Origin of the sequence: uncultured Pluralibacter sp., from assembly GCF_913775985.1 — a bacterium.
Taxonomy (GTDB): domain Bacteria; phylum Pseudomonadota; class Gammaproteobacteria; order Enterobacterales; family Enterobacteriaceae; genus Pluralibacter.
On the sequence record NZ_CAJYMB010000125.1, the window covers coordinates 1 to 56852 of the forward strand.

Consider the following 56852-nt stretch of genomic DNA (forward strand, 5'->3'; position numbering starts at 1 on the left):
CCCGGGTTCGGTTCTGCGCCGCCACCGCCGTGGCTTGCAGCCCCAGCGCCGACTGCGCCAGCTCCACGCCGGACTTCGACTGCTGGACCCGCAGGCGGACGCCCTGAATGCCCGGCGAATTTTGCAGGGCGCGGTTGATAAGCATCGTCAGCTGGGGATCGCCGTAGGCTTCCCACCAGCGGGCGCCGGGCCAGCCGCTGTTGGCAAGGTGGATAACCTCCGCCAGCTGAACCTGTCCGGGGTCAACGGCGCGGGTCTGGCCCGGATCGTCGCGCACCAGCGCGCAGCCGGTCAGCGCCAGGCAGCCCGCCAGCAGCGCGGCGAGTCGGGAAGAAGAGATTGTAGCTCTCATACGGTGTCAGTCCTGTGGGCGGGCGGCGCGGCGGACCACGCCGGCAGCGCGGCGAGCTTGCGCTCAAGCCGATCGTCTGCGGGAATGTCAGGCAGCGCCCGGTCGGGATAGTCGATATGGTCGGCGTAGGCATCAAGCGCGTCGGCGTCAGCGCGCAGGCGGGCCGCGTCGGAATTAAGCAGCCGCAGCCTATCCCCCTGGCGCAGGGCGATTTGCGCCAGCGCGCGGGCGCGATTCACAGGCCACCGGCGGGCGTCGGCGTGCGGATGGGCCCAGGCAAACAGCGGCTCGGCAGAGACTCTGGCCCCCAGCGCCCGGGTTTCATTGAGGGCCAGCAAGAATGGGATTTCACTCTGCCCCGGCGCGGCGCGCAGGTAACCCGCCGCCCGGCGGTAGAGGTCCGCCATGCGGGCGCGCAGCTGCGGCGCTTCGCTGTCCGGCCACAAATAGAGATGAAACAGTGACGATACCAGCACCCCGAGCAGGATGCCGATAACCCTGTCGCGCAGCTCGGTCAGGTTCGACAGCGGCCCGAACCAGCTCAGGAACGCCAGCGAGAAGGTAAACGCAATCTGGATCCCGGCGTAGGCAATGCGTTCAGATCCTGCCGCCAGCCAGGCGCCGAGGGCCATCACCGGCAGGGCCATCGCCAGCAGCCCGACGATGGATTCAACCCGGGGCTGAATAAAGACGATACAGCCGAGCGCCAGCAGGGTGGCCAGCAGCGCCCCAGCGACCCGCAGGACAGTTTTCTGCATGGTGGCCCCCAGCCCCGGCTGGGCGACAATCACGCAGCTGAGCATGATGGTGTGGATCCCCTGCCAGTCCGCGGCGGTGTAAAACAGATAGCAGACCAGAGTTGCAAGCACCGTTTTAAGCGTGAAGCGGGCATAGGCGGGATTGGTCCAGGCGTCAGGCAGCAGCAGCGGCTCTTTTTCCCGGCACTCCGGCGGCAGGCGCAGCGGCGCGCCGGCGTCCAGAGCGGCCAGCACCCCGGCGATTTCCCGGCAGGCGGCAGCGTTGACATCACTCGGCCCGTCGGGCGATGAGAGCGGGAGCAGATCGCCGCCCCGGGTAAGCACGTCGAGTGCATCCGCCAGCCGCGCGGCCTCAGGCGAAACGCTCCCGGGCCGCAGCAGAGTAGAGAGCCAGGCGCAGCGGATGGCTGCCACCATTCGCGCCTCGGCGCGGGCGGCGTCGCGGCGCATGGCCGGATTCGACAGGCAGCCGAGTTTGAACTGCAGCTGCAGCGCCGGCAGCCGGGCGGCAATCTCCTGCATGCTGACCGCATCGCCGCCGCGCAGGGCCGCGGCAGCCAGATGAAACAGTGCCCCGGTGCCGGTCTGAAACTGGCGGGCGGGAAATGCCGAGCGGAAGCAGGCGTTCACCAGCAGAGTCAGGACTACCGCGGCGTTGATGGCGGCCCACAGCCACAGCAGCAGGCGCACCAGGATCTCGCTCTGGCCGGTCATGGACGGAAAGGTCTGGGCGTAGATCAGCGCCAGCGCCACCACAAAAAACGCCAGCCCGAGCTTGCCGAGCACCCGCATCAGATAAACGGCGGCGGCAAACAGCAGCGTGGAGGCCACCAGCCGCAGCAGCGGGTAATCGTAGGTCCATTTAAAGATCAGCAGCACCAGCGCGATGGTGATGCTGATGGTGATAAAAAATACTGCCCCTACCAGGCTCATCATCACCACGTTGGGCTGGCTGACGTAAAACACCACGATCAGCGCCACTGCCAGAAACGGGATCTGCAGCGTCATGAACAGCACGATCGTCAGCGCGCAGCTGAGGGTTAACCGCAGGGTGTAGCTTCCCCTGCCCGGTGCCGGGGCCAGCTCGTCGGCCAGAAAACGGGCTATGCGCGGCATACTAGCGTGCCGCGCCTGTCGAATTGTCCGGGAGCAACACCGCGCTGGCGGAAGCGCCCATGCGGAACAGCGCGGGATCGGGATTTTTCACCAGGATCCGCACCGGGAAGCGCTGGGAGACGTGAACCCAGTTAATGCTGCGCTCAATAATCGGCAGCCCGCCCGGTAGGCTGGTACCCTGGCCGGAGACAATCCCCGCGCCCACCGAGTCCACCACGCCATCGAACGATCGGGCGTGATCGGTCATCACCGTCAGGCGGGCCGGGACGCCGGGCCGGACGGTATCCAGATCCGTTTCGCGAAAGTTCGCCACCACGTACCAGCGGTCGCGGTCTATCAGGGTAAACACCGGCTTCAGCGCCGAGACGTACTGCCCGACGGTAGTCTTAAGCCCGACCACCACGCCGTTAAAAGGCGCGCGCACTTCGGCGTGTTCCAGATTGAGTTTTGCCAGCGCCACCTGCGCTTCCAGTCCGCTGCGCTGGGCCACCATCGCATCGGTGCCGGTGACGGCGGCGGCGGCCTGGCTGGCCTGCAGCTGAGTGGCCGCCAGCTCGGCACGTGCGGCTTTCTCAGCGGTGCGCGCCTGATCCAGCTCCTCCTGAGAGGCAAAGCCTTCCGGCACCAGCGGCTCCAGCCGAACGCGCGTTGAGGTGGTTTGCTTCACCAGCGCCCGGGCCCGGGCAACGGCGGCGGAGACCGACGCGGCGTTGTACTGCTGGGCGCGAATAGTGCGGCCGGTCAGCATAATCTGCGCATCCAGCGCCGCCAGCCGGGATTCGGCGTCCGCCAGCATCGCGCGGTAGGCGCGCCCGTCGAGGCGAAACAGCAGGTCGCCTTTATTGACCTGCTGGTTCTCGCGCACGGCCAGCTCTTCAATGCGCCCGCTGACTTCCGGTACCACGTCGACGGTGTCGGCATAGACGTAAGCGTCATTGGTTTGCGGCGAGGTCTGCATCTGCCAGATAACCAGAATAAGCGCCGCGATGGCCGCGATAACCAACACCATCAGCGGCCACTTTTTACTTTTACTACCAGAGGTTGAAGAGGTCATAGTCAGGTATCAGGTAAAGAACAAAAACCAGAACAGCGCTGCGAAGAGAAACATCAGCGCAAGATAGCTAATCACCAGCGGCGAGAATCGGGGCTGCCATCCCCGGCGGGCAATCAGCAGGTGGCAGGGGATCAGCAGCAGCGCCCCGGCCAGCAGGCAGAAGAACCAGCCCGGAAAGGCGGCGCCGAGTACCGGAATCGACGGCGACAGCGTACAGCCTGCAAGGGCAGGAAAAAGGCACAGGGTGGCCGCCCGCAGCGGCGCTGGAAAACTCTTCACACAACGCGTCCTGAAACAGAGGTTATTAAAAATGGCGCAATAAAAAGCGGGTCCGTCAGCCGGCCCGCATTGATAACATAATTATACCTGTCATGCGTAAGAGTGCATGCGCGGCAGCGCGTCTAATGCGCGTTAACCACTACCCACATTGGCCCCTGCCCGACGGCATAGCGCCCTTTCTCTTCGAGCAGCCCCTGCTCGCCCTGAATTTCATACACCGCAAGGTGATGGGACTTCTGACCAACGGCCAGCAGATATTTTCCGCTGTGGTCGACGTTAAAGCCGCGCGGCTGGGTTTCGGTGGGCTGGAAGCCCTGGATCTCCAGCACGCTGCCGTCGGCAGAGACAGTGAAGATGGTGATGGTGCTGGAGGTGCGGTCGCAGGTGTACAGGTGGCGTCCGTCCGGGGTGATGTGAATATCGGCGGCCCAGCGGGTGCCGGTAAAGTCCGGCGGCATCATGTCCAGGGTCTGCACGCATTCGATGTTGCCATTTGGATCACTCAGTTCCCAGACGTTTACCGTGCTGCTCAGCTCGTTGACGCTGTAGGCATACTGTCCGTTCGGGTGGAACGCCATGTGGCGCGGGCCTGCGCCCTCGGCGGTGGTCACTTCCGCAGGGGACTGCGCCACCAGCTTGCCGTCGTCGCTTAGGGTAAACAGGCAGATGCGGTCCTGCAGCAGCGCCGGTACCCAGAGCGTGCGGTTGTCCGGGGAGATGTTTGCCGAGTGGCAGCCGTCGAGGCCGTCCACGCTGTCAACCACGCCCGTCGGGAGCCCGTCTTGCAGACGCGTAACGCTGACGCAGGCCTGATTGTAAGAGCTGCTGAACAGGAATTCGCCCCTGCGATCGGTGGAGACAAACGACGGGCTGCCGGGCAGCGGAGATTCACCCACCGGCGTCAGCGCGCCGTCGTCAGGCGCGATGCGGTAGGCGATTACCCGAAACTCCGGACGCACGCCAACGTACAGAAAGCGCTTGTCGGGGCTGATAACCATCGGCTGCACCTGGCCCGGCACGTCAACCACCTGAACCAGCGTGAGGCTGCCGTCGTGGTCCAGTCGCCAGGCGTGGATCTGCTGGCTTTCAGGACTGGCGGTATAAACAGTTTGCTTCATGAAAACTCCTTTCCTTGACTGCAGGTGAATACCCGATACCCAAATATACTCTATGCCCTCAATAATTCGAGCTGCTTGCGGGCGGCAGGTGACAAGCTTACTGGAATGCAGCCGGCGCTGCATGGCGCAATATGCCGTCTTACGCCTGTTCACCCCCTTTACTTCCCGCAGATCTCCCCGCGCGCTATTTACCGGATAGTGCTGAAAAATTTGCCTCCGGGCGCGCGGGTGTACCATCATAAACCGCTTATTTTCAACTCTTACACTGGATGTCGATATGACCGCACGCGTGATAGCACTCGATCTTGATGGCACTTTGCTGCTCCCTAACAAGACCATTCTCCCGGCTTCAGTTGAGGCCCTGTCCAAAGCCAGGCAGGCAGGCTATGAGATCCTGATTGTCACCGGGCGGCATCACGTGGCAATCCACCCTTTTTACCAGGCTCTGGCGCTGGAGACACCGGCCATTTGCTGTAACGGTGCCTACTTGTATGATTATCCGGCCAAAAAGGTGCTGGAAGGCGATCCGATGCCGGTAGACAAAGCCCGCGCGCTGCTGGATCTGCTCGACGAGCACCATATTCACGGTCTGATGTACGTGGACGACACCATGATGTACGAGCGCCCAACCGGCCACGTAACCCGCACCCAGAACTGGGCGCTGAGCCTGCCGGAAGCGCAGCGGCCCTCCTTCACCCAGGTCCCCTCCCTGAAAGAGGCCGCCGGGCAGGTTAACGCAGTGTGGAAGTTTGCCCTCGCCGAATCGGACACCGACAAGCTGCAGGTCTTTGCCGCGCAGGCTGCCGAAACGCTGGATCTCGCCTGCGAGTGGTCGTGGCACGATCAGGTGGATATCGCCCGCAAAGGCAACAGCAAGGGCTACCGGCTGGCGCGCTGGATCGAGTCCCGCGGCCTGTCGATGCAGGACGTGGTGGCATTTGGTGATAACTATAACGATATTAGCATGCTGGAAGCGGTCGGCACCGGCGTGGCGATGGGCAACGCCGATGACGCGGTAAAAGCCCGCGCCCGGGTAGTGATTGGCGATAATACGCAAAACAGCATTGCGGATTATATTTATAAAGAGCTGCTTTAACTGTTTTTACCCTAAATAATTCGAGTTGCTTGAAGGCGGCAAGTGAGAGAATCCCCGGGAGCTTACTGGAGTAAGTGACCGGGGTGAACGAGCGTAGCCAACGCCCAAGCAACTTGAAGTATGACGGGTATATTCTTTTTTAACAAACATTACTTCAATTAAGAATAAAGGGCTTCGGCCCTTTATTTATTAATATATTAAAGCCTAAACTTACCTTTACGTAATTACCAAAAGGTAAGTAAAAGATAACCACCCTCGGCATCTAATAATTCCTAAAAGTTAAAATTACGCCTTGTAATTTTCTCGACCTTAATAAAATATTAAAACTCCTGTTCTGCCAGTGGAAACTCATCATGAAAATGTTCAAGCACAGTAAAATAGTATTATCGGCTGTTGTATCCGGCGCGCTGTTCATTTCTGCCGGAGCCTGGGCGCAAAGCGATACGGCAAATAGCAGCCCGAATGCCGCACAGCATCAGCAGCGGCCATTTATTGGCGCGGGGAAAGTGGTGCAGGTCACTTTCGGCGACCGGGCCTTTAATCTCGACTTTACCAGCGATACCAGCATGACCTTTACCACCGTGGGATCCGATGCTACCGACACAGTGCAGTACACAGCGGTAGAGATCCGCCCGAAGGTGTATATGGTGTACTGGCACGAGCCGGGCAACGGCGATAACGTGACCCACATTCAGGATTACGAGCGCGGTATCGTGTACACCAACATCGCCAGCGTCGACGACAGCTTCACCCACCTGAAAGGCACGCTGAAAATTATCGGCCCCTCCGGCGGAGAGTAATAATGAAGGCATCTCTTGTTGCAGTAATAATAGCCGGCGGTCTGTTAACAAGCGGCCCGCTGCTTGCAGCCCGGCACCACGGAGAATTTAATCATCAGCAAAATAGCGCCGCGCAAAACCAGCAGAAGTTAAGAGTGGTTGAAGAACTCTATGAGGGATTCTTTAACCGCCACGATATTAGCGTAGCGAAGAAGCTGATTGCTGAAGATTATAAGCAGCATAATCCCTTTGTGGGGGATGGCCTGACGCCGTTTGTGGATTTTTTCAGCCAACATTTTAAAGATAATCCGGGCTACCGGGCCCAAATATTTCGCAGCGCGGTTAACGGCGATTTAGTGTATGTCCACGTTAAGTACCAGGACAGCGCCGAAGATCGCGGGACCGCCAGCGTCGATATTTATCGCGTCAACAACCAGGGAAAAATCACCGAGCACTGGGATGTTAACCAGCAGGTGCCGGAAGAGTCAGCGAATAATAATACGATGTTCTGAATGTCAGGGACCGCTTCGCGGTCCCTCTTTTTATCACTGCGGGAGGCTCAGATGGCAGGAGAAAAGCGGCTTTTTATCGTTCACGGCCTGATGGCGACGCCTGAGGATCACTGGTTTCAATGGCTAAAAGAGAAGGCGCAGGCGCTCGGGATGGAAACGTTTATTCCCGCCATGCCCGATTCCGACGCGCCCGATAACGCGCGCTGGCAGGCGGCGCTGGCGCAAAGCGTCGGTGACGTGGACGGCAATACGTGGTTTATCGGCCACAGCCTCGGCTGCATCAGCGTGCTGCGCTACCTGAGCCAGCGGCCTGAAGCCCAGCGCGCAGGCGGGATCGTACTGGTGTCCGGCTTCAGCGAGCCGGTGCCGGGGCTGGAAATGTTAGATAACTTTACCCGTACGCCGCTGGCGAACGTGGAAAAACTTCTGCGCATTCCGCACCGGGCGGTGGTGGCTTCACTCAACGACGAGATTGTTCCGCCCCTCTATACCGCGCGCCTGAGCCAGCAGCTGAAAGCGCCGCTATACGGCCTGCCGGACTGCGGTCACTTTCTGGATCGGGAGGGCTTCACCACCCTGCCCCTGGTGGCAGATCTGCTGGCGCAGCAGCTTAGCGCCTGACCCCGCTCAGGCGGTGATGGAGACGCTCTTAATTTGCGCCCACAGGCGAAGTCCGGGGCGCACAGCCAGATCGTCCCGGGCCCACGGACTAATACGCGCCCACAGCGTCCAGCCGCCAACATCGAGCTGTACTTCCACCTGCCCCGCATCGTCAAAGCAGGCGACCACGCTGGCGCGCAGCACGTTGCGGATGCTGGAGTCCACCGGCGGCTGCAGCACCAGCGACACGTCGGAGGCCTGAACCCGCACCCGCACGGATGCGCCCTCATCAAGGTCGAGCTTGTTGACCCACAGGTGCTGCTCGCCCAGCGCCAGGGCAGTCATCGCATAACGCGGGTGGTGCTTTAATACTGCCAGCTTCAGGATGCTGCTCTGCTGCTCCTGGGGCAGCCACGGATGCATGACGCTGCTCCCCCAGATATCTTCCAGATTGCCGAAGGCTTTCACGCTGCCGCCCTCGAGCACCAGCACTTTATCGGCCAGGTGCAGGATTTCATCCAGCGAGTGGCTGACGTAGAGCATCGGAATGTTGATCTCGCGGGCCAGCCGCTGCAGGTAGGGCAGCAGCTCGCGTTTGCGCGGGATATCCAGCGAGGCCAGTGGCTCGTCCAGCAGCAGCAGCTCCGGGGCGGTGAGCAGCGCCCGGCCGATGGCAACCCGCTGCTTCTCGCCGCCGGAGAGGCTGCCCGGCAATCTGTCGAGCAGTTCCTCAATGCCGAGCAGCGCAACCAGCTTGTCGAACTGTCCGGCCATGCTTTTTGCCATGCCGTAGCGCAGGTTACCGCGCACTTTGTAGTGCGGGAAAAGGCGCGCGTCCTGGAAAACGTAGCCAATGCGCCGCTTGTCCGGCGACAGAAAAATCTTTTTTTCGCTGTCGTTAAGCACCCGGCCGTTGAGGGCGATGCGCCCCTGCTGGGGTCGGGTCAGGCCGCTGATGGCGTTAATCAGCGACGTTTTTCCCGCGCCGGAGACGCCGAAAATGGCGGTAATGCCGGTAGCGGGTAGCGTTTCATTAATGGTCAGATTGTGCGTGCCCAGCGTCTGGCTGAAGTTGAGTTCGAGCATGGTTATCTCCCGATCCGCGCGCGGCTGAGGCGCGACAGCCATTCGGACACCAGCAGCGAGGCCAGGGCCAGTACGATGGAGATCAGGCACAGGCGCGCGGCGGCTTCTTCGCCGCCGGGGATCTGAATCAGGGTGTACATCGCCGAGGGGATAGTGCGCGTTTCGCCGGGGATGTTGGACACAAACGTAATGGTGGCGCCAAATTCGCCGAGGGAGCGGGCAAAGGCCAGCACCACGCCGACGATAATCCCCGGCAGCATCAGCGGCAGCGTGATGGTGGCAAAAACCCGCCAGCGCCCGGCGCCGAGGGTGCGGGCCGCCTGTTCGAGCTTAACATCCACGCCTTCCAGCGCCAGCCGAATCGCCCGGACCATCAGCGGAAACGACATTACCGCCGCGGCCAGCATCGCCCCGCGCCAGCTGAAGGCAAAGGTAATACCGAACCAGTCGTACAGCCAGCTGCCGACCACGCCGCGCCGCCCCATCACGATCAGCAGCAGGTAACCCACTACCACCGGTGGCAGCACCAGCGGCAGGTGGATCAGGCTGTCGAGCAGCGCCTTGCCGGGAAAATTACGCCGCACCAGCAGCCAGGCGAAGAAAATTCCGAACGGCAGGCTGCACGTCACGGCCAGAGAGGATACTTTCAGGCTCAGCAGAACCGCCTGCCATTCGGGTTCGCTCAGCAACATTAGCGGGTGGTAAATCCGTACTGTTTAAAGATGGCGCTGGCCTGGGGCCCTTTCAGGTAATCGTAAAAGGCGGTCACGGTGGCATTTTTGTGCCCGTCGACGATGGCTATCGGGTACTCCACTTTCTTGTGGGAGTCTTCCGGGAAGGTACCGACGACTTTTACGCCTTTGCTGGCGACGGCATCGGAGCCGTATACGATACCGAGCGGAGCTTCATCGCGTTCAACCAGCGCCAGCGCACCGCGCACATCTTCGGCGGGGGCAAGCTTCGGCGACAGGGTTTCCCACGCGCCCAGCTTCTGCAGCGCCTCTTTGGCGTAGATGCCGGCCGGAACGTGATCCGGGTTGCCTACCGCCAGGCGGCCGCCGTTGAGCAGGCGCGTCCAGTTGGTTTGCGCATTAATGGCTATCTCGCCGGTTGGGCTGCTTTTCGGGGCGACGACCACCAGGCTGTTGCCGAGCAGGGTTTCCCGGGTCGCGGTATCAATGGCTTTTTTGTCGACGGCGTAGTCCATCCACTTCTGGTCGGCGGAAATAAACAGATCGGCGGGCGCGCCCGCTTCAATCTGCCGCGCCAGGGTTGATGAAGAGGCGAACGACGACACCACGTCAACATGCTTCTCTTTTTTGTAGGCGCTGGCGATATCCTGCATGGCGTTAGTGAGGGAAGCGGCAGCAAAAACGGTGATTTTCGCCTCGTCGGCCAGCGCGTGGCCTGCGGCGGTCAGTAAAATCGCGGCGGCGGCGATGCGCAATACGGTACGTGACATCGGTAACTCCTGTGGATTCGTTATGTAGGATGAAATATAGCGATATCCGGCATGTTTTCCCAGCAATAAATGTGGACTTTGTGAGGTGATATCAGGAGGGAGATGAAGAACTTAACGGGGAAGAGAGATACACGCCCGGTGGTACCGGGCGCGTGACAATCAGTGATTCTGCTGCTGGCGCTTATCTTTGTGACCAACGCCGGAGAGAATGTTGAAAACTTCTCCCAAACCGTAAATCAGCCCCAGGATGATGGCCATTACGACAGGTACCATGCAGATGGCGAATACCAGACTTTTCAATAACTCGAACATGGTCAGCTCCATAGACAAAATATTCGGATTATTGTAACCGCATATTGAGAAATTACACGCCCCTTTTGTGCGATGCTCTGTGCGATAATAGCCGCTATACTCGCTCAATCTTTTCAGCAGGACATTGATATGCAAGCCGAAATCCTCCTTACGCTTAAGCTCCAGCAGCGTCTGTTCGCCGATCCCCGCCGCATCGCGCTCCTAAAGCAGGTTGACCAGACCGGCTCCATTAGCCAGGGCGCGAAAAATGCCGGCATCAGCTACAAGAGCGCCTGGGATGCGATTAACGAAATGAACCTGCTCAGCGAGCAGCCGATCGTCGATCGCGCCACCGGCGGCAAAGGCGGGGGCGGCGCAACCCTCACCCGCTACGGCCAGCGGCTGATTCAGCTTTACGATCTGCTGGCCCAGATCCAGCAGAAGGCCTTTGACGTGCTGAGCGACGATGATGCCCTGCCGCTTGATAGCCTGCTGGCAGCCATCTCCCGCTTCTCGCTGCAGACCAGCGCACGCAACCAGTGGTTCGGCACCATCACCGGACGCGATCGCCAGCAGGTGCAGGAACACGTTGAGGTGCTGCTGGCCGACGGTAAAACTCGCCTGAAAGTCGCGATTACCGCGCAGAGCGGCAACCGGCTGGGGCTTGAAGAGGGCAAAGAGGTTCTGGTGCTGCTAAAAGCGCCGTGGGTCGGCGTATCCCGGGATGCCGCTGCCGCCCGGGGCGCTGATAACCAGCTCGCCGGGACCATCACCCATATCGAGCGCGGCCCCTACCACAACGAGGTGATCATGACGCTGCCGGACGGACAGACGCTCTGCGCCACTGTTCCCGGAGAGCAGTCCGCCGATTTGCGCGAAGGGGAAGAGGCTATCGCCTGGTTTAACGCCGATCGTGCGATCCTGGCGACCCTGTGCTGACGGCTTGACTTTAAACTGCGGAACACGTATCCCTGAACCATATCGCTGCAAAAAACGGGATACCACATGTCATCATTGCAAATATCGCAAGGCACGTTTCGTCTTAGCGACACAAAAACCCTCATCATTGATGCGCTCACGCTCCAGTCCGGCGAATCGTGGGCTTTCGTCGGCAGCAACGGCAGCGGAAAATCAGCGCTGGCCAGGGCGCTGGCGGGCGAGCTGACGCTGCTGTCGGGCGCGCGGGAGAGCAGTTTCGGGCGCGTTACCCGCGTCTCGTTCGAGCAGCTGCAGAAGCTGGTCAGCGACGAGTGGCAACGCAACAACACCGATATGCTCGGGGCGGACGAGGACGACACCGGCCGCACCGCGGCAGAAATCATTCAGGAAGAGGTAAAGGACGCCGGGCGCTGCGGGGCGCTGGCCCGGCGCTTCGGCATCGACCACCTTCTGACGCGCCGCTTTAAATATCTCTCTACCGGCGAAACCCGCAAGACGCTGCTGTGCCAGGCGCTGATGGCTGAGCCGGATCTGTTGATCCTCGATGAACCTTTTGACGGGCTGGACGTGGCGTCACGGGAAACGCTGGCGGCGCTGCTGGAGAGCCTGCACGCGGAGGGCCAGACGCTGGCGCTGGTGCTTAACCGCTTCGATGAAATTCCCGACTTCGTGCAGTTTGCCGGGGTGCTGGCAGACTGCACGCTGCTGGAAACCGGCGATAAGCAGGCCTTGCTCGGGCAGGCGCTGGTAGCCCAGCTGGCGCACAGTGAGAGCCTGGCGGGTATTGCGCTGCCGGAGCCCGACGTCCCGCCTGCCCGGCTCGAGCTGGCGGCAGAGGCGCCGCGTATCGCGCTCAATCACGGTCGGGTTTCGTACAACGATAAAGCGATCATCGACGATTTAAGCTGGACCGTGCATCCCGGGGAACACTGGCAGATAACCGGCCCCAACGGCGCGGGTAAATCGACGTTACTGAGCCTGGTGACCGGCGATCATCCCCAGGGATACAGCAACGATTTAACGCTGTTCGGCCGCCGGCGCGGCAGCGGCGAAACTATCTGGGACATTAAAAAGCACATCGGCTACGTCAGCAGCAGCCTGCACCTCGACTATCGGGTCAGTACCAACGTGCGCAACGTAATCCTTTCCGGCTACTTTGACTCTATCGGCATCTATCAGGCCGTATCAGATCGTCAGCACCAGCTGGTGCAGGGCTGGCTGGAGATCCTCGGCATGGACAAGCGCACCGCCGATGCGCCGTTTCACAGCCTGTCGTGGGGGCAGCAGCGGCTGGCGCTGATTGTGCGGGCGCTGGTGAAGCACCCTACCCTGCTGATTCTGGACGAGCCGCTGCAGGGGCTGGATCCACTTAACCGGCAGCTGGTGCGCCGCTTTATTGATGTACTGATTGGCGAGGGCAACACCCAGCTGCTGTTTGTCTCCCACCACGCGGAAGATGCTCCGGACTGTATTACGCACCGGCTGGCGTTTGTACCCGCCGCGCAGGGTTACCGCTATGAGATTAGTGCGGTGAGCTGAACACGCCTCGGGAGCTGCGGCTCCCGTTTTCAGAATGCTGCACAGGAAAACTTAGTGCTTGTTTTAGCGAGATAATCTCCAGCGAAGCGGCGATAAAAAGCCAGTGTAAGCGATTACACAACTCTGCGCCATGTCACACTTTTCAGTTCTCTGTTATGCTAGCTTTATCACATATCATATGCCTGATGGAGCGAATAATGAGAGTACTGGTTACAGGTGGTAGCGGTTACATTGGAAGTCATACCTGCGTACAGCTGTTGAAACAGGGTCACGAGGTGATCATTTTCGATAACCTGTGCAACAGCAAGCGCAGCGTGCTGCCGGTTATCGAGCGCCTCAGCGGCAAAAAGCCCGCCTTCGTGGAAGGCGATATCCGCAATGAAGCTCTGATGACGGACGTGCTGCGCGAGCACGCTATCGAAACCGTGATTCACTTCGCCGGGCTGAAAGCGGTAGGAGAATCCGTCGCCAAGCCGCTGGAGTATTATGATAATAACGTTAACGGCACCCTGCGTCTGGTATCCGCCATGCGTACCGCCGGCGTTAAAAATTTCATCTTTAGCTCATCGGCCACCGTGTACGGCGACCAGCCCAAAATTCCTTATGTTGAAAGCTTCCCTACCGGCACCCCGCAGAGCCCGTACGGCAAAAGCAAGCTGATGGTTGAGCAGATCCTTGCCGATCTGCAGAAAGCCCAGCCGGAGTGGAGCATCGCTCTGCTGCGCTACTTTAACCCGGTCGGCGCGCACCCGTCGGGAGATATGGGAGAAGATCCGCAGGGTATCCCGAATAACCTGATGCCGTATATTGCCCAGGTGGCCGTGGGCCGCCGCGACTCGCTGGCGATTTTTGGCAACGACTACCCCACCGAAGACGGCACCGGCGTGCGCGACTACATCCACGTGATGGATTTGGCGGACGGCCACGTTACCGCGATGGAAAAACTGGCGGCCAAACCGGGCGTGCATATTTATAACCTCGGCGCGGGCGTTGGCAGCAGCGTGCTCGACGTGGTTAACGCCTTCAGCAAAGCCTGCGGTAAGCCGGTCAGCTACCACTTCGCCCCGCGCCGCGATGGCGATCTGCCCGCCTACTGGGCCGATGCGAGCAAAGCCGATCGCGAACTTAACTGGCGCGTCACCCGCAATCTTGACGAAATGGCCCAGGACACCTGGCACTGGCAGTCGCGCCACCCGCAGGGCTATCCGGATTAAGGATTTGTCATGACTCAATTCAATCCCGTGGATCATCCGCACCGCCGCTATAATCCACTGACGGGACAGTGGATTTTGGTATCGCCGCACCGCGCAAAGCGCCCCTGGCAGGGGGCGCAGGAGACACCCTCTCCCCAGACGCTGCCCTCTTACGATCCCGACTGCTTCCTGTGCCCGGGCAATACCCGGGTCACCGGGGATAAGAACCCGCAGTACACCGGCACCTACGTCTTTACCAATGACTTTGCCGCGCTGATGACGGATACGCCGGACGCGCCGGAAAGTAACGATCCGCTGATGCGCTGCCAGAGCGCCCGCGGTACCAGCCGGGTTATCTGCTTTTCGCCGGATCACAGCAAAACCCTGCCAGAGCTAAGCCTCGGGGCGCTGGAGGAGATTGTCAGCACCTGGCAGCAGCAGACCGCCGAGCTGGGCGCCGACTATCCCTGGGTGCAGGTGTTTGAAAACAAAGGCGCGGCGATGGGATGCTCTAACCCGCATCCCCACGGCCAGGTATGGGCCAACAGCTTCCTGCCGAACGAAATCGAACGGGAAGACCGCCTCCAGCAGGCGTACTTCGCCGAACAGGGCTCACCGATGCTGGTGGACTACGTTCAGCGCGAGCTGGCGGACGGCAGCCGCACGGTGGTGGAAACCGAACACTGGCTGGCGGTGGTACCCTACTGGGCTGCGTGGCCGTTTGAAACTCTTCTGCTGCCGAAAGTTCACGTGCTGCGCATCACCGATTTAACCGACGACCAGCGCCGCGATCTGGCGCTGGCGCTGAAAAAGCTCACCAGCCGCTACGACAACCTGTTCCAGTGCTCTTTCCCCTATTCGATGGGCTGGCACGGCGCGCCGTTTAACGGCGAGGAGAATCAGCACTGGCAGCTGCACGCACACTTTTATCCACCGCTGCTGCGCTCCGCGACGGTCCGCAAGTTTATGGTCGGCTATGAAATGCTGGCAGAAACCCAGCGTGACCTCACCGCCGAGCAGGCCGCCGAGCGGCTACGCGCCCTGAGCGACGTCCATTTTCGCGAATCCGGAGAATAAAAAAAATGAGTCTGAAAGAGAACACCCAGTCCCTGTTTGCTGAAAAATTTGGCTACCCTGCGACCCACGCGATTCAGGCCCCGGGCCGCGTTAACCTCATCGGTGAGCACACTGATTACAATGACGGCTTCGTCCTGCCCTGCGCTATCGACTACCAAACCGTTATCGCCTGCGCGCCGCGCGAGGATCGCACCGTGCGCGTGCTGGCCGCCGATTATGATAACCAGACAGACGAGTTTTCTCTCGACGCCCCCATTGTCACCCACCACAGCCAGCAGTGGTCGAACTACGTGCGCGGCGTGGTGAAACATCTGCAAAAACGCAGCGACAAGTTTGGCGGCGTGGATATGGTTATCAGCGGCAACGTGCCCCAGGGCGCCGGGCTCAGCTCGTCTGCCTCGCTGGAAGTGGCCGTTGGCACGGTATTCCAGCAGCTGTATCACCTGCCGCTGGACGGGGCGCAAATCGCCCTCAACGGTCAGGAAGCTGAAAACCAGTTCGTCGGCTGTAACTGCGGCATCATGGATCAGCTGATTTCCGCGTTGGGCAAAAAAGACAGCGCCCTGCTGATCGATTGCCGCTCGCTGGGCACGAAAGCCGTCTCCATGCCGAAAGGTGCGGCGGTGGTTATCATCAACAGCAACTTTAAGCGCACGCTGGTGGGCAGCGAATACAATACCCGCCGGGAGCAGTGCGAAACCGGTGCCCGCTTCTTCCAGCAGCCCGCCCTGCGCGACGTGACGCTGGCGGAGTTTAATGCCGTCGCCGGCGAGCTGGATCCGGTGGTGGCCAAACGGGTACGCCACATTCTGACTGAAAATGAACGCACGCTGGAAGCCGCGTCGGCGCTGGAAAAAGGCGATCTGAAACGCATGGGCGAGCTGATGGCGGCTTCCCACGCGTCAATGCGCGACGATTTCGAAATTACCGTGCCGCAGATTGATACTCTGGTAGAAATTGTCAAAGCCGTTATCGGAGACGAAGGCGGCGTGCGCATGACCGGCGGCGGCTTCGGCGGCTGTATCGTGGCGCTGGTGCCGGAAGAGAAAGTCGATTCAGTCCGGGAAGCCGTCGCCGCGCAGTATGAAGCGAAGACCGGCATTAAAGAGACGTTTTACGTGTGTAAAGCATCACAGGGAGCCGGACAGTGCTAAACGAAACGCCAACTCTCGCGCCGGACGGGCAGCCTTTCCGCGTGGTGACGCTGCGCAACCGCGGCGGTATGCTGCTCTGCGTAATGGACTGGGGCGCCACCCTGCTCTCCGCCCGCGTGCCGCTGGCCGACGGCTCGGTACGTGAAGCGCTGCTCGGCTGCGCCAGTCCGGAGCAGTATCCACAGCAAACCTCGTTTCTTGGCGCATCCATTGGCCGCTACGCGAACCGCATCGCCGGCAGCCGCTTTGATTTGAACGGCGAGCAGTATGCGCTGGCTCCGAGCCAAGGGGTGAACCAGCTGCACGGCGGCCCCGAGGGATTCGACAAGCGCCGCTGGAAAATCGAAAATCACAACGATGACAGCGTACTGTTTTCGCTGGAGTCCGACGACGGCGACCAGGGCTACCCCGGCAGCCTGCGCGCTACCGCGCGTTTTCACCTGAGCGACGACAACACTCTCAGCATTGAATATCGTGCTGAGGTGGATAAAGCCTGCCCGGTTAATCTGACCAACCACGCCTATTTTAATCTCAACGACAAGCAGAGCGACGTGCGCGAGCACCGCCTGCATATCGCCGCCGGGCAGTATTTACCGGTGGATGAAGCAGGCATTCCCCGCGCCGGGCTGAAGGCAGTGGACGGCACGAGCTTTGACTTTCGCCAGCCCAAAGCGATCGCTGCCGAATTTCTCAGCGACGACGATCAGCGTAAAACCAAAGGCTACGATCACGCCTGGCTACTGGACGCGCAGGGGGACGCAACCCGCGCCGCGGCGCAGGTGTGGTCGGACGATGGAAAACTTGCAATGAAGGTTTTTACCTCTGCTCCGGCGCTGCAGTTTTACTCCGGCAACTATCTTGCAGGCACCCCCTCCCGGGGAGACGAGCCCTACGCCGACTGGCAGGGGCTGGCGCTGGAGAGCGAGTTTTTGCCCGACAGCCCCAACCATCCCGAATGGCCGCAGCCGAGCTGCATTCTCCAGCCCGGTGAAACGTACTACAGCGTTACCCGCTATCAGTTTTTGCCGCAGTAAGTATCAAGGCCCTCGGATGAGGGTTTTTTTTCGCCCTGGTGTCGAAAATAGCGCCAGTTGCTAACAAAAACACAATGGTGCGTTCACAAGCGCCTTACGCTGCGCCGCTATTTTCGCTATGGTTAGGGATTAGCGTTGCCTGCGGCATAACCGCAGCAATATAATGATAATTGTTATCATTGAAGTAATTCAGGAGAATAAGATGGCAGTAACTAAGCTGGTACTGGTTCGCCACGGCGAAAGCCAGTGGAACAATGAAAACCGCTTCACCGGTTGGTACGACGTTGACCTGTCCGAGAAAGGCGTGAGCGAAGCAAAGGCGGCGGGCAAGCTGCTGAAGGCTGAAGGCTTTAGCTTCGACTTTGCTTATACCTCTGTGCTGAAACGTGCCATCCACACGTTGTGGAACGTCCTCGACGAGCTGGATCAGGCCTGGCTGCCGGTGGAGAAATCCTGGAAGCTGAACGAGCGCCACTACGGTGCCCTGCAGGGTCTGAACAAAGCGGAAACCGCCGAAAAATACGGCGACGAGCAGGTTAAGCAGTGGCGCCGCGGCTTTGCCGTAACGCCGCCGGAGCTGACCAAAGATGACGAACGTTATCCGGGTCACGATCCGCGCTACGCGAAGCTGACTGAGAAAGAGCTGCCGGTCACCGAAAGTCTGGCTATCTGTATCGACCGCGTGGTCCCGTACTGGAACGAAACCATCCTGCCGCGCCTGAAAAGCGGCGAGCGCGTGATCGTTGCCGCGCACGGCAACTCCCTGCGCGCGCTGGTTAAATATCTGGATCACATGAGCGAAGACGAGATCCTCGAACTGAACATCCCGACCGGCGTGCCGCTGGTGTACGAGTTCGACGAGAACTTCAAACCTATTAAGCACTACTACCTGGGTAACGCCGACGAGATCGCAGCGAAAGCCGCCGCCGTCGCGAACCAGGGTAAAGCCAAATAATCCTGCCGCAGGCGAAAAAAAAGCGTGGAAAATTCCACGCTTTTTTTCTGTCTGCCGCTAGCCGCGCCGGGCCTTAACCGCATTCGCCAGCTGGCGCAGCACCGCGTCAGTATCTTCCCAGCCAATGCAACCGTCAGTCACGCTCTGGCCGTAAACCAGCGTTTTACCGGGCTCGAGGTTTTGACTGCCTTCGACGAGGTGGCTCTCAATCATCACGCCGGTAATGGCCTTTTCGCCGGCAGCAATCTGCCCGCAGACGTCCGCGGCAACATCCATCTGCTTTTTAAACTGCTTGCTTGAGTTGGCGTGGCTGAAATCAATCATCACCTGCGCCGGCAGTCCGGCCTTGTGCAGGCCCTCTTTGACCATCGCCACGTGGTGCGCGCTGTAGTTCGGCTCTTTGCCGCCGCGCAAAATGATGTGGCAGTCGCCGTTGCCGCTGGTGTTAACGATAGCGGAATGGCCCCACTTGGTGACCGAGAGGAAGCAGTGCGGCGCGCCCGCGGCATTGATGGCATCAATCGCCACTTTAATGGTGCCGTCGGTACCGTTCTTGAAGCCTACCGGGCAGGAGAGGCCGGAGGCCAGCTCGCGGTGCACCTGCGACTCGGTGGTGCGCGCGCCGATGGCGCCCCAGCTCATCAGATCGGCAACATACTGCGGGGTGATCATATCCAGAAACTCCCCTGCCGCCGGCAGGCCGCCGTCGTTGATTTCCAGCAGCAGTTTGCGGGCAATGCGCAGGCCGTCGTTAATCTGGAAGCTGTTGTCCATGTGCGGATCGTTAATCAATCCCTTCCAGCCTACGGTGGTACGCGGCTTTTCGAAATAGACGCGCATGACGATTTCCAGCTCGCCTTTCAGCGCTTCACGCAACGGTGCAAGGCGAGCGGCGTACTCTTTTGCAGCGGCCGGATCGTGAATCGAGCACGGACCAATCACCACCAGCAGACGATCGTCCTGACCTTTGAGGATCTGGTGGATCGCTTTACGGGCGTGGGCAACGGTGTTAGCAGCGTTTTCGGTCGCGGGAAACTTTTCGAGAAGTGCAACAGGAGGCAGAAGTTCATTGATTTGTTTGATGCGTAGGTCGTCATTCTGATAATTCATGTTCTTTCCAGCTTTGCCATATTTATCCAGTGAAGTGCAATCCCTTCAATCTATCTTGGCAAAACTGAAGTGTAAACCGGATTTTACACTTCATCTGGATTATTCCTGGAAATAGCCTTAAAAGTGCCAGAATGTAGCGCCGGGAGAGATCTGGACTACAATTTTTAATTCAAAGCACTGCTTTTTATTAGATAAGCAATATTACAGCCTGCGATATGCGCATCCTGCAATATTGATGGCGGCTTATTGCCTGTTTGTCAGGCAATGCCGCGCTTTATAAAGTTAAGTAGTTCGTCACCCAACAATACCCAGGAGCATGACAATGAAAATGAATCCACTCGCGGCGCTTTTCCTGACGGCAACGCTCACAGCAGTGAGCGGTGCAGCACTGGCCTCTAACACCGGGCAGGCGAATGCGGCCGCCAATGCGGGTCAGGTTGCGCCTGATGCCAAGCAAAACATCGCGCCTAATGGCGTTGACGGCAACGATATCAATACCCAGTCCGGCAACGGCACTAAGCATCCCACCAGCTCCGCTGGCGACATGACCAAAGACGAGATCCACAAAAACACGATGTGCAAAGACGGCAAATGTCCCGACATCAATAAGAAGATGCAAACGGGTAACGGCGTCAATAATGATGCAAATACCAAAACCGACGGCACCTCGCAGTAATCTCTTCGACTGGCAGCACCTATTACAAGGAGAGCCCCGCTCTCCTTTATTTTTTCTGCATAACGCTCCCGGATCTGCAATGATGTAAGGGTTTGAATTTAACTCTTCACAGGGAACGAGTATGGCTCACTCTCACGCTCCGGCCGAAGGCGGCAACAGCCGCCGCCTGCTGCTGGCATTCCTCATTACCGCCGGCTTTATGGTTGTTGAAGTTATCGGCGGGCTTATTTCTGGTTCACTGGCGCTACTGGCCGATGCCGGCCACATGCTCACTGACGCCGCCGCGCTGCTTTTTGCCCTGCTGGCGGTGCATTTCGCCCGTCGACCACCGAACGCACGACACACTTTCGGCTGGCTGCGTCTCACCACGCTTGCCGCGTTTATTAACGCGATTGCGCTGGTGCTTATTACGGTGCTTATCGTCTGGGAGGCCATTCAGCGCTTTCGCACGCCTCAGCCCGTCGCCGGCAGCACCATGATGGTTATCGCCGTCGCCGGTCTGGTGGCCAACCTGCTTTCATTCTGGATCCTGCACCGCGGCAGCGAAGAGAAAAATCTCAACGTGCGCGCGGCCGCTCTGCACGTGATGGGAGATTTGCTGGGATCGGTGGGCGCGATTGTCGCCGCAGTGATTATTTTGCTGACCGGCTGGACGCCAATCGACCCGATTCTGTCAGTGCTGGTGTCCTGCCTGGTGCTGCGCAGCGCCTGGAGCCTGCTGAAGGAGAGCGTCAACGAGCTGCTGGAAGGTGCGCCCGGCTCGGTAGATGTTGCCGCGCTGAAGCGTGAAATACGCCGTGAGATCCCGGAAGTGCGTGACGTGCACCACGTTCACGTCTGGCAGGTGGGTGAAAAGCCGATGATGACCCTGCACGTTCAGGTCATTCCGCCGCACGATCATGACGGGATGCTCGATAAAATTCACCACTTTCTTGAAGACCGCTACCATATCGCTCACGCCACGGTGCAGATGGAGTATCAGCCCTGCAGCGGTCCGGACTGCAACATTAACAGCGTAGAGTCCGGGCACGCCCATCACCATCATCATCACTAGCGTGCGAGCGCCCGGGAGCCTCGCGTCCGGGCGCTGTTGATCCACATTCGACAGCCGTTTAAGGCAATAAACGTCAGCAGGACATACTCCAGCGCCATCGCATAAACGCCCTGCAGCGCGAAGATGGTCACGCTGATTACGTTGATGACAACCCACAGCAGCCAGTTCTCCACGTATTTGCGAGTCATCAGGATCATCGCCACGACAGAAAGCACCATCATGCAGGAATCCCAGAACGGAAAAGCGTCAGGCTGCAGCTGCGGCATGGTGACGTTGAGTCCCAGCCCCTGCATCAGGTTTACGGCGACGCGGGTCAGCGCGCCAAATACCGGGTCGATAAAGCGCGTCATCAATCCAATCGCGACCGCGCAGGCCGCAAGCCACGCCAGCGCTCTGGGCAGCGGCAGCCAGCGGATCTGCAGCGTGGCCTGATTTTCACCGCTCTGGCGCGACCAGGCGTACCAGCCGTAAACATTCGCGACAAAGAAAAAGAGCTGCAACAGCAGGCTGGCGTACAGCTGGATCTGAAAGAAGATGATGGCGAATAGCGTGACGTTGATCAGGCCGAAGGCGTAGTTGCTGATTTTCTCAAGGCTGGCCAGCCAGATGCAGAGCAGGCCGGCGACGGTGCCGACGGCCTCTATCCACGACAGATCATAACCTCCCGCGCCGAGAGGAATGTGTACCAGTATGTTTTGCGTGCTGAAGAAGTCCATTTTATCTCCGGTTAAATGCGGGACGTTGGGGTTAGTCTCGTCGAAGTGTAGCTGCAAAATCCAGCATCCGGTTCAGCGGCCTGAGCGCGCCCTCGCGCAATCCTGCATCAACGTGAATTTCATGCTCCGCGCCGCCGTGCTCCAGACCGCGGGCGATGGCTTCCAGGCCGTTCATCGCCATCCACGGGCAGTGGGCGCAGGTGCGGCAGGTTGCACCCTCGCCCGCGGTTGGCGCGGCCAGCAGCTCTTTCTCGGGCACCGCCTGCTGCATCTTATAAAAAATGCCCCGGTCTGTGGCGACGATCAGACGCCGCTGGGGAAGGCTTTTAGCCGCAGCGATAAGCTGGCTGGTAGAGCCAACGGCATCGGCCATATCGACAATTGCCTGCGGCGACTCCGGATGCACCAGTATGGCAGCGTCGGCGTAGAGCCCTCGCATGCGCATCAGTGCCTGGATTTTAAATTCGTCGTGAACAATACAGGCGCCCTGCCAGCACAGCACATCTGCGCCGGTTTGCTTTTGCACGTAGCGGCCCAGATGGCGGTCCGGGGCCCAAAGTATTTTTTCGCCGAGGCTATCGAGATGTTCAATCAGCTCAACGGCGATGCTGGAGGTGACCACCCAGTCCGCGCGGGCTTTTACTGCCGCTGAGGTGTTGGCATACACCACAACGGTTCTGTCCGGGTGGCTGTCGCAAAAGGCGCTAAATGCCTCTGCCGGACAGCCGAGATCGAGGGAGCACTCGGCGTTCAGGGTGGGCATCAAAATACGCTTTTCCGGACTGAGAATTTTCGCGGTTTCGCCCATAAAGCGCACCCCGGCCACCAGCAGCGTGGAGGCCGGATGGCGTGCGCCGAAGCGTGCCATCTCCAGCGAGTCCGAAATGCAGCCGCCCGTCTCTTCCGCCAGCTGCTGGATTTCCGGATCGGTGTAATAGTGGGCAACCATCACCGCGTCGCGCTCTTTCAGCAGGCGCTTGATTTTTTCACGATAGAACTGCTTTTCATCCAGGCCCAGCGGCAGCGGCTTGGGTGGAAAGGGATAGATTGCGCTCTCAGGATCGAATTGTATGCTCATCATCGCATCTCGTTTCTCTGACTTAACATTCCCGCCGGTAAAACGCCTTACCAGGCGCTTCATGGGTCATATTTGTTTTTTATACTAAACAAGATAGCCAATTTTGCTTCTGCTGTCGTGCATTTTTAATTCGGGGGAGATGAGTTGCTGATTGCGCGAACAGGAAGTGATAGCGTTAACGGCCCGCATACGACGAGACATCGCGATGACCACACCTGCTCTCCATTTTCTTAACGCGCGCGAGACGCTGACGCCGCACAAGGTATGGATCACCTCCTGCCTGCAAGAAGCGTGGTATACAGCCGCACCGCTGCTGACGCTGCCGGCTATTGATATTGTCATCAAAAGCGGAACGCAGACGATCCCTGAGAAGGGGGTTGGAGCTTTTACGCCTGAGGCAAATGTTATCTATATCACGCTCGATCCCGACTCCGCCGCGCTGCGGTTCCAGCCTGAAAATACGCTCGGCAGACTATTTCTGCATGAACTGCACCACGCCGCCCGCTGGAACGGGCCGGGATACGGCTTCTCGCTGGGCGAGGTAATAGTATCTGAGGGGCTCGCCGGGCAGTTTGTGCTTGAAGCCGCAGGCGGTGCCCCAGAACCCTGGGAAGCGCTTGATGCTGGTCTGGTTCACAACTCTCTCGCCGCGGTTGACGCGCAGTGGGAGAGCCGCAATTACAGCCACGCGGAATGGTTCTTTGGCGCAGGCGCGCTGCCGCGATGGCTGGGCTATTCGGTGGGCTTCAATCTGGTCGCGGAGTATCTTTTGCAAAATCCTGACCATAAGCCATCATCGTTGGCTGATGCGGATGCCGGGGCGTTTCGTGAATATCTGCAGCGGATGTGAGAGTGCGATTGGCGGATAGCAAAAAGGCGCCTTTAGGGCGCCTTTTTACACTGGTGGGTCGTGCAGGATGACTCGCTTCGCTCACCCTTCGGGTCGTCGCCGCAGGCGGCTCCGTTGTCTCACTACGTTCGACCCGAACCTGCGCAGGTTCTCATCCTGCACTTTTCGCGCCGCGCATAAAACGAAAAAAACGCCAAAAGGCGCTTTTTTCTGAATTGGTGGGTCGTGCAGGATTCGAACCTGCGACCAATTGATTAAAAGTCAACTGCTCTACCAACTGAGCTAACGACCCCTTATGGGATACTGCATTTACTACAATTCAGGCTGCTGCTTCGCAACGTTATCCTTCACGTTTTACCATCACTACGCATTAAGCGATGGTGGGTCGTGCAGGATTCGAACCTGCGACCAATTGATTAAAAGTCAACTGCTCTACCAACTGAGCTAACGACCCGCTCGGGTACTACCTGAATTTTTACTCGGCACCAGAGCATTGATGAATTTCATCAAGCGATGGTGGGTCGTGCAGGATTCGAACCTGCGACCAATTGATTAAAAGTCAACTGCTCTACCAACTGAGCTAACGACCCGAGTGGTGGGTGATGACGGGATCGAACCGCCGACCCCCTCCTTGTAAGGGAGGTGCTCTCCCAGCTGAGCTAATCACCCGATACTGCGCTGGATACTGCTTTTAGTGGTGGGTCGTGCAGGATGACTCGGCTATGCCTTGCCCTACGGGCCGCTGCTGTGCAGCGTTATCCTTCACGTTTTACAATCGCCGTCCACAAAACGATTGGTGGGTCGTGCAGGATTCGAACCTGCGACCAATTGATTAAAAGTCAACTGCTCTACCAACTGAGCTAACGACCCACTTTTTTCGCTGCTTTCAGGATGTTTGATATCCCTTGGCAACGGCGGCATATATTACTGATTTAAGATTTCAGCGCAACACATATTTTGATAAAGCGGTTTAACTGCTTAGGAATCATGCGGCATGACCAGAATTGATGCGGTTTCAGGTCATACCGTATGCATTAGAGAGCATTGAGTCGTTTTTGCGACTGTTTCGCGCCGTCGGTGCCGGGATATTTAGTGATAACCTGCTGATAAACTGCTTTAGCTTTATCTTTATCGCCCTTGTCCTGCATGATGACGCCAACTTTAAACATTGAGTCAGCAGCTTTCGGTGATTTTGGGTACTTTTTCACCACAAAGGCAAAATAATACGCTGCATCGTCTTTCTTACCCTTGTTGTAATTCAGCTGTCCGAGCCAGTAGTTGGCATTTGGCTGGTACGTTGAATCCGGATATTTTTTGACGAAGTTCTGAAATGCTGCCAGAGCGTCGTCCTGGCGAGCTCTATCTTTTACCAGCGCGATAGCCGCGTTGTAGTCCGTATTAGCATCTCCAGTTAGCGCAGGCGCACCAGAGGCGGCAGCGCCGGCAGCCGTCGAGGATGTGGCTGCGGCGTTTTGATCGCCTGACGCGGCTGGCTGTGCGGCGCTGCCGCTGCTCATGCCGTCAAGCTGTGTCTGGATCTGCTTCTGGCGTTCAACGGCCTGATTGAGCTGATACTGGTTCTCCTGAATCTGACCGCGTAACGAGTCAATATCAGATTGATTGTCCTGTAGCTGCTGCTGAAGTTGGGTTAAAAGCTGGCTGTGAGCGTTGGAGATACGCTCAAGTTGAGTGACGCGGTCTTCGACCGAGCCTGAGCCGACACTACTGATTGGCGCCTGAGCAAAAGCGGCCCAGGGGGCCGCTATGCCAACCAGTAACGACAGACTCAACAGATGATGTCTGAAGTTACTGCTCATGTAATTCTCTTAGTAAACCAGTACTGCGCGACGGTTTTTAGCGTAAGCAGCTTCGTCGTGGCCCAGTACGGCAGGTTTTTCTTTACCGTAGGAAACGATGGAGATCTGGTCAGCAGATACGCCTTTACCCTGCAGGTACATCTTAACGGCGTTAGCTCGACGCTCGCCCAGGGCGATGTTGTATTCCGGCGTACCGCGCTCATCCGCGTGACCTTCTACAGTCACTTTGTAAGACGGGTTGCTGCGCAGGAAGTTAGCGTGCGCGTCCAGCATAGCGGCGAATTCAGAGCTGACATCGTACTTATCGAGGCCGAAGTAAACGATGTTGTTCTGCTGCAGCTGCTGCATCTGCAGGCGCGCCTGCTCTTCAGAAGACATGTTGCCGCCGTTGCCGTTAGCATCCATACCTGTACCGGCACCCATCATGCCCTCACCGCTCTGGTCGTTGCTGGCATTTTTGTTAGAAGAACACGCTGCGATGGCCATAACCGGCAGAGCGATCATCAGTCCTTTCAGCACTTTGTTCAGTTGCATTTCTTTGATTCCTATAATATTCAATTAATTATTATTACAGATACGGCGACCAGGCAGGTGATTTTACCTGTCCATCAGTTGCCGGAAGACGCGCTTTGAAACGCCCATCTGTAGAAACCAGATTCAGCACGGATCCCATCCCCTGAGAAGAGCTGTAGATAACCATGGTGCCGTTGGGTGCCAGACTCGGCGTTTCATCCAGCTGCGTTGACGTCAGAACCTGCACGCCACCTCCAGCCAGATCTTGTTTGGCAATGTGCTGCTGGCCGTTAGCCGAGCTGACCATTACCAGCAATTTACCGTCGGAGCTCACGTCAGAATCCTGGTTCTGAGAACCTTCCCAGGTAATGCGCTGCGGAGTACCGCCGTTGATATTGACTTTATACACCTGAGGACGACCGGCCTGATCGGAGGTGAAGGCCAGATTCTGGCTGTCCGGGAACCAGCTCGGCTCGGTGTTGTTGCTGCGGCCGTCGGTCACCTGACGTATCTGACCAGAAGCCAGGTCCATCACGTACAGGTTCAGGCTGCCAGTTTTAGACAGGGCAAATGCCAGTTTAGTGCCGTCAGGAGAGAATGCCGGTGCGCCGTTGTGGCGCGGGAAAGAAGCAATCTGGCGTACGGCGCCATTGGCCAGTGTCTGGACAACCAGCGCCGAACGACCACTTTCAAAGCTTACATAGGCGAGCTTAGAAGCATCCGGAGACCACGCCGGTGACATCAGCGGCTGTGAAGAGCGCTTAACCACAAACTGGTTGTAGCCATCGTAATCAGACACGCGCAGCTCATACGGGAACTGGCCGCCGTTGGTCTGCACTACGTAGGCAATACGGGTGCGGAAAGCACCTTTGATACCGGTCAGCTTCTGGAACACTTCGTCGCTGGCGGTATGGCCGGCATAGCGCAGCCACTGCTTGTTCACTTTGTAGGAGTTTTGCGCCAGCACGGTACCCGGCGCGCCGCCGGTGTCTACCAGCTGGTAGGCAACGGTGTAGGAGCCATCCGGGTTCGGCGTTACCTGGCCAACGACTACGGCATCAATACCGAGCGCGGACCATGCCGCAGGCTGAACTTCCTGCGCGCTTGCCGGCTGCTGCGGCAGGCGAGAGGCGTCGAGCGGATTGAATTTGCCGCTGTTGCGCAAATCTGCCGCCACGATGCCGCCGATATCAGCAGGTGCAGCGCCCTGTCCTGCCCATTTGAACGGAACAACGCCGATAGGGCGTGCCGAGTCCACCCCCTGGGTGATCTCGATACGTACTTCTGCATGCAGCGCCGCTGCCCACAGTATGAAAAAACTAAAAAAGACTCGTAATGCCTGCTTCATCTCATCTCCCTTATCCAGGCTGCAAGCCTGCGATAATTTAGCAGAATATTAACAAACTCAAATATACACGACTATTGAAACTCTGCGACCCGCTCTACCAGCGTGACCTGGAGAGCAATATCTTAGGGTTTGAAGTCCAGCGGTGCATTTTTAAACACTTCATAAACCGCCTGGGAAGGTGGTTTAGGAAAGCGAGCCTGCCTCGCAGCGGCCAGTGCAGCCGTACAAAGAGCCGGATCGCCTCCTTCAGACTGAATGCTGGCTAACGTACCATCCGGTTTAAGTTTAATACGTAGCGTGCACACTTTCCCGGCATAGGAAGACGCATCGTAAAAGCGGCTTTCTATTGCAGTTTTAATCTGTCCCGCATAGTTGCTGATATCAGCACCTGACGCGCCATTATTTTTAGTGTTACCGCTTCCTGCAGCGGATGCATTATTTCCCTTCGCGCCACCGCCCGTTTTCGGTGCATTCTTACCTGAGCTCAGATCCCCAAGCAGATCGTCTACGCCAGAGGCCTCTTTTGATTCGGCCGCTTTCTTCGCTGCTGCAGCTTTGGCCGCTGCGGCTTTTGCGGTGGCAGCTTTTTCAGCAGCGGCTTTTTTGGCGGCAGCCGCTTTTTCGGCCGCAGCCTTTTCTGCTGCCGCTTTTTTAGCAGCTGCTTTCTCTGCAGCTTCAGCGGCGGCTTTTTCTGCGGCAGCCTGTTTCGCTGCTTCGGCAGCCGCTTTTTTCTCTGCGGCCTGTTCGGCTTTCTTAGCTGCCTCAGCTTCGGCTTTCTTCTCGGCTTCGGCTGCTGCTTTAGCGGCCTTCGCTTCCGCCTTTTTCTGAGCATCCGCTGCGGCCCTGGCCGCGTCTGCTTCTGCTTTTTTCTGAGCATCTGCGGCAGCTTTAGCCGCTTCGGCGTCTGCTTTCTTCTGGGCGTCAGCGGCGGCTTTCTTCGCGGCCTCTGCTGCTGCTTTAGCATCCGCCTGTGCTTTCGCTTTCGCTTCGGCTGTCGCCTGCGCTTTTGCCTCGGCCTCAGCCTGTGCTTTTGCATCGGCTTCTGCTTTGGCTTTCGCCTCGGCCTGGGCCTGCGCTTTTGCATCGGCTTCGGCTTTGGCTTTCGCCTCTGCCTGAGCCTGCGCTTTCGCATCTGCAGCGGCTTTAGCTTTTGCTTCCGCCTCTGCCTGCTTCTGCTGTTCTTGCGCCTGCTTCGCCGCTTCCTGCTCTTTTAGTTTTTCTTGTTCAGCCTGTTTCTGCCGCTCTTCAGCCGCCTCTTTTTCACGCAGCTCTTTCGCCTGCTGCTGAGCCTGTTTCTCGCGCTGCTCTTCGGCGCGCTTAGCGCTGGAGGGCTGATTTTGCTGGCGATTGTAATTCTCAACAACGGCGCCCGGATCGACCATCACGGCGTCGATAGACGAGCCTCCGCCCCCACCCGCCGATGCATCAATATGCTCGTCAAACGAGCTCCAGATCAGCAATGCAATCAAAATGATGTGCAGCACAACTGAAATGATGATCGCGCGTTTAAGCTTGTCGTTTTGTTCGGTTGCCTTTGACACTCTCGGTTCCCAAAAACTGCCAGCCTGCTTGCCGGGTTAGATCGGTTTGGTCATCAGACCAACAGATTTCACGCCCGCGCTGTGCAGCAGGTTCAGCGCTTTAATGATTTCATCGTAAGGCACGTCTTTGGCGCCGCCGATCAGAAAGACCGTTTTCGGATTGGCCTGCATGTGGCGCTGCGCTTCAGCGATTACCTGTTCAGGCGGCAGCTGCGACATTTTGTCCTGGCCAACGTTGACGCTGTACTGACCGACGCCGGAGACTTCAACAATGACCGGCGGATCGTCATTAGTGCTGACGGCCTGAGTCTCGTTAGCATCCGGCAGGTCTACCTCTACGCTCTGGGTAATAATTGGCGCCGTTGCCATAAAGATCAGCAGCAGCACCAGCAACACATCCAGCAGCGGAACGATATTGATTTCGGACTTAAGCTCCCGCCGCCCGCGTCCACGTGCTCTGGCCATGGCTTACCCCTTGTTGCTTTCGCTAATGGTAAACGCCTGGCGGTGCAGAATCGCGGTAAACTCTTCCGTGAAGTTATCGTAATTCAGTTCCAGCTTGTTCACGCGCTGATTGAGGCGGTTGTAGGCCATAACGGCAGGAATTGCGGCAAACAGACCGATAGCGGTAGCGATCAGCGCTTCCGCGATCCCCGGAGCCACCATCTGCAGCGTCGCCTGTTTCACCGCACCAAGCGCGATAAAGGCGTGCATAATCCCCCACACCGTGCCAAACAGACCGATATAAGGACTGATGGAGCCGACGGTGCCGAGGAAGGGAATGTGGGTTTCGAGATTTTCCAGTTCGCGATTCATGGAAATGCGCATCGCACGTGAAGCGCCTTCGATAATCGCCTCCGGCGCGTGGCTGTTAGCCCGGTGCAAGCGAGCAAATTCCTTAAAGCCGCTGTAAAAAATCTGCTCTGAGCCTGAGAGTGTATCCCGGCGGCCCTGACTTTCCTGATAGAGGCGAGAAAGCTCGATACCAGACCAGAATTTGTCCTCGAAAGCTTCAGCTTCGCGCGTGGCAGAGTTAAGTATGCGCGTTCTCTGGATAATGATAGCCCAGGACGCAATGGAAAAACCAATTAAAATCAGCATGATAAGTTTAACCAGAAGGCTTGCCTTCAGGAACAAATCAAGGATATTCATGTCAGTCACTGCTTGAACTCCGCGACAATAGACTTGGGAAGCGCACGAGGCTTCATTAAGAGTGGATCAACGCACACAATCAGCACTTCAGCCTGATTAAGTACCTTATTTTCGGCATTGACGATTTGCTGCGTAAAGATCAGTGAAGTACCGCGCACCGCTGTGATTTCTGTCTGCACTTCGAGCATGTCGTCCAGCCTGGCAGGTGCATGATAGTCCAGCGTCATTTTACGCACCACAAACGCAACCCGTTCAGCCAACAGCGCTTGCTGACTAAAGTGATGGTGGCGCAGCATCTCAGTGCGTGCTCTTTCATAGAAAGCGACATAGCTGGCGTGGTAGACCACGCCACCGGCATCAGTATCTTCGTAGTAGACACGCACCGGCCATCGAAACAGCGTTGTATTCACTTTACATCCCGGTAATACAATAAATATGAGTTCTTTCAAACTTCGCTACTATACGCGCGGCAAAGTTGCTTGGGAATGGGGGAAAGTAAAGGGAGAGTAAAATATTTATGGGCCCGGACGGACCCATAGATTTAAAGGAGGATTCTTAGTCAGGACCAGAAAAATATCAGCCCACAAACCAGCACCAGATCGGCCAGCAGCGGGCAAAATACCCCCTGCCAGAGAACGGATTTCGGACGAAAGCCCACGCCGTGGATCGCGCCCGAGCACACTGCCCACATGATCAAAAAGCCATGCCAGATCTCAAGGCTGCTGGTTTTGGCGGCAAAGCGGGACGGGTCCCAAAAAATGCATCCCGCCAGCACGAGCGCCATCAGCAAGGAAAGGGCCCTTAACGGGCCCTTATCCATTACCGCATAAATGCCTGCGATAAATTTATTCATCAGCGATCTTCTGGCTGCCCAGCTTCAACATGCTCCAGCGCCAGCGCGGTGATGACGCCAAATGCACAGGCAAGGAGCGTTCCTAAAATCCATGCGAAATACCACATACGTAGCTCCTTACTTAGTACAGAGAGGTAGAGTTGCTTTCAATATGCTCTTTGGTGATGCGCCCGAACATTTTCCAGTAACACCAGGTGGTGTAAATCAGGATGATCGGTACAAACACCGCCGCAACATAGGTCATCAGATTCAGCGTCAGCTGGCTGGACGTCGCATCCCACATGGTCAGGCTGGCATTCAACATCGTGCTTGACGGCATGATGAACGGGAACATGGCGATCCCGGCAGTCAGGATGATGCAGGCCAGCGTCAGGGATGAGAATAAAAATGCCCATGCACCTTTGTTGGCACGCGACATCACAATAGTCAGCAGCGGTAGCACCACGCCCAGAGCAGGGATAATCCACAGCACAGGCGCATTGTTGAAGTTGACCATCCATGCGCCGGCTTCACGCACCACTTCTTTAGGCAGCGGGTTAGACGCGGCAGCGTGGTTCAGCGCGGACTTAACAACGTAACCATCAATGCCGTAGTAAACCCAGACGCCCGCCAGCGCGAAGCACACCAGCGTAACCAGCGCGGCAATCTGCGAGGTAGCGCGGACGCGCAGGTGCAGCTCACCCACGGTACGCATCTGCAGATAGGTTGCGCCCTGAGTCAGGATCATCCCAACACTCACAATACCCGCCAGCAGGCCAAACGGATTCAGCAGCTGGAAGAAGTTACCGGTATAGTACAGGCGCAGGTATTCATCAATGTGGAACGGAACGCCCTGCAGCAGGTTGCCGAAAGCAACGCCAATGACCAGCGGCGGAACGAAGCTGCCCACAAAGATGCCCCAGTCCCACATGTTACGCCAGCGGGTGTCTTCAATTTTCGAACGGTAGTCGAAGCCCACCGGACGGAAAAAGAGAGACGCCAGTACCAGAATCATCGCCACGTAGAAGCCGGAGAAAGCCGCTGCGTAAACCATCGGCCATGCGGCGAAGAGCGCGCCGCCGGCTGTGATGAGCCATACCTGGTTTCCATCCCAGTGCGGGGCGATGGAGTTGATCATAATTCGACGTTCGGTGTCCGTGCGGCCAAGTACGCGGGTGAGCATGCCCACCCCCATATCGAAACCGTCAGCGACGGCAAAGCCAATCAGCAGAATGCCTATCAGCAGCCACCAGATAAAACGCAATACTTCATAATCGATCATTTGACGACTCCTGTCTTAGCGTGCCGGCTGAGTAGCCACGGTGGACTGCTCATAGTGGTAGCGACCTGTTTTCAGGCTGCTGGGCCCGAGGCGCGCAAACTTGAACATCAGATACAACTCGGCTACCAGGAACAGCGTATACAGGCCGCAGATCAGCACCATCGAGAAGATCAGGTCCCCTGCGGTCAGCGAAGAGTTTGCTACTGCCGTTGGCAGAACTTCACCAATAGCCCACGGCTGACGGCCGTACTCGGCGACAAACCAGCCTGACTCAACGGCCAGCCACGGCAGCGGAATGCCGTACAGGCAGGCGCGCAGCAGCCATTTTTTAGAGCCGACGCGGTTGCGAATAACGCTCCAGAAGGAGAGCGCGATAATGAGCAGCATCAGGACACCGCAGGCCACCATCAGGCGGAATGCAAAGTACAGCGGCAGAACGCGCGGAATTGAATCTTTAGTCGCCTGCTGAATCTGAGCATCGGTCGCATCAGAAACGTTCGCGGTATAGCGCTTGAGCAGCAGCCCGTAGCCGAGATCTTTCTTCACGGCGTTGAACTCGTTGCGCACGGTAGCATCTGTCGAGCCTGCACGCAGCTCTTCAAGCAGCTTGTACGCCTTCATACCGTTACGAATACGCTCTTCATGCTGGGACATCAGCTCTTTAAGACCTGTGACCTGCTTATCCACGGAGCGAGTCGCAATCAGGCCCAGCGCGTAAGGAATCTGAATGGAGAAATGGTTTTCCTGCGCATCCTGGTCCGGAATGCCGAACAGCGTAAATGAGGCCGGTGCAGGCTGCGTTTCCCATTCGGCTTCAATCGCGGCCAGCTTGGTCTTCTGCACGTCGCCCATTTCGTATCCGGATTCATCACCCAGCACGATAACTGACAGCACCGCCGCCATACCGAAGCTTGCAGCGATGGCGAAAGAGCGTTTAGCGAAAGCGAAGTCGCGATTGCGCAGCATGTAGTATGCGCTGATACCGAGGATGAACATGGCACCGGTGCAGTAACCTGCCGCCACAGTGTGAACAAATTTCACCTGGGCAACCGGGTTAAGCACCAGTTCGGAGAAGCTCACCATCTCCATGCGCATGGTTTCGAAGTTAAAGTCAGATGCGATAGGGTTCTGCATCCAGCCGTTCGCTACCAGAATCCACAGTGCTGAGAGGTTAGAGCCCAAAGCGACAAGCCAGGTAACAGCCATATGCTGAACTTTACCCAGACGATCCCAGCCGAAGAAGAACAGACCTACAAAAGTGGATTCGAGGAAGAAGGCCATCAGACCTTCAATGGCTAGTGGAGCACCGAAGATGTCTCCTACATAGTGAGAATAGTAGGACCAGTTGGTACCAAACTGGAACTCCATGGTCAGACCGGTAGCCACGCCCAGAGCAAAGTTGATACCAAACAACTTACCCCAGAACTTGGTCATATCTTTATAAATCTGTTTGCCAGAAAGGACGTAGACCGTTTCCATGATTGCCAGCAGAAACGCCATACCCAGCGTTAGTGGCACAAACATAAAGTGGTACATCGCAGTCAAGGCAAACTGTAAGCGCGACAGTTCGACTATATCTAACATTATGACTCCTTGCTCATCGCATGAAGACTCCGAGAGTGAAATCCCTAAGGATTCACACGCATGCCCCAATACCCAATTAATTTACTTCCCTGCTCATCGCTGTTTGCCATTCCCAAACAGTGATGAGCAAAAGTTGCAAATGCGTTAATAAAAACCAAATTAATCCCGTGAATATATTACGCCGCAAAAACCCTACAATAAACATGTTTTTATTGAATCTGTTTTACGTTTCACGTTTGCGATCAATCTACCGCGCTACCAGCTGCTGCAGGCGGAATTGATCCAGAACAATTTACCCCCTTTGGGGGCGCTTTTCCATAAAGTGAGTATTGTTTTAAATCAAATTAATCTGCAATTGTTAACGTAATGTTCATTAAGGAGTTTTTAGTAAACCAAATGTTAGAGATATGTTTTTGATAATATATTGACGGTTATCAAATTAGAGATAATTGAAAGGAGAAAGTGAGTTTAATTTACTTTGTAAATATGCGGCAGCGACAGCGCTGAATATTAAGTCATTTATCCGATCTGAAAGTATAGAACACGTATTCACACTTTATTAACTAATACGGCAAAAAACCGGTAGTTTTACCGTGGTGGCTTTGCATAGCACGCAGGTGTCCGGAGGTGTTTATCGGATGCATTAAATAAAAAAGGCCGCTTTTTCAGCGGCCAACCATGTCGAAATCGAACACAGAATGCTCCCCCTTACGAGGAGCCGAGAGGATTTACTTAATGATAGCTTTCAGCGCGTCACCGATATCGGCAAGACTGCGCACGGTTTTAACACCGGCGGCTTCCAGTGCGGCAAATTTTTCATCCGCGGTACCTTTACCGCCAGCGATGATGGCGCCCGCGTGGCCCATACGCTTGCCCTTCGGCGCGGTAACACCCGCGATATATCCCACAACCGGTTTAGTGACGTGCTCTTTGATGTAGGCCGCAGCTTCTTCTTCCGCGCTGCCGCCGATCTCGCCGATCATCACAATCGCTTCAGTCTGCGGATCTTCCTGGAACAGCTTCAGGATGTCGATGAAGTTGGAACCCGGGATCGGATCGCCGCCGATGCCCACACAGGTAGACTGGCCAAAGCCGTAGTCGGTGGTCTGCTTAACGGCTTCATAGGTCAGCGTACCGGAGCGGGATACGATGCCCACTTTACCCGGCTTATGGATATGGCCCGGCATGATGCCGATTTTGCACTCGCCCGGTGTAATAACGCCCGGGCAGTTCGGGCCAATCATGCGCACGCCGGCTTCGTCGAGCTTCACCTTCACGGTCAGCATATCCAGCGTCGGAATACCTTCGGTGATGGTGATGATGAGCTTAATGCCGGCGTCAATAGCTTCCAGAATGGAGTCTTTGCAGAACGGCGCCGGGACGTAGATAACCGATGCTGTCGCGCCAGTTGCGTCTACGGCTTCACGGACAGTGTTGAATACCGGCAGACCGAGATGGGTGGTGCCGCCTTTGCCTGGCGTAACGCCGCCGACCATCTGCGTACCGTAAGCAATCGCCTGTTCAGAGTGGAAAGTACCCTGACTTCCGGTGAAGCCCTGGCAGATAACCTTAGTGTCTTTATTAATTAAAACTGACATTATTTCCCCTCCACTGCGGCAACAACCTGCTGTGCTGCGTCCGTCAGACTTTTCGCTGCAATAATATTCAGGCCGCTGTCAGCCAGTTTCTTCGCGCCCAGTTCGGCGTTGTTCCCTTCGAGACGAACCACGACCGGTACGTTAACGCCCACTTCGGCGACTGCGCCGATAATGCCGTCGGCGATCAGATCGCAGCGTACGATACCGCCGAAGATGTTAACCAGTACGGCTTTAACATTGTCATCAGAGAGAATAATTTTGAATGCTTCGGTAACGCGCTCTTTGGTCGCGCCACCGCCGACATCGAGGAAGTTAGCCGGTTCACCGCCGTGCAGCTTAACAATGTCCATCGTACCCATTGCCAGGCCCGCGCCGTTTACCATGCAGCCGATGTTGCCATCAAGAGCAACGTAGTTCAGCTCCCACTGCGCGGCCTGCGCTTCACGCGGATCTTCCTGTGACTGATCGCGCATTTCCCGCAGATCGGCCTGGCGGAACAGCGCGTTGCCGTCTGCGCCCAGCTTGCCGTCGAGGCAAATCAGATCGCCCTGTTTAGTGATAACCAGCGGGTTAATTTCAATCAGCGCCAGATCGCGCTCGAGGAAAATTGTCGCCAGGCCCATGAAAATTTTGGTGAACTGCTGAACCAGCTTGCCTTCCAGACCAAGCTTGAACGCCAGCTCGCGGCCCTGATAAGGCATCGGCCCGGTCAGCGGATCCAGCGCTACTTTGTGAATCAGGTGCGGTGTTTCTTCCGCCACTTTTTCAATCTCAACGCCGCCTTCAGTAGAGGCCATGAAAACCACGCGGCGGGAGCTGCGATCGACAACCGCGCCGAGATAAAGCTCTTTAGCAATGTCCGTCGCGGCTTCAACCAGAATCTGGTTCACCGGCTGACCGTTAGCATCTGTTTGATAGGTAACCAGACGTTTACCCAGCCAGTTTTCAGCGAATGCGCGGATCTCTTCTTTACTGTTAACCACTTTCACACCGCCCGCTTTACCGCGGCCGCCGGCGTGAACCTGGCACTTCACGACCCACGGGCCAGCGCCGATCTTAGAGGCGGCTTCTTCTGCTTCGCGCGGGGTTGAGCAGGCATAGCCTACCGGTGCAGGTAAACCATAACGGGCAAATAGCTGTTTGGCCTGGTATTCATGTAAGTTCATGCGTTCTATCCACTTTTCAGGTAATCATTATCATTTTACCTGCGGATCTCAGCGATCCGCAGGACAGGTGATATCGGAAAACTATACGTCCAGCAGCAGGCGGGTTGGATCTTCCAGCAGCTCTTTAATAGCCACCAGGAAGCCTACCGATTCGCGGCCGTCGATTAGACGGTGATCATAGGAGAGCGCCAGGTACATCATCGGCAGGATCTCTACTTTACCGTTAACGGCCATCGGGCGATCTTTAATGGCGTGCATCCCCAGAATCGCGCTCTGCGGCGGGTTGATGATCGGGGTAGACATCAGCGAGCCGAAAACGCCGCCGTTGGTAATGGTAAAGTTACCGCCGGTCAAATCGTCAACGGTCAGCTTGCCGTCGCGGCCTTTCAGCGCCAGCTCTTTGATTTTCTTCTCGATGTCGGACATGCCCAGCGCATCAACATCGCGCAGTACCGGCGTAACCAGACCGCGCGGCGTAGAAACGGCCATGCTGACATCGAAGTAGTTGTGGTAAACAACGTCTTCGCCATCGATAGAGGCGTTTACTTCCGGATAGCGTTTAAGCGCTTCAACCACGGCCTTGACGTAGAAGGACATGAAGCCCAGACGGATACCGTGGCGCTTTTCAAACACTTCGCCGTACTGCTTGCGCAGATCCATGATCGGCTTCATGTTGACTTCGTTGAAGGTGGTCAACATTGCCGTCGAGTTCTTCGCTTCCAGCAGACGTTCAGCCACGCGTTTACGCAGGCGCGTCATCGGAACGCGTTTCTCGGTGCGGCCAGCCAGCGGTGCAGGGGCGGCTTCAGGGGCTTTCGCCTCTTCTTTTTTCGCCGGCGCGCTGGCCAGATGTTTTTCAACGTCTTCGCGCGTCAGGCGGCCGCCGACGCCGGTACCTTTGATGGCATTCGCATCCAGGGTATGTTCGGCAAGCAGGCGACGAATCGCCGGGCTCAGAGCGTCATTGTTCTGCTCCTCCAGAGAAGCCTGCTGGCGCTGAGCCGGAGTCGACTCTTTACTCTCAGACTTGGTATCCGTTGCCTTACCGGCGCTGTTACCTTCGCGCAGGCGGCCCAAAATTTGACGGGAAGTGACGGTGGCACCTTCATCTTCCAGCACTGCATCCAGAATGCCGTCAGCAGACGCCGGTACTTCCAGTACCACTTTGTCAGTTTCGATTTCTACCAGCACTTCATCGCGAACAACCGCATCGCCCGGTTTTTTGTGCCAGGTGGCAACAGTGGCATCGGCTACGGATTCAGGCAGGTCGGGAACCAGAATATCTACGCTACTCATTGTGTATCCTTTATTTAATCGACGTTCAGCGCGTCATTGACCAGGTCTTGTTGCTGTTTCTGATGAACGGACATGTAACCTACCGCCGGCGAGGCGGAGGCCGGGCGGCCTGCATATTTCAGAGCGGCCCCAAACGGAACTGCATCACGCAGATGATGCTGGCTGCAGTACCATGCGCCCTGGTTAAGAGGCTCTTCCTGGCACCAGACAAAATCATGTACGTGGGCATAAGGCTTCAGCGCTTCCTGAACCGCCTGATGCGGGAACGGATAGAGCTGCTCGATGCGCACAATAGCGACATCTTTCTGATCGTTTTTACGGCGCTGCTCCAGCAGGTCGTAATAGACCTTACCGGCGCACATCACCACACGTTTCACGTCTTTCGGATCCAGCTCGTCAATTTCACCAATCGCAGGCTGGAAAGCGCCGTTAGCCAGGTCGTCCAGCGAAGAAACCGCCAGCGGATGACGCAGCAACGATTTCGGCGACATCACCACCAGCGGGCGGCGCATGCCGCGCAGCGCCTGGCGACGCAGCATATGGTAAACCTGCGCCGGTGTTGAAGGCACGCAGACCTGCATATTCTGCTCGGCGCAGAGCTGGAGATAGCGCTCGAGGCGCGCGGAGGAGTGCTCCGGACCCTGCCCTTCATAACCGTGCGGCAGCAGCATAACCAGACCACACATGCGGCCCCACTTCTGCTCGCCGGAGCTGATGAACTGGTCAATGACCACCTGCGCACCGTTGGCGAAGTCGCCAAACTGCGCTTCCCAGATGGTCAGCGTGCGCGGCTCTGCGGTGGCGTAGCCGTATTCGAACGCCAGTACTGCCTCTTCAGACAGTACGGAGTCCCAGACTTTGAACTGGCCCTGCCCGCTGTGAATATGCTGCAGCGGCGTGTAGGTAGAACCATTGGTCTGGTTATGGATCACCGCGTGGCGGTGGAAGAAGGTGCCGCGGCCGGTATCTTCACCGGAGAGACGAATCGGAATACCTTCGTCTACCAGCGTTGCGTAGGCCAGGTTCTCGGCGCCGCCCCAGTCGAACAGCTTATCGCCGGCGGCCATCGCCTGGCGATCGCCGTAGATTTTGGCAACGCGCGACTGCATCTCAACGCCTTCCGGCACGGAACTGATGCGCTTCGCCAGCTCCTGCAGACGCTTCATCTCTACCTTGTTTGGATAGCTTTCGTCCCACTCGTGGTTGAGATACGGCGACCAGGTGAAGGAGTGCATATTCATCGGGCGCCACTCTTTTACCACGCACTCGCCGGCATCCAGCGCATCGCGGTACAGATTAACCATTTCGGTTGCGTCTTCGAGCGTCGCCACGGTGTCCTGCTCAAGGCGATCGGCATAGATCTTACGCGGCGTCGGATGTTTTTTGATTTTCTGGTACATCAGCGGCTGGGTCGCACTCGGCTCATCCGCTTCGTTATGGCCGTGGCGGCGATAGCAGACCAGATCGATAAACACGTCGCGTTTGAAGTTGTTGCGGAAATCAAGTGCCAGGCGAGTCACGAATGCTACCGCTTCCGGATCGTCAGCGTTGACGTGGAAAATCGGCGCCATCACCATCTTGCCGATATCGGTGCAGTACGGCGTGGAGCGGGCATCCAGCGGGTTCGAAGTGGTAAAGCCAACCTGGTTGTTGATGACGATACGCACGGTACCGCCCACTTCATAGCCGCGGGCTTTAGACATGTTCAGGGTTTCCTGAACGACGCCCTGGCCGGTAACGGCCGCATCACCGTGGATGGTAATCGGCAGCACTTTATTGCTGCTTGGCTCGTCCAGACGATCGAGGCGGGCGCGCACGGAACCAATAACCACCGGGCTGACGATTTCGAGGTGCGACGGGTTAAACGCTAGCGCCAGGTGGACCAGGCCGCCTTCGGTTTCAATATCGGACGAGAAGCCCATGTGATATTTCACGTCGCCGGTGCCGAGGTGCTCTTTGTGCTTGCCGGCAAATTCGTCAAACAGATCCTGAGGCTTTTTACCCAGCACGTTAATCAGTACGTTAAGGCGACCGCGGTGGGCCATACCCAGCACCACTTCGCGCGTGCCGTTATTCCCCGCGTGGCGGATCAGCTCTTTCAGCATCGGCACCAGCGCATCGCCGCCTTCAAGCGAGAAACGCTTCGCACCCGGGAATTTCGCGCCCAGATAACGTTCCAGACCTTCTGCCGCCGTCAGCTCACCGAGGAAGCGTTTTTTCTCTTCTGCAGAGAAGCTGGCATGGCCGACTACCGATTCAAGACGCTGCTGGATCCAGCGCTTCTCTTCGGTAGAAGTGATATGCATATACTCTGCGCCGATAGAGCCGCAGTAGGTTTGCTTGAGCGCGTCAATCAGCTCGCCCAGTTTCATCGTGTCTTTGCCGATAGCAAATGAGCCTACGTTAAAGCTTTCCTGAAAATCGGCCTCGGTGAGATCGTGAAACGCAGGATCTAAATCTGCAACGCGCTCCTGCTGCCACAGCCCCAGCGGATCCAGATTGGCATTCTGATGGCCGCGGAAGCGATAGGCGTTGATCAGCTGCAGGACTTTGACCTGTTTGACGTTAGCGTCAGGATCGGAAATCGCGGAAGTATAACGTGAGGCATCCTTCGCCAGACGACGGAAATAATCACGCGTTTTGGAATGAAATTGATCGGGTTTGACTCCGGTACCAGGCAGCTGCTGGAACATTGAGCGCCAGTTGGCGTCCACAGAGTCCGGATCGGTTAAGAAGTCTTCATAGAGCTGTTCAATCCAGCTCTGGTTCGAGCCAGAGAGGAAGGAAGAGTCCAGCCAGGCTTTCATTGCGCCGTTCTGCATCGTGATCCCTTAAGCACTTTTATGCTTATTTCGTCGTAGAAACAACCACGCACATCGGGTGTACGTGCCGGGGTTCACCTGCGAGCTCTTATGCTTTATTGGGCTCGCGAAGGAACCTTTAAAAACTGTCTCATAATCCTGTTCGCGTCGCGTATTGCGCTGAACGTCGTGATTATTCTGTATGCTTTACGGCAGTTTTTAGAGGTTTCCTGCAATTCCATTCCCGCTCAGTCTGAGCGGGAATGAATGAGGGGAGAAGCACCCCTCTTCCGCTATTGCTACGCGCTGCGGTTAAGCAGCATCGACTTGATATGGCCAATTGCCCGCGTCGGGTTGAGTCCTTTCGGACACACGCTTACGCAGTTCATGATGCTGTGGCAGCGGAATACGCTGAACGCATCGCTCAAACCTTCAAGGCGGCTGTCGGTTTCGGTATCGCGGCTGTCGATAAGGAAACGGTAAGCTGCCAGCAGGCCAGCAGGGCCAATGAACTTATCGGGGTTCCACCAGAACGACGGGCAGGATGTAGAACAGCATGCGCAGAGAATGCACTCGTAAAGTCCATCGAGTTTTTCACGCTGCTCCGGCGACTGTAAATGCTCGCGAGCGGGTGGATTTTGCCCATTATTCAACAAGTAAGGCTTAATCTTCTCATACTGAGCATAGAACTGTCCCATGTCTACCACCAAATCGCGGATCACTGGTAAACCGGGCAGCGGGCGGATGACAATTTTCTTGCCCGGCTGGTTGAGCGCAGAGATGGGCGTAATGCAGGCCAGACCGTTCTTGCCGTTCATGTTCAGGCCGTCGGAACCGCACACGCCTTCACGGCAGGAGCGGCGAAACGCCAGTGTGGGATCTTTCTCTTTCAGCTGAATGAGCGCATCCAGCAGCATCATGTCGCGACCTTCATCCGCCTCCAGGGTGTAATCCTGCATGCGCGGTGCATCATCGACATCCGGGTTGTAACGATATACTGAAAACTCGAGTCTCATGTTCCTGTCTCCGCAATTAGTAGGTACGCACTTTCGGCGGGAATGCCGGACGCAGCTTAGGCTCCATATTGACGCTTCGACGCGTCATGGATTCCGTTTGCGGCTGGTACAGGGAGTGGCAGAGCCAGTTTTCATCATCACGGTCCGGATAGTCGAAGCGGCTGTGGGCCCCGCGACTTTCGGTACGGAAATTCGCTGAAACGGCGGTGGCGTAGGCAGTTTCCATCAGGTTATCCAGCTCAAGGCACTCGACGCGCTGGGTGTTGAAATCGCTTGAAGTGTCGTCCAGGCGGGCATTTTTGAGACGCTCGCGGATCACTTTTAGCTGCTCCAGCCCTTTCGCCATCGCGTCACCTTCGCGGAATACTGAGAAGTTATGCTGCATACACTCCTGCAGCGCCTTACGAATGCTCACCGGATCTTCACCGCTGCGGGTATTGTTCCAGCGGTTGAGACGGTCCAGAGATGCTTCAACATCCGATTCACTTGCGTCGCCCAGACTTCCCTGCTCTGCAATAGACTCCTGCAGATGCAGACCTGCGGCGCGACCAAAGACCACCAGATCGAGCAGCGAGTTGCCGCCGAGGCGGTTAGCGCCGTGCACCGATACGCAGGCGATCTCACCAACGGCGAACAGGCCCGGAATGACAACATCTTCACCCTTCTCATTCACGGTCAGCGCCTGGCCGGTCACTTTGGTCGGAATACCGCCCATCATATAGTGGCAGGTCGGGATAACCGGAATCGGCTCTTTCACCGGATCGACGTGGGCGAAGGTGCGGGACAGTTCAAGGATACCCGGCAGGCGGGATTCCAGGACTTCTTTACCTAAATGGTCAAGTTTAAGCTTGGCGTGCGGGCCCCACGGACCATCGCAGCCGCGGCCTTCGCGGATTTCAATCATGATGGAACGTGCCACCACGTCGCGGCCGGCCAAATCTTTTGCATTTGGCGCATAGCGCTCCATGAAGCGCTCGCCGTGCTTATTCAGCAGGTATCCGCCTTCACCGCGGCAGCCTTCAGTCACAAGCACGCCGGCGCCGGCGATGCCGGTCGGGTGGAACTGCCACATTTCCATATCCTGCACCGGCACGCCGGCGCGGATTGCCATGCCAACGCCGTCGCCGGTGTTGATGTGGGCATTGGTTGTGGACTGATAAATACGGCCCGCGCCGCCGGTGGCCAGCACTGTTGCGTTCGCTTTGAAATAGACCACTTCACCGGTTTCGATACACAGCGCGGTACAGCCAACAACGGCGCCCTGCTGGTTTTTAACCAGATCCAGCGCGTACCACTCAGAGAAAATGGTGGTGTGATTTTTCAGGTTCTGCTGATACAGCGTATGCAGCAGCGCGTGACCGGTACGGTCAGCCGCCGCTGCGGTGCGCGCAGCCTGCTCGCCGCCGAAGTTTTTTGACTGGCCGCCGAAAGGACGCTGATAAATACGACCGTCATCTAAACGGGAAAAAGGCAACCCCATATGTTCCAGCTCGAGAATAGCTTCCGGGCCGGTTTTACACATGTATTCAATCGCATCCTGGTCGCCAATGTAGTCTGACCCCTTTACGGTGTCATACATGTGCCATTCCCAGTTGTCTTCATGGGTGTTACCGAGCGCAACGGTAATACCGCCCTGCGCAGAAACAGTATGGGAACGAGTTGGAAAAACTTTAGAGAGCAGCGCGCATGTCTGGCCGCTCTGGGAAATCTGCAGCGCCGCGCGCATACCTGCGCCGCCGGCACCAATTACAACAGCATCAAATTCTCTGACTGGCAGTTTCATTACACACCCCACACCACAACAAATCCATAAATGACGTAAACCAGCAGAGCGACAACAATGATCAGCTGCAGCGGCAAGCGAATAGCCACTGGTTTAACGTAGTCGGTTAACACCTGCCACATGCCGATCCAGGCATGAATCAAAATCGAGAACAGAGCCAGCAGGGTGAAAACTTTGGTGAAGGCGGAAGAGAAGAAACCCGTCCAGACTTCCCAGGTCAGCGTGCCGTGGGTGGCAAAAAAGCCGACCATATAAATGATGTACAGAGTCAGAACGATAGCGGTGGCACGAACAAGGATGAAGTCATGTACGCCGTTGCGTCCCAGTGCTGAGGCGTTGCTTACCATACGAGGACTCCTGCGAGAAGTGAAAGCACGACAGTGATAACAAAAGAAATAATGGCGGACCGTTTGCCGGCCTCTAATGTCTCTTCCAGATGACCTGTGTCCATCAGCATATGGCGAATTCCACCCACCGCATGGTAGGCCAGCGCGGTAAGAATGCCCCAGATAATGAACTTAACGAAGAAGCTGCCCATGATTGAACTGGCAGTGATAAAACCTTCAGGAGAGGAGAGACTGGTGCCCAGCAGCCAGAGCAGAATACCGACCGCTACGAAAGTGATAACGCCGGAAACGCGGTGGAGAATGGACGCTATCGCCGTGATTGGAAAGCGGATCGTTCGTAGATCCAAATTGACAGGTCTTTGTTTTTTCACATCTTTTATCATGAATAACGCCCACATGCTGTTCTTATTGTTTCCTTCCTCCGGTCTGCATGCGGTCAGACAGCGTCGTTTCTATAACTGCGCGTCATGTAAAAACTCCAATTCAGGAGCTAAAACGACACATTAACAACGCTGGGTGGCTCGGGATGCAGGGTATTCCGGAGACCTGGCGGCAGTATAGGACGTTCACAAAATCATTACAATTAAACTACATATAGTTTGTTGGGTTTTATGCGGAACAGTGATCATCATCACGGTTACAACAATATTTTAAAAATTAATCATCTGGTTTGACAAATATTAAACATTATTGTTACAACCATCACCGAAGATGTCATATAATGCTTAAAAGTTATGGGGTCACTATTTCACCTGACAATAAGTTATGCAACAGTGAGAAAGTGTTGACCGACGTAACCCGGACAGTTAATAGTGATAGTCAGGTTTGAATAAACGGACTGCTAACTCCCTGATTTGCTGTATTTTCACTGTGGAATGAACGTATACCTCAGGCGCCCTTGCTCTGTACCCTGGTTTACATTCTTTCACGGAGCTGTGAGCCAAATAACAAATTGGTAACGCCATTCCACAGACTGGAAGCAAATCCGGCATCCGGCAGTCTTAAGCATAAGGCGCTAAGGAGACCGTAAATGGCTGATAAAAAGGCAAAGCTCACTTTTGGTGATGCTGCTATTGAGCTGGATGTGCTAAGTGGCACGCTGGGTCAGGACGTAATTGATATCCGCACGCTGGGTTCAAATAATGTGTTCACCTTTGATCCTGGTTTTACTTCCACAGCATCGTGCGAATCAAAAATCACCTTTATCGACGGCGATGAAGGTATTCTGCTGCACCGCGGTTTTCCCATTGATCAGCTGGCGACAGAGTCCAACTATCTGGAAGTCTGCTACATCCTGCTGAACGGCGAAAAGCCAACCCAGGCAGAATTTGACGAATTTAAAATCACCGTCACCCGCCACACGATGATTCATGAGCAGATTACCCGTCTGTTCCACGCCTTCCGCCGCGACTCTCATCCAATGGCGGTTATGTGCGGTATCACCGGCGCGCTGGCGGCGTTCTATCACGACTCGCTGGACGTAAACAACCCGCGCCACCGCGAAATTGCCGCCTTCCGCCTGCTGTCGAAAATGCCGACGATGGCGGCGATGTGCTACAAATATTCCATTGGCCAGCCGTTCGTCTATCCGCGCAATGATCTCTCCTACGCGGGTAACTTCCTGAACATGATGTTCTCCACGCCGTGCGAAGAGTACGTGGTCAACCCGGTTCTGGAACGCGCAATGGATCGTATCCTGATCCTGCATGCCGATCATGAACAGAACGCCTCTACGTCAACCGTGCGTACCGCCGGCTCCTCCGGCGCGAACCCGTTTGCCTGCATCGCGGCCGGTATTGCTTCTCTGTGGGGACCGGCGCACGGCGGTGCAAACGAAGCGGCCCTGAAGATGCTGGAAGAGATCAGCACCGTTGAGCACATTCCGGAATTTGTTCGCCGCGCGAAAGACAAGAACGACTCGTTCCGCCTGATGGGCTTTGGCCACCGCGTGTATAAAAACTACGATCCGCGCGCCACCGTGATGCGTGAAACCTGTCATGAAGTGCTGAAAGAGCTGGGCACTAAGGACGACCTGCTGCAGGTTGCCATGGAGCTTGAGCATATCGCGCTGAACGACCCGTACTTCATCGAGAAGAAGCTGTACCCGAACGTCGACTTCTACTCCGGCATCATCCTGAAAGCGATGGGCATTCCGTCTTCTATGTTTACCGTCATCTTCGCAATGGCCCGCACCGTCGGCTGGATCGCCCACTGGAGCGAAATGCACAACGAAGGTATGAAGATTGCCCGTCCGCGTCAGCTGTACACCGGCTACGAGCAGCGCGACTTCAAATCCGATGTGAAACAAAAATAAGCAGCAATGTCGTGAACCCAACGCGCCTTCGGGCGCGTTTTTTTATGCCTATTTCTGACAGTGCGGACACCAGTAAAACGGCCTTGAGGAGAGCATAATGCGATCGATAATACCGCCGCAGCGCTCGCACTTCTTGCCTTCGCGGTGAAACACCTTAAAGCTAAAGAGCGCGCCGTGATGCTTATTGTTATCCACTTTGCCGCGCGTGCGATAGGAGAGTCTCGGGATCTCCAGCAGCGCGTGGGAGAATCTTTCAAGCTGGGACGGCGTTAACTCACTGGCTTTGTGCCGGGGCGCCAGCTCGCAGTGCCAGAGGATCTCAACCCGCAGATAGTTTCCCAGTCCCGCCAGAAAAGCCTGATCCAAAAGCAGGCCGGAAAACTGCCGGTTGCGAAAGCGCTTCGACAAAAGACGCTCCCGAACCTGCTCCGCAGTGAGCTGCATATCCAGCACGTCGGGCCCGACCCGCAGCAAAAAAGGGTGTTCCGCCAGCTGCTCTGGGGTCAGGATGGCTATTTCAGAGGCGCTATAAAGCAGAATAGCCTTATCGGCGGTCTCAAGCCTGACGCGCAGGGTTCTGCTGGTCTCCGGCTCTTCACCGCTTTTCACCACCCGCCAGACGCCGTACAGCTGATTATGGCTGTAAAGCGTTAATCCACCAGAAAAGTGGGTCAGCAGCGCCTTACCGCGGGTTTCAATACTGGAGATGGTTTGCCCTTCCAGCGCCGATTCATACGACTTAAGCTGACTGAAAGCGAACCATGCTCGGGTCAGCGGTTTCCCTTTTACCGCTGCTTCAAGGTGATCCGCCGCGCGGCGGATCTCCGGTCCTTCAGGCATACAAACTCCTTAGTCTTGCTGTTCTAATCGCCAGGCGAGCTGCTCAAGATAGCGCTGCCTGTCCTGCTTTGCCTCGAGGGCCTCCTCCAGCGTACAGGGAATAAAATGGATCGGCTGCCCCAGCGGCACCTGCGCCATTTGATAGAGATCGGCTTCGATCACGCAGGCGATGCGCGGATAGCCGCCGGTAGTCTGGGCATCGTTCATCAGCACAATCGGCCGTCCGCCGTGAGGCACTTGAACCACGCCGGGGAGCAGCCCGTGAGAAACCATCTCGCGCGTGGCGGTGCGCGTCAGCGCCTGGCCGTTGAGCCGGTAACCCATTCGGTTGCTCTGAGGATCGAGGTGCCAGGGCGCGCCCCAGAACATCCGCTGCGAGCGGGCGTCAAACTCCTGATATTCCGGGCCCGGAAGAGCGCGAATACGGTTGCCGGGCAGCAGCAGCTTCACGCCCTGCGGCCGGCTGAACGCGCGCCGTGCGGGCAGTAGTTCAAGCCGATCGCCGTCGCGCAGGCGGCGCCCCTCAAGACCGCCGATACCGGCGTTAAGATCGGTACTGCGCGATCCCATCACCACCGGAACATCGATACCGCCCGCCACCGCCAGATAGCTGCGGATCCCCAGTTTGGGCCGCCCGAGCGCCAACGTCTGCCCTGCCTTGGCCCGGGTCCGCCAGCCAATCCACACCGGCTGTCCGTCGAGGGCGGCTTCACAGGGCGCGCCGCTGAGTGCGAACCAGCTCTCCCGCTCGAACGTAACAACCGCCTGACCGAGGGTTATCTCAAGGGCTGCCGCGCCTGGATCGTTGCCCACCAGCAGGTTAGCCACCGCCAGTGCGGGAGCATCCATTGCGCCGCACAGGCCAACCCCGGACTGGCGAAAACCGCTGCGTCCGGCATCCTGCACGGAGGTAGACATCCCGGCGCGAATGATATTTAGCATACGCCCTCCTTCTGCGGCACAAAGCGCACAATGTCGCCCACCCGCAGCAGCACCGGCTCTTGCCTGCGCGCGTCAAAGAGCGCCAGCGGCGTACGGCCTATCAGTTGCCAGCCGCCCGGCGTATTCAGAGGATAGATGCCGGTATGCTCGCCGCCGATGCCTACGCTGCCGGCGGGAACCTGAATACGCGGCTCCGCGCGACGCGGGGCGTGCAGCGCGGCGGGAAGACCGCCGAAGTAGGGAAAGCCCGGCTGAAAGCCGATAAACCACACCTGATAATCTGCGGAGGCGTGCAACTCAACGACCTGTCTCGGACTCATGCCGCAGTGCTGCGCCACCTCCGCCAGGTCAGGACCTGCCTCTTTGCCGTACACCACCGGGATCTCGATGCGCCGGCTTTCGGGCTCCAGCGCCCCGCACTCTTCCCACCAGCGCTGGAGTTTCTCAATAGCGTCCAGCGCCCGCGCCTGCGGATCCTGCAGGATGACGGTAATATTATTGGCCCCGGGGATCGCTTCCAGCACTTCAGCATAGCCCGGCAGCCGCTGGGCAAGGCGCCAGATGCGCTTTTGCCCTTCCAGCGTTACGGGAGGTTCCAGCTCAAGCACTACCGCAGTTTCACCTAACAGATAACAACGCGCTCGCTGCACTTTACGTTCTCTTCATCAGGCGGGATTGGGGATATCAATAAAGGTGACGTCCAGATCGGTAGTTTCATTGAGCCACTGGCCCAGCGCCCGGACACCGCCCCGCTCGGTGGCGTGGTGGCCGGCGGCGTAAAAGTGCAGCCCCTGCTCCCGCGCCGAGTGGATAGTCTGCTCGGAGACTTCGCCAGTGATAAAGGCGTCAACCCCAAAGCGCGCCGCGGCGTCAATAAAGCCCTGACCGCCGCCGGTGCACCACGCAATACGGGAAACAGTTTCCGGCCCGGTATCGCCGCACCACAGCGGCTTGCGGCCCAGCCGCGCCTCGATCCACGAGGCCAGCTCAACGCCGGAAACCGGCATTGAGAGCTCGCCCCAGGGCACCAGCGGTTCAATGTCGCCGCAGATAGTAATCCCGAGCAGCGCCGCCAGCTGGGCGTTATTGCCCAGTTCCGGATGGGCGTCCAGCGGCAAATGCCAGCCGTAGAGGTTAATGTCGTTAGCCAGCAGGGTCTTAAGGCGCCGGCGCTTCATGCCCTGGATCACCGGCGACTCGCCTTTCCAGAAATAGCCGTGGTGCACAATGACCGCGTCGGCCTGCAGGCGCACGGCCTCATCGAGCAGCGCCTGGCTGGCGGTCACGCCGGTAATAATCTTTTTTATCTCCTCGCGGCCTTCAACCTGCAGGCCGTTCGGCGCATAGTCGCTAAAAGTGGCGCTGCTGAGCTTGTCGTTAATCAGCCGTTCCAGTTCACTGTTTTTCATTATCGCTCCTGACATCTCCATCGTGATGGCGAATACGATAGCGCCCGCGGCGGCAACCGTCGACTTCTACCTTCTGCGTCAGGCTTTTCTGGCCGCTTCATAGGCGGCAAGCGTCTCTTTTCTCGCCCGGGCATGATCGACAATCGGCTGCGGATAATCCAGCGTCACGCCCTCTTTGGTCGCCCACTGCCACGGCGTGTGGATCCATTTATCGGGCACCTCCGCCAGGGCGGGCAGCCACTGGCGAATAAATTCGCCCTTCTTATCAAAGCGCTCGCCCTGGGTGGTGGGATTGAAGATGCGGAAATAGGGTGCGGCGTCGGTGCCGGTAGAGGCAGCCCACTGCCAGCCGCCGTTGTTAGCCGCCAGATCGCCGTCGATCAGCTGCGACATAAACCAGCGCTCCCCTTCCCGCCAGTCGATCAGCAGATCTTTGACCAGAAAACTGGCGACGATCATGCGCAGGCGGTTATGCATCCAGCCTGTCTCCGCCAGCTGGCGCATGGCGGCATCGACGATCGGATAGCCGGTCTTCGCTTCCTGCCATGCTTTGAGCCGCGCCTTATCGGTGGACCATGCCACCTTTTCCGTCCAGCCAATAAAAGGCCGGTATTTGCATAATTCAGGGTGATAAGTCATCAGGTGGCGGTAGAACTCGCGCCAGATCAGCTCATTGAGCCAGACCGCACCGCGCTTGCCCTCCAGCGCCCCGGGCTGTTCCGCCAGCAGGCGATTCAGGCACTGGCGCGGCGAGAGCACGCCTGTGGTGAGGCACGCTGAAACCCGGCTGGTGCCTTCCACCGCGGGAAAATCGCGCTGCTGCTCGTACTCTCCGGCCCCTTCCTTACAGAACTGGCGCAGGCGATCGATCGCCGTTTTTTCATCCGCTGCAAACAGCGTTTCGGAAAAGGCCGCCTGCGGATAGTTAAGTTTAAGGGTGCCGATGTCCTTCACCGTAGCCGGATGTTCACGTTTCTCCGGGGCCGGTACGCAGTCAGGAAGATCCTCCTGCAGCCGTTTCACAAAAGCATTTTTAAAAGGCGTAAATACCTTATACATCTGGTGATTGCCGGTCATCACGCTGCCGGGCGCCAGTATCACGCTGTCGTCAAATCCCTGACAGGCCACCTCTTTCAGCTGTTTTTCCACCTGCGCATCGCGCAGGCGCTCGTTGACTTCATACTGATAGTTGTAAAAAAGATGGCTGACGCCATGCCCGGCGCATACCCGCTCAACTTCGCTCGCGGCGGCGGCAAAATCAGGCACTTCCCGGAACAGCAGCGGAATGCCCTTCTCTTTCAGACTTTCCCGTAAACCGTGCAGGTGGCGCTCAATAAAGGCCGCCTGCCGGGGCGACATACCGTGCGTTTTCCACTGTTCCGGCGTGGCAATGTACAGGGCCAGCACCTTTGCCTGCCGATCCCGGCAGGCGGCGGCGAGGGCCAGATTATCATGTAGACGCAGATCGCTGCGAAACCAGACCAGATGGGTGGCCATAACGCTCCTGTTGAATCGATATCCGTTGTCAGAAAATTAATTAATGGCCGTAGCGCAGGCGCAGCGATTCCGGCCAGGGATCGAAATAGCGCTGGTCGGCCAGATAAGCATCGGGATACTCCGCCATATAGTGCTTAATCAGCGTAACCGGCGCCAGCAGCGGCTGCGTGCCCTGCCGATAGCGATCGATTAGGCCCGCCAGCTCCTGGCGCTGGCGGCTGTTGAGCTGTTTACGGAAATAGCCCTGGACGTGCATCAGCACGTTAGTGTGGTTGCGGCGGCTGGAGGGCAGCGACATCAGCGCCATCAGCCGCTGGCGGTATTCGACGAAGAACTCATCCAGCGAGTCCCAGTCGCCAATCGACGCCACAAAACGCCCCAGCTCGCGGTACAGCGGCTGAGAGTGGGCCAGCAGCAGCAGTTTATAGCGGCTGTGAAACGCAATCAGCGCCCCGCGTTTAAGACCGCTGTCGCGCAGAGCGTGAAGCTCATGCAGGGCGTACACCCGCTCGACAAAATTCTCCCGCAGGTGCGGATCCTGCAGACGGCCGTCCTCTTCAACCGGCAGCCACGGGAAAGCATCCATCAGCATTTGCGTATAAATGCCGCGCCCCGCTTTACGATTATTCTTGCTGTCGGCGTCGTAGATGCGCACTCGCTCCATCCCGCAGCTCGGGGATTTAGCACAAACAATGTAACCGCACAGCCCTTCAAAGCGGGCGATTCGCTGGCGGGTAAAATCGCGCATTTTTTCGGTGAGATCCCCCTCTCGCCCGTCGCTAAAGCGCAGCTGCATGCCTTCCTGCTCGTCTTTAACCAGCCGCAATGCCGGGCGCGGCACCGGCAGGCCAATGGCCATCTCCGGACAAACAGGCTCGTAGCGCACCCAGTTTGAAAGTTCGTTGACGGCGAAATGCAGCCGCTTGTGGCCGCCGTCAAAACGTACGGACTCTCCCAGTAAACAGGCGCTAATACCGATTGGAATTTTAGTGTTCACGATGACTCCTTTATGTCTCATAAAGAAGTGTAGACGCTATTGTTACCAGAAAAGTCGGATATTGCGGCCGCCCCGGACGAAGCGGCCGGAGAGTATTACAGCAGGCCGATCTCCCGTGCGGTACGGTCAACCGCGCGGCGTGTCTTCTCCACCAGTTCATCCAGTTCTGCATGGGTTGCAACCAGCGCCGGGGCCATGATCATCCGGCCAAGGGTCGAGCGAATAATCACGCCCTCTTCAAACCCGATGGTGCGGCAACGCCAGGCCAAATCGTTCTCATTGGCATAGCGCCTGCGCGTCGCTTTATCTTCAGTAAACTGCAGCGCCGCGACCAGTCCGGAACCCTGTATTTCACCTATCAGCGGGTGCTTGTTGAAGACTTCATGCAGCGCTTTTTGCAGATACGGACCGCTGTCATCCCGCACGTTACTGACGATATTTTCGTCACGCAGCGCCTTAAGGTTGGCAATGGCCACCGCGGCGGCCACCGGGTGGCCGGAATAGGTAAGCCCGTGGGCGAAAACGCCGCCCTCGTTCACCAGAGTATCGGCGATACGCTTGCTGAGCACGACGCCGCCCATTGGCACATAGCCGGAAGTCAGGCCTTTGGCGATGGAGATCGTGTCCGGCTCAAAGCCAAAGTACTCGTGTGCAAACCATTCACCGGTGCGGCCAAAACCGCCAATAACCTCATCGGCGCACAGCAGCACATCGTATTTTCGACAGATGCGCTGAATTTCGGGCCAGTAGCTCTCCGGTGGAAAAATCATGCCGCCTGCGCCCTGGAACGGTTCGGCAATAAAGCCGGCCACGTTCTCCGCCCCCAGGGCTAGGATCTTGTCCTCCAGCTGGCGGGCACAGCTGAGGCCGAATGCCTCCGGCGTCATATCCCCGCCCTTCGCATACCAGTAGGGTTCGTCAATATGCGCCACATCCGGGATCATGCCGCCCATCTCGTGCATCGGCTTCATTCCGCCCAGCGCGGCAGCGGCCAGCGTTGAACCGTGATAGCCATTCCAGCGGCCAATCATGATCTTTTTATCCGGCTTTCCCGCCACCTGCCAGTAACGACGGACAGTGCGGATCAGCGCCTCGTTAGCTTCAGAGCCAGAGTTGGTATAAATCACATGGCTGTAGTGTTTTGGTAGCAGAGTAAAAAGCAGTTCGGAAAGCTCGATAACCGCCGGGTGTGTGGTATGAAAAAACATATTGTAGTAAGGCAACTGGGCAAACTGCGCCGCCGCCGCATCCGCCAGATCCTGGCGTCCATAGCCCAGCTGGGTACACCACAGACCAGACATGCCGTCCAGATAGCGCTTGCCGTCGTTATCCCACAGATTAAGGCGATCGCCCTTAACCATAACCCGGGCGCCTTCGGCGTTCAGCGCTTTCTGATCGAGAAAAGCGTGAATGTGGTGGCTGGCATCGGCACGCTGATAATCGGGGGTGGAGCGCCGGGACGTCATTTTATTTTCCATTAACTCTCTCCAAACAGAATTTAATCGTATTGATGAGCGCCGCACACATTATTTATCAGCGTCATTTCCATTGCCTGGTGATAAAACCATGTCGACGTAAGTATTAATTCAGCGATATTTAGAGCAATACTACTATCGTAAACCCGCCATTAATTAAACATTATTTTTTATTGCTTATGCATATCATTTTTCTTGCGTTAAAAAAATCAAGTAACAGGTACAAAGAAATCATTAATTGCAAATACTCATTTCTGATTTACCTCACACGCTTTACTTAAATAAAGAAAATTAAAAGAATAACTCTACTCTTCCGCTGCATACCCCGCGGCGGGGAAGCGGACTTTTGCACGCCTCGACATCCAGTAATAGACTGGCGAAACTACAACCAGCCCTACGAGCCAGGAGATATCTGCGCCACCGAGCGCCATGGCAGCTGGCCCGGTATAGAGCGAGGTCGACATGAACGGGATCTCCACGGCGATGCCTAGCAGATAACAAAAGATGGCACAGGCGTTGAAGTATCCGTACACGCCACCGTCGCGGCGACATCATACTCACCGTGCGCCACCAGGTAGTAATCCACCAGATTGATTGCCGTCCAGGGCACCAGTACGTACAGCAAGATGGTAATGAAATTGGTGTAGTTCACCAGGAAATTATCCTGGCCGTACACTGCAATCGCCATTTCAATCCCAAGGGTAACGATGGCGGTAATGATGCGGGCCCGGGCCAGCGGATACCAGCCGGCAATAAACGTCTGTCCGAGCGTCAGCGTGCAGAGCACGCCACAATAGAGCATCATCGAATTCGTTGCGGCTATCCCCAGCGCAAAGACGATGATAACTACCGGCGCAATCGGCCCCGTCAGTGCCACAATACCCTGTAATACATCGCCGCCCGGCGCGGCGCAGACAATGACGATCCCCAGCACCATCGGCAGGAATGAGCCGAGAATACAGCCAAAATAGCTGGCGTAAAAAACGCTTTTATCATTGGTGTTGTAAGGCATATAACGCGAATAATCAGAAACATAGGGTGCATAGGCCAGTTGCCAGAGCGCGGCAATAGAAACCGCGCCCAGAAAACCCGCGGCGTTAAACCCGTTGCGGCTGAAAAAGTCATCCGGCAGGCCGTGCACCCAGAAGATCCAAACAAAGGCCGCGAACAGCACCGTGCCTGAAATCCACGACATTGTCCGCGCGTAGGTATGAATAATGCGGTAGCCAAATATCGTTGCCCACAGGCTTAAGGCCGCAACAATCGCGATCCCGATATCGGGTGAAACTGGGGAGTAAATTTGATGAATAGACTGCCCGCCCAGCACCAGGCTTGATGCTGTAAAGCCGATGTACATCAGTACAACAATAGACACCACCAGCACTGAGCCGTAAGAACCGAACTGGCCTTTGGTTTGTACCATCTGCGGTACGCCAAGCTTTGGTCCCTGGGCTGAATGTAGCGCCATAAACACGCCGCCGATCAGGCTGCCAATAAGCAGTCCCGCCAGCGCCCAGAGAAAGGAGAGGTGAAAAATTTGTACCGCCATCGCGCCGGTGATGATGGTCAGCAGCATGATGTTTGATCCAAACCAGATGGTAAACAGATCCCGCGGCCTGCCGTGACGCTTATCACGCGGAATAGGCTGAATGGTACTCAGTTCAAGATTTTCGGCGCTGCTATTTTGCGAAATTTTCATCGTTAATCTCACTCACAAAGTGTTCGGGAAAAACGTTATCATTCCTTGCGCACAAATGCGGGGGACCATTCCCTGTTTATTTTCGGCGTATTTCACGCTGATAGATAACTCTTATTTATTATCTCATTCAAGATGCTCATGACGACCATGCGCATTTATTTTCTACGTTTAACAACCATATTTAACACTGCCACATGAACCATCAATTCCCATCGCGGATTGATAAATAAAAATTTATAAAAGATTTGTCACGAATAAAATGCAGATATTAATCCTGCATCCACTGGCGAAGGTTTTCCAGCATTGCCATACACTGGTTTAGCTGCTCCTCGCTGACAAACTCATCGGGCTTGTGCCCCTGCTCCATGCTGCCCGGCCCGCATACCAGCGTGGCGATCCCCACCTCATCAAAAAGCCCGCCTTCGGTACCGAACGCAACCGTTGAGAAGTCATCGCTGCCGGACCACTGCATTAGCCAGCGGGCAAAGTCCGACTGAGGATCGGTCAGCAGTCCAGGATAGCGGCTCAGTACCTGAAAACTAATATCGCTGTCCGGTGCGACGTTACGCATGTTGCTGCGCAGTTCACCGAAGGCATACCGCTCCAGTGCATTAATAGTCCGTCCGGTGTCGTGTCCCGGTAAGTGACGAATTTCAAAATCAAACTGGCAGGACTGGGGCACAATATTCAGCGCGCTGCCGCCCTGAATAACCCCGACCTGGATAGTGCTGAAGGGCGGCGAAAAACGCGCATCCCGGCTGGCGGACAGTTCCTCGCCCAGTACAGTAATCCGGTTAATCACCTTCGCCGCGTATTCAATCGCATTGACGCCCAGGGGTGCATAGGCCGAGTGGCAGGCCAGCCCCTCTACGCAGCAGCGCATCGCCAGCTTCCCTTTGTGCCCGTAAACCGGGCGCATTTCGGTGGGTTCGCCGACAATGCACATGGCAGGCTTGTGTGCCGATGCCCGAAGGTGCTCCACCAGGCTACGCACGCCCAAGCATCCAACCTCCTCATCGTAAGAAAAAGCCAGCCACAGCGGCATGCGCAGCGAACCTGAAAGAAAATCCGGCAGCGCTGCCAGCACGCAGCCAATAAATCCCTTCATATCCGCGCTACCGCGGCCGTAAATCCGGCCATCACGTCGGGTGGCGCTAAACGGCGGTACCGTCCAGGATTGACCGTCTACCGGTACGACATCAGTGTGCCCGGAGAGCATTACGCCGCCATCTTCATCAGGGCCAATGCGGGCCAGCAGATTTGCCTTTTTACCCTGCTCATCGTAAAAGCGCCGGGTGATTATGCCCTTCGACGAGAGAACGTCGTCAATAAAGTCGATCATCGCCAAATTTGACTCCCGGCTGGTGGTGTCGAAAGCCAGCAGCCGGGCAAGCAGACTCTCCAGAGCACTATTCATCGCCGGGTACGCCGTAACCCGGGGCCTGGCGTGGATCCTGCGCCCTGGTCAGGTAGTCCTGCATCTGCGGCCTGTACGCCTGCCACAGCCGCGCCAGCTCGCCAATTGGATCCTCATCGCGCCAGTCAACGCGAAGATCCACCAGCAGCCAGGGCTGTTCACCCGCCACCTTCAGCGCCGCGGAGTGGACAGGCCCTGCCTCACCGCCTTTCGCCAGTCCGGCCTGCAGGGCCGCCATAAGACGATCGGCTAGATCGCCAGGGCACGCCTCAAAGGTCGCGACCATTGCGTCTATCACGCCAGGGTTT

Annotated in this window: 54 protein-coding genes, 5 tRNA genes, 1 other RNA gene and 2 pseudogenes (1 of these 62 running past the window's edge); 15 read left to right on the plus strand and 47 right to left on the minus strand. The window is 57.1% G+C overall.

The window, feature by feature from the left end:
- The 5 genes and pseudogenes from QZ766_RS15060 to pgl form a co-directional block, all read right to left on the minus strand.
- Positions 1–352: pseudogene (locus QZ766_RS15060) on the minus strand (multidrug resistance transporter); the annotation flags it as partial.
- Positions 349–2226: an FUSC family protein gene (locus tag QZ766_RS15065; protein ID WP_297203303.1), complete on the minus strand. Its 1878-nt coding sequence runs from the start codon at positions 2224–2226 to the stop codon at positions 349–351. The pseudogene QZ766_RS15060 and the gene QZ766_RS15065, both read right to left, overlap by 4 nt.
- Before the next feature lies 1 nt (position 2227).
- The gene (gene mdtN / locus QZ766_RS15070; protein ID WP_297203305.1) at positions 2228–3280 is read right to left on the minus strand and encodes a multidrug transporter subunit MdtN; all 1053 of its coding nucleotides are present in this window, start codon (positions 3278–3280) and stop codon (positions 2228–2230) included.
- A gap of 9 nt (positions 3281–3289) precedes the next feature.
- Positions 3290–3559 carry a YtcA family lipoprotein gene (locus tag QZ766_RS15075; RefSeq protein ID WP_297203307.1) on the minus strand — a complete coding sequence of 90 codons (270 nt, stop codon included), beginning with the start codon at positions 3557–3559 and terminating at the stop codon, positions 3290–3292.
- Between the two features lie 122 nt (positions 3560–3681).
- Entirely contained in the window at positions 3682–4677 is a 996-nt protein-coding gene (gene pgl / locus QZ766_RS15080) for a 6-phosphogluconolactonase (protein ID WP_297203309.1), read from the minus strand.
- Between the two features lie 277 nt (positions 4678–4954).
- Here pgl and QZ766_RS15085 point away from each other — a divergent pair, with 277 nt between their 5' ends.
- The 4 genes from QZ766_RS15085 to QZ766_RS15100 all read left to right on the plus strand — a co-directional run bounded on the left by QZ766_RS15085 (position 4955) and on the right by QZ766_RS15100 (position 7685).
- Positions 4955–5773: a pyridoxal phosphatase gene (locus QZ766_RS15085; protein WP_297203311.1), complete on the plus strand. Its 819-nt coding sequence runs from the start codon at positions 4955–4957 to the stop codon at positions 5771–5773.
- A 353-nt stretch (positions 5774–6126) separates the two neighbouring features.
- On the plus strand, positions 6127–6573 hold the full coding sequence (locus QZ766_RS15090) for a MoaF N-terminal domain-containing protein (RefSeq protein WP_297203313.1): 447 nt from the start codon (positions 6127–6129) through the stop codon (positions 6571–6573).
- 2 nt (positions 6574–6575) lie between these two features.
- On the plus strand, positions 6576–7064 hold the full coding sequence (locus tag QZ766_RS15095; RefSeq protein WP_297203315.1) for a nuclear transport factor 2 family protein: 489 nt from the start codon (positions 6576–6578) through the stop codon (positions 7062–7064).
- A gap of 51 nt (positions 7065–7115) precedes the next feature.
- Complete coding sequence (locus tag QZ766_RS15100) at positions 7116–7685, plus strand: alpha/beta hydrolase (RefSeq protein ID WP_297203317.1); 570 nt, start codon at positions 7116–7118, stop codon at positions 7683–7685.
- Positions 7686–7691: 6 nt separating this feature from the next.
- Here QZ766_RS15100 and modC read toward each other — a convergent pair whose 3' ends face one another.
- The 4 genes from modC to QZ766_RS15120 all read right to left on the minus strand — a co-directional run bounded on the left by modC (position 7692) and on the right by QZ766_RS15120 (position 10524).
- Complete coding sequence (gene modC, locus QZ766_RS15105; RefSeq protein ID WP_297203430.1) at positions 7692–8750, minus strand: molybdenum ABC transporter ATP-binding protein ModC; 1059 nt, start codon at positions 8748–8750, stop codon at positions 7692–7694.
- A 2-nt stretch (positions 8751–8752) separates the two neighbouring features.
- Positions 8753–9442, minus strand: a complete 690-nt coding sequence (gene modB, locus QZ766_RS15110; RefSeq protein WP_297203319.1) for a molybdate ABC transporter permease subunit — start codon at positions 9440–9442, stop codon at positions 8753–8755.
- Entirely contained in the window at positions 9442–10212 is a 771-nt protein-coding gene (modA, locus tag QZ766_RS15115) for a molybdate ABC transporter substrate-binding protein (protein ID WP_297203321.1), read from the minus strand. The genes modB and modA overlap by 1 nt, the downstream gene beginning before the upstream one ends.
- A 159-nt stretch (positions 10213–10371) precedes the next feature.
- Positions 10372–10524 carry an AcrZ family multidrug efflux pump-associated protein gene (locus QZ766_RS15120; protein ID WP_297203323.1) on the minus strand — a complete coding sequence of 51 codons (153 nt, stop codon included), beginning with the start codon at positions 10522–10524 and terminating at the stop codon, positions 10372–10374.
- 129 nt (positions 10525–10653) lie between these two features.
- On the opposite strand from QZ766_RS15120, the gene modE reads away from it, so the two are divergent.
- The 7 genes from modE (at position 10654) to gpmA (ending at position 18394) form a co-directional block, all read left to right on the plus strand.
- Positions 10654–11442 carry a molybdenum-dependent transcriptional regulator gene (gene modE / locus QZ766_RS15125; RefSeq protein WP_297203325.1) on the plus strand — a complete coding sequence of 263 codons (789 nt, stop codon included), beginning with the start codon at positions 10654–10656 and terminating at the stop codon, positions 11440–11442.
- A gap of 66 nt (positions 11443–11508) precedes the next feature.
- Entirely contained in the window at positions 11509–12981 is a 1473-nt protein-coding gene (modF, locus tag QZ766_RS15130) for a molybdate ABC transporter ATP-binding protein ModF (RefSeq protein WP_297203328.1), read from the plus strand.
- Positions 12982–13178: 197 nt separating this feature from the next.
- Positions 13179–14195, plus strand: coding sequence for a UDP-glucose 4-epimerase GalE (gene galE, locus QZ766_RS15135; RefSeq protein ID WP_297203329.1), 1017 nt, complete (start codon positions 13179–13181; stop codon positions 14193–14195).
- A gap of 9 nt (positions 14196–14204) precedes the next feature.
- The gene (gene galT / locus QZ766_RS15140; RefSeq protein ID WP_297203331.1) at positions 14205–15251 is read left to right on the plus strand and encodes a galactose-1-phosphate uridylyltransferase; all 1047 of its coding nucleotides are present in this window, start codon (positions 14205–14207) and stop codon (positions 15249–15251) included.
- 5 nt (positions 15252–15256) lie between these two features.
- Positions 15257–16405, plus strand: coding sequence for a galactokinase (galK, locus tag QZ766_RS15145; protein WP_297203333.1), 1149 nt, complete (start codon positions 15257–15259; stop codon positions 16403–16405).
- Positions 16399–17439 carry a galactose-1-epimerase gene (gene galM / locus QZ766_RS15150; protein WP_297203335.1) on the plus strand — a complete coding sequence of 347 codons (1041 nt, stop codon included), beginning with the start codon at positions 16399–16401 and terminating at the stop codon, positions 17437–17439. Before galK ends, galM begins: the two co-directional genes overlap by 7 nt.
- A 202-nt stretch (positions 17440–17641) precedes the next feature.
- Positions 17642–18394, plus strand: coding sequence for a 2,3-diphosphoglycerate-dependent phosphoglycerate mutase (gene gpmA, locus QZ766_RS15155; RefSeq protein ID WP_297203337.1), 753 nt, complete (start codon positions 17642–17644; stop codon positions 18392–18394).
- Between the two features lie 57 nt (positions 18395–18451).
- Here the strand turns inward: gpmA and aroG are convergent, their stop codons facing one another.
- Entirely contained in the window at positions 18452–19504 is a 1053-nt protein-coding gene (aroG, locus tag QZ766_RS15160; RefSeq protein WP_297203339.1) for a 3-deoxy-7-phosphoheptulonate synthase AroG, read from the minus strand.
- Positions 19505–19826: 322 nt separating this feature from the next.
- On the opposite strand from aroG, the gene QZ766_RS15165 reads away from it, so the two are divergent.
- A complete protein-coding gene (locus QZ766_RS15165; RefSeq protein WP_297203341.1) occupies positions 19827–20180 on the plus strand; it encodes a YbgS-like family protein in 354 nt (117 codons plus the stop codon).
- A 121-nt stretch (positions 20181–20301) separates the two neighbouring features.
- Positions 20302–21234 (plus strand): CDF family zinc transporter ZitB, encoded by a 933-nt coding sequence (gene zitB / locus QZ766_RS15170; protein WP_297203343.1) that lies wholly within the window; start codon positions 20302–20304, stop codon positions 21232–21234.
- Here the strand turns inward: zitB and pnuC are convergent.
- Positions 21231–21950 (minus strand): nicotinamide riboside transporter PnuC, encoded by a 720-nt coding sequence (gene pnuC, locus QZ766_RS15175; RefSeq protein ID WP_297203345.1) that lies wholly within the window; start codon positions 21948–21950, stop codon positions 21231–21233. The two genes, zitB and pnuC, sit on opposite strands and share 4 nt — an antisense overlap.
- A gap of 31 nt (positions 21951–21981) precedes the next feature.
- Positions 21982–23031 (minus strand): quinolinate synthase NadA, encoded by a 1050-nt coding sequence (nadA, locus tag QZ766_RS15180; protein ID WP_297203347.1) that lies wholly within the window; start codon positions 23029–23031, stop codon positions 21982–21984.
- A 202-nt stretch (positions 23032–23233) separates the two neighbouring features.
- Between nadA and QZ766_RS15185 the strand changes: the two genes are divergently transcribed.
- A complete protein-coding gene (locus QZ766_RS15185; RefSeq protein WP_297203349.1) occupies positions 23234–23878 on the plus strand; it encodes a DUF2268 domain-containing putative Zn-dependent protease in 645 nt (214 codons plus the stop codon).
- 51 nt (positions 23879–23929) lie between these two features.
- On the opposite strand, the gene QZ766_RS15190 is transcribed toward QZ766_RS15185, so the two are convergent.
- From QZ766_RS15190 to sdhC, 25 genes are all read right to left on the minus strand, one after another.
- A non-coding RNA gene (locus QZ766_RS15190) (RtT sRNA) lies at positions 23930–24054 on the minus strand.
- Positions 24055–24094: 40 nt separating this feature from the next.
- A tRNA-Lys gene (locus tag QZ766_RS15195) sits at positions 24095–24170 on the minus strand.
- Positions 24171–24256: 86 nt separating this feature from the next.
- A tRNA-Lys gene (locus tag QZ766_RS15200) sits at positions 24257–24332 on the minus strand.
- A 60-nt stretch (positions 24333–24392) separates the two neighbouring features.
- A tRNA-Lys gene (locus QZ766_RS15205) sits at positions 24393–24468 on the minus strand.
- Positions 24469–24471: 3 nt separating this feature from the next.
- A tRNA-Val gene (locus QZ766_RS15210) sits at positions 24472–24547 on the minus strand.
- A 125-nt stretch (positions 24548–24672) separates the two neighbouring features.
- Positions 24673–24748: transfer RNA gene (locus QZ766_RS15215), tRNA-Lys, on the minus strand.
- Positions 24749–24912: 164 nt separating this feature from the next.
- Positions 24913–25695 (minus strand): cell division protein CpoB, encoded by a 783-nt coding sequence (gene cpoB, locus QZ766_RS15220; RefSeq protein ID WP_297203351.1) that lies wholly within the window; start codon positions 25693–25695, stop codon positions 24913–24915.
- A 9-nt stretch (positions 25696–25704) separates the two neighbouring features.
- Entirely contained in the window at positions 25705–26229 is a 525-nt protein-coding gene (pal, locus tag QZ766_RS15225; protein ID WP_297203353.1) for a peptidoglycan-associated lipoprotein Pal, read from the minus strand.
- A 34-nt stretch (positions 26230–26263) separates the two neighbouring features.
- Entirely contained in the window at positions 26264–27556 is a 1293-nt protein-coding gene (gene tolB, locus QZ766_RS15230; protein WP_297203354.1) for a Tol-Pal system beta propeller repeat protein TolB, read from the minus strand.
- Between the two features lie 122 nt (positions 27557–27678).
- On the minus strand, positions 27679–29097 hold the full coding sequence (tolA, locus tag QZ766_RS15235) for a cell envelope integrity protein TolA (RefSeq protein ID WP_297203356.1): 1419 nt from the start codon (positions 29095–29097) through the stop codon (positions 27679–27681).
- 36 nt (positions 29098–29133) lie between these two features.
- Positions 29134–29562, minus strand: coding sequence for a colicin uptake protein TolR (gene tolR / locus QZ766_RS15240; protein WP_297203358.1), 429 nt, complete (start codon positions 29560–29562; stop codon positions 29134–29136).
- Between the two features lie 3 nt (positions 29563–29565).
- Entirely contained in the window at positions 29566–30258 is a 693-nt protein-coding gene (gene tolQ, locus QZ766_RS15245; RefSeq protein ID WP_297203360.1) for a Tol-Pal system protein TolQ, read from the minus strand.
- Complete coding sequence (gene ybgC, locus QZ766_RS15250) at positions 30255–30659, minus strand: tol-pal system-associated acyl-CoA thioesterase (RefSeq protein ID WP_297203361.1); 405 nt, start codon at positions 30657–30659, stop codon at positions 30255–30257. Before ybgC ends, tolQ begins: the two co-directional genes overlap by 4 nt.
- Before the next feature lie 149 nt (positions 30660–30808).
- On the minus strand, positions 30809–31102 hold the full coding sequence (gene ybgE / locus QZ766_RS15255) for a cyd operon protein YbgE (RefSeq protein ID WP_297203363.1): 294 nt from the start codon (positions 31100–31102) through the stop codon (positions 30809–30811).
- Positions 31102–31209 carry a cytochrome bd-I oxidase subunit CydX gene (gene cydX, locus QZ766_RS15260; RefSeq protein ID WP_297203365.1) on the minus strand — a complete coding sequence of 36 codons (108 nt, stop codon included), beginning with the start codon at positions 31207–31209 and terminating at the stop codon, positions 31102–31104. Before cydX ends, ybgE begins: the two co-directional genes overlap by 1 nt.
- A 14-nt stretch (positions 31210–31223) precedes the next feature.
- A complete protein-coding gene (gene cydB / locus QZ766_RS15265) occupies positions 31224–32363 on the minus strand; it encodes a cytochrome d ubiquinol oxidase subunit II (RefSeq protein WP_297203367.1) in 1140 nt (379 codons plus the stop codon).
- A 15-nt stretch (positions 32364–32378) separates the two neighbouring features.
- Positions 32379–33947: a cytochrome ubiquinol oxidase subunit I gene (cydA, locus tag QZ766_RS15270; protein WP_297203368.1), complete on the minus strand. Its 1569-nt coding sequence runs from the start codon at positions 33945–33947 to the stop codon at positions 32379–32381.
- 728 nt (positions 33948–34675) lie between these two features.
- Positions 34676–35545: a succinate--CoA ligase subunit alpha gene (sucD, locus tag QZ766_RS15275; protein ID WP_297203370.1), complete on the minus strand. Its 870-nt coding sequence runs from the start codon at positions 35543–35545 to the stop codon at positions 34676–34678.
- On the minus strand, positions 35545–36711 hold the full coding sequence (gene sucC / locus QZ766_RS15280) for an ADP-forming succinate--CoA ligase subunit beta (protein ID WP_297203372.1): 1167 nt from the start codon (positions 36709–36711) through the stop codon (positions 35545–35547). The genes sucD and sucC overlap by 1 nt, the downstream gene beginning before the upstream one ends.
- A gap of 81 nt (positions 36712–36792) precedes the next feature.
- Complete coding sequence (gene odhB / locus QZ766_RS15285; protein ID WP_297203374.1) at positions 36793–38007, minus strand: 2-oxoglutarate dehydrogenase complex dihydrolipoyllysine-residue succinyltransferase; 1215 nt, start codon at positions 38005–38007, stop codon at positions 36793–36795.
- Between the two features lie 14 nt (positions 38008–38021).
- Positions 38022–40829: a 2-oxoglutarate dehydrogenase E1 component gene (sucA, locus tag QZ766_RS15290; RefSeq protein ID WP_297203376.1), complete on the minus strand. Its 2808-nt coding sequence runs from the start codon at positions 40827–40829 to the stop codon at positions 38022–38024.
- Between the two features lie 278 nt (positions 40830–41107).
- On the minus strand, positions 41108–41824 hold the full coding sequence (sdhB, locus tag QZ766_RS15295) for a succinate dehydrogenase iron-sulfur subunit SdhB (protein WP_297203378.1): 717 nt from the start codon (positions 41822–41824) through the stop codon (positions 41108–41110).
- Between the two features lie 16 nt (positions 41825–41840).
- Positions 41841–43607 (minus strand): succinate dehydrogenase flavoprotein subunit, encoded by a 1767-nt coding sequence (gene sdhA / locus QZ766_RS15300; RefSeq protein WP_297203380.1) that lies wholly within the window; start codon positions 43605–43607, stop codon positions 41841–41843.
- The gene (sdhD, locus tag QZ766_RS15305) at positions 43607–43954 is read right to left on the minus strand and encodes a succinate dehydrogenase membrane anchor subunit (protein ID WP_297203382.1); all 348 of its coding nucleotides are present in this window, start codon (positions 43952–43954) and stop codon (positions 43607–43609) included. The genes sdhA and sdhD overlap by 1 nt, the downstream gene beginning before the upstream one ends.
- Positions 43948–44352 carry a succinate dehydrogenase cytochrome b556 subunit gene (sdhC, locus tag QZ766_RS15310; protein ID WP_297203384.1) on the minus strand — a complete coding sequence of 135 codons (405 nt, stop codon included), beginning with the start codon at positions 44350–44352 and terminating at the stop codon, positions 43948–43950. Before sdhC ends, sdhD begins: the two co-directional genes overlap by 7 nt.
- Positions 44353–44984: 632 nt before the next feature.
- Here sdhC and gltA point away from each other — a divergent pair.
- Positions 44985–46268 (plus strand): citrate synthase, encoded by a 1284-nt coding sequence (gltA, locus tag QZ766_RS15315; RefSeq protein WP_297203386.1) that lies wholly within the window; start codon positions 44985–44987, stop codon positions 46266–46268.
- A gap of 48 nt (positions 46269–46316) precedes the next feature.
- Here the strand turns inward: gltA and nei are convergent, their stop codons facing one another.
- From nei to QZ766_RS15365, 10 genes and pseudogenes are all read right to left on the minus strand, one after another.
- A complete protein-coding gene (gene nei / locus QZ766_RS15320) occupies positions 46317–47108 on the minus strand; it encodes an endonuclease VIII (RefSeq protein ID WP_297203387.1) in 792 nt (263 codons plus the stop codon).
- A gap of 9 nt (positions 47109–47117) precedes the next feature.
- Entirely contained in the window at positions 47118–48050 is a 933-nt protein-coding gene (pxpC, locus tag QZ766_RS15325; RefSeq protein WP_297203389.1) for a 5-oxoprolinase subunit PxpC, read from the minus strand.
- Entirely contained in the window at positions 48044–48700 is a 657-nt protein-coding gene (pxpB, locus tag QZ766_RS15330) for a 5-oxoprolinase subunit PxpB (RefSeq protein ID WP_297203391.1), read from the minus strand. The genes pxpC and pxpB overlap by 7 nt, the downstream gene beginning before the upstream one ends.
- Positions 48701–48715: 15 nt before the next feature.
- Positions 48716–49459: a type 2 GTP cyclohydrolase I gene (locus QZ766_RS15335; protein ID WP_297203393.1), complete on the minus strand. Its 744-nt coding sequence runs from the start codon at positions 49457–49459 to the stop codon at positions 48716–48718.
- Positions 49460–49537: 78 nt separating this feature from the next.
- Positions 49538–50956 (minus strand): deoxyribodipyrimidine photo-lyase, encoded by a 1419-nt coding sequence (gene phrB / locus QZ766_RS15340; protein WP_297203395.1) that lies wholly within the window; start codon positions 50954–50956, stop codon positions 49538–49540.
- A gap of 40 nt (positions 50957–50996) precedes the next feature.
- Complete coding sequence (locus tag QZ766_RS15345) at positions 50997–51953, minus strand: 2-thiouracil desulfurase family protein (RefSeq protein WP_297203397.1); 957 nt, start codon at positions 51951–51953, stop codon at positions 50997–50999.
- A 95-nt stretch (positions 51954–52048) separates the two neighbouring features.
- Complete coding sequence (locus QZ766_RS15350; protein ID WP_297203399.1) at positions 52049–53431, minus strand: aspartate aminotransferase family protein; 1383 nt, start codon at positions 53429–53431, stop codon at positions 52049–52051.
- 302 nt (positions 53432–53733) lie between these two features.
- Positions 53734–55127: pseudogene (locus QZ766_RS15355) on the minus strand (cytosine permease).
- A 268-nt stretch (positions 55128–55395) separates the two neighbouring features.
- Complete coding sequence (argE, locus tag QZ766_RS15360) at positions 55396–56544, minus strand: acetylornithine deacetylase (protein WP_297203401.1); 1149 nt, start codon at positions 56542–56544, stop codon at positions 55396–55398.
- On the minus strand, positions 56537–56852 hold the 3' end of the coding sequence (locus QZ766_RS15365; RefSeq protein WP_297203403.1) for a DUF1028 domain-containing protein. 359 nt of this gene lie beyond the right edge of the window; 316 of the gene's 675 nt are visible here — the last part of the coding sequence; its start codon lies beyond the right edge, outside the window — the gene reads right to left on this strand; the stop codon is at positions 56537–56539. Before QZ766_RS15365 ends, argE begins: the two co-directional genes overlap by 8 nt.

What these genes read in the sequence shown, in the direction of transcription:
- QZ766_RS15065 (WP_297203303.1), bottom strand. Translation starts at nt 2,226, where the DNA reads ATGCCGCGCATAGCCCGTTTTCTGGCCGACGAGCTGGCCCCGGCACCG.
- mdtN (WP_297203305.1), bottom strand. Translation starts at nt 3,280, where the DNA reads ATGACCTCTTCAACCTCTGGTAGTAAAAGTAAAAAGTGGCCGCTGATG.
- pgl (WP_297203309.1), bottom strand. Translation starts at nt 4,677, where the DNA reads ATGAAGCAAACTGTTTATACCGCCAGTCCTGAAAGCCAGCAGATCCAC.
- QZ766_RS15085 (WP_297203311.1), top strand. Translation starts at nt 4,955, where the DNA reads ATGACCGCACGCGTGATAGCACTCGATCTTGATGGCACTTTGCTGCTC.
- QZ766_RS15090 (WP_297203313.1), top strand. Translation starts at nt 6,127, where the DNA reads ATGAAAATGTTCAAGCACAGTAAAATAGTATTATCGGCTGTTGTATCC.
- QZ766_RS15095 (WP_297203315.1), top strand. Translation starts at nt 6,576, where the DNA reads ATGAAGGCATCTCTTGTTGCAGTAATAATAGCCGGCGGTCTGTTAACA.
- QZ766_RS15100 (WP_297203317.1), top strand. Translation starts at nt 7,116, where the DNA reads ATGGCAGGAGAAAAGCGGCTTTTTATCGTTCACGGCCTGATGGCGACG.
- modC (WP_297203430.1), bottom strand. Translation starts at nt 8,750, where the DNA reads ATGCTCGAACTCAACTTCAGCCAGACGCTGGGCACGCACAATCTGACC.
- modB (WP_297203319.1), bottom strand. Translation starts at nt 9,442, where the DNA reads ATGTTGCTGAGCGAACCCGAATGGCAGGCGGTTCTGCTGAGCCTGAAA.
- modA (WP_297203321.1), bottom strand. Translation starts at nt 10,212, where the DNA reads ATGTCACGTACCGTATTGCGCATCGCCGCCGCCGCGATTTTACTGACC.
- QZ766_RS15120 (WP_297203323.1), bottom strand. Translation starts at nt 10,524, where the DNA reads ATGTTCGAGTTATTGAAAAGTCTGGTATTCGCCATCTGCATGGTACCT.
- modE (WP_297203325.1), top strand. Translation starts at nt 10,654, where the DNA reads ATGCAAGCCGAAATCCTCCTTACGCTTAAGCTCCAGCAGCGTCTGTTC.
- modF (WP_297203328.1), top strand. Translation starts at nt 11,509, where the DNA reads ATGTCATCATTGCAAATATCGCAAGGCACGTTTCGTCTTAGCGACACA.
- galE (WP_297203329.1), top strand. Translation starts at nt 13,179, where the DNA reads ATGAGAGTACTGGTTACAGGTGGTAGCGGTTACATTGGAAGTCATACC.
- galT (WP_297203331.1), top strand. Translation starts at nt 14,205, where the DNA reads ATGACTCAATTCAATCCCGTGGATCATCCGCACCGCCGCTATAATCCA.
- galK (WP_297203333.1), top strand. Translation starts at nt 15,257, where the DNA reads ATGAGTCTGAAAGAGAACACCCAGTCCCTGTTTGCTGAAAAATTTGGC.
- gpmA (WP_297203337.1), top strand. Translation starts at nt 17,642, where the DNA reads ATGGCAGTAACTAAGCTGGTACTGGTTCGCCACGGCGAAAGCCAGTGG.
- aroG (WP_297203339.1), bottom strand. Translation starts at nt 19,504, where the DNA reads ATGAATTATCAGAATGACGACCTACGCATCAAACAAATCAATGAACTT.
- QZ766_RS15165 (WP_297203341.1), top strand. Translation starts at nt 19,827, where the DNA reads ATGAAAATGAATCCACTCGCGGCGCTTTTCCTGACGGCAACGCTCACA.
- zitB (WP_297203343.1), top strand. Translation starts at nt 20,302, where the DNA reads ATGGCTCACTCTCACGCTCCGGCCGAAGGCGGCAACAGCCGCCGCCTG.
- pnuC (WP_297203345.1), bottom strand. Translation starts at nt 21,950, where the DNA reads ATGGACTTCTTCAGCACGCAAAACATACTGGTACACATTCCTCTCGGC.
- nadA (WP_297203347.1), bottom strand. Translation starts at nt 23,031, where the DNA reads ATGATGAGCATACAATTCGATCCTGAGAGCGCAATCTATCCCTTTCCA.
- QZ766_RS15185 (WP_297203349.1), top strand. Translation starts at nt 23,234, where the DNA reads ATGACCACACCTGCTCTCCATTTTCTTAACGCGCGCGAGACGCTGACG.
- cpoB (WP_297203351.1), bottom strand. Translation starts at nt 25,695, where the DNA reads ATGAGCAGTAACTTCAGACATCATCTGTTGAGTCTGTCGTTACTGGTT.
- pal (WP_297203353.1), bottom strand. Translation starts at nt 26,229, where the DNA reads ATGCAACTGAACAAAGTGCTGAAAGGACTGATGATCGCTCTGCCGGTT.
- tolB (WP_297203354.1), bottom strand. Translation starts at nt 27,556, where the DNA reads ATGAAGCAGGCATTACGAGTCTTTTTTAGTTTTTTCATACTGTGGGCA.
- tolR (WP_297203358.1), bottom strand. Translation starts at nt 29,562, where the DNA reads ATGGCCAGAGCACGTGGACGCGGGCGGCGGGAGCTTAAGTCCGAAATC.
- ybgE (WP_297203363.1), bottom strand. Translation starts at nt 31,102, where the DNA reads ATGAATAAATTTATCGCAGGCATTTATGCGGTAATGGATAAGGGCCCG.
- cydX (WP_297203365.1), bottom strand. Translation starts at nt 31,209, where the DNA reads ATGTGGTATTTCGCATGGATTTTAGGAACGCTCCTTGCCTGTGCATTT.
- cydB (WP_297203367.1), bottom strand. Translation starts at nt 32,363, where the DNA reads ATGATCGATTATGAAGTATTGCGTTTTATCTGGTGGCTGCTGATAGGC.
- cydA (WP_297203368.1), bottom strand. Translation starts at nt 33,947, where the DNA reads ATGTTAGATATAGTCGAACTGTCGCGCTTACAGTTTGCCTTGACTGCG.
- sucD (WP_297203370.1), bottom strand. Translation starts at nt 35,545, where the DNA reads ATGTCAGTTTTAATTAATAAAGACACTAAGGTTATCTGCCAGGGCTTC.
- sucC (WP_297203372.1), bottom strand. Translation starts at nt 36,711, where the DNA reads ATGAACTTACATGAATACCAGGCCAAACAGCTATTTGCCCGTTATGGT.
- odhB (WP_297203374.1), bottom strand. Translation starts at nt 38,007, where the DNA reads ATGAGTAGCGTAGATATTCTGGTTCCCGACCTGCCTGAATCCGTAGCC.
- sucA (WP_297203376.1), bottom strand. Translation starts at nt 40,829, where the DNA reads ATGCAGAACGGCGCAATGAAAGCCTGGCTGGACTCTTCCTTCCTCTCT.
- sdhB (WP_297203378.1), bottom strand. Translation starts at nt 41,824, where the DNA reads ATGAGACTCGAGTTTTCAGTATATCGTTACAACCCGGATGTCGATGAT.
- sdhA (WP_297203380.1), bottom strand. Translation starts at nt 43,607, where the DNA reads ATGAAACTGCCAGTCAGAGAATTTGATGCTGTTGTAATTGGTGCCGGC.
- sdhD (WP_297203382.1), bottom strand. Translation starts at nt 43,954, where the DNA reads ATGGTAAGCAACGCCTCAGCACTGGGACGCAACGGCGTACATGACTTC.
- sdhC (WP_297203384.1), bottom strand. Translation starts at nt 44,352, where the DNA reads ATGTGGGCGTTATTCATGATAAAAGATGTGAAAAAACAAAGACCTGTC.
- gltA (WP_297203386.1), top strand. Translation starts at nt 44,985, where the DNA reads ATGGCTGATAAAAAGGCAAAGCTCACTTTTGGTGATGCTGCTATTGAG.
- nei (WP_297203387.1), bottom strand. Translation starts at nt 47,108, where the DNA reads ATGCCTGAAGGACCGGAGATCCGCCGCGCGGCGGATCACCTTGAAGCA.
- pxpC (WP_297203389.1), bottom strand. Translation starts at nt 48,050, where the DNA reads ATGCTAAATATCATTCGCGCCGGGATGTCTACCTCCGTGCAGGATGCC.
- QZ766_RS15335 (WP_297203393.1), bottom strand. Translation starts at nt 49,459, where the DNA reads ATGAAAAACAGTGAACTGGAACGGCTGATTAACGACAAGCTCAGCAGC.
- phrB (WP_297203395.1), bottom strand. Translation starts at nt 50,956, where the DNA reads ATGGCCACCCATCTGGTCTGGTTTCGCAGCGATCTGCGTCTACATGAT.
- QZ766_RS15350 (WP_297203399.1), bottom strand. Translation starts at nt 53,431, where the DNA reads ATGGAAAATAAAATGACGTCCCGGCGCTCCACCCCCGATTATCAGCGT.
- argE (WP_297203401.1), bottom strand. Translation starts at nt 56,544, where the DNA reads ATGAATAGTGCTCTGGAGAGTCTGCTTGCCCGGCTGCTGGCTTTCGAC.